This is a genomic window from Halobellus sp. GM3, from assembly GCF_052545375.1.
This window is the reverse complement of sequence record NZ_JBQWLT010000004.1, coordinates 112,993-168,064: the sequence shown is the minus strand read 5'-3', so window position 1 is coordinate 168,064 and position 55,072 is coordinate 112,993. Positions and strand designations below refer to the sequence as shown.

Sequence of the window (55,072 nt, the reverse complement as noted above, 5' to 3'; positions counted from 1 at the left end):
CCCGCCTCGAGTGCGATGAAGTCGACGTCGGTCGGTTCCTCGGCCACCGCTGCGTTCTCTTCGGCACCCGCGGACGCGTCGCTCACGTAGAGTCCAGGGCCGCCCGTGTCATAGCCGACGAACTGCACGCGAGTGGATAGTAGATGCGTCGTCAAAGCGGTGCCGTTGTAGATGCGTCGTCAAAGCGGTGCCGTTCCGAGGAGGGGTCGATCAGGCGTCCGCGGACTCGTATTCGGCCCGCAGTTCCGCCGACAGTTCCTCGGCGGCGCGGCGGACCGCGTCGTCGCTGGACGAGTCGGCCTCCCAGCCGAGCCCCGCGAGCTTCTCGACGGAGAGCCGCATCCGCGGGACGTCGCCCTCCCAGCCGCGGTCGCCGCCGGTGTACTCGTACGCCGGATCGAGGCCCAACACGTCGGCGACGATATCGGCGATACGGGTGACGGAGGTGGTGGTCCGCGTCCCGAGGTTGTACGTGTTCATCGCGCGGTCGGCGTGTTCGACGACGTGGCAGATGGCGTCGACGCACTCGCTGACGTGGAGGTAGGACTTCTCCTGGCGGCCGTCGCCGAGGATCTCTAAGGTCTCGGGATCGTCGAGCAGTTTCTCGATGAAGTCGGGGACGACGTTGCCGCGCTGGTGCGGTCCGACGATGTTCGCAAAGCGGAAGCACCAGACCGTGAAGTCCTTCGAGTGCGCGTACGTGGAGAGGAGTCCCTCGTCGGCCAGCTTCGAGGCGCCGTAGACGCTGATCGGTTCGAGCGGGGCGTAGTCCTCCGGTGTCGGCCGCGGAGCCTCGCCGTACACCGTCGACGACGACGTGAACGCGACCTCGGAGACGCCGACATGGTCCATCCGTTCGAGGACGTTGTACGTCATCTCGGTGTTCTCCTCGAAGAGCCGCCGCGGCTCGGCGAAGTTCGTGTCCGTGTACGCGGCGAGGTGGAAGACGAGGTCGACGTCCGCGGTGATCACCTCGGCGACGTCGGCGCCGACGGTCATATCCGCCTCGACGAACTCGACGCCCGCCGGGACGCGCTCGCGCGTCCCCTTCGAGAGGTCGTCGGCGACGACGACGTCGTTGTCCTCGCGGAGCCGACGCGCGAGGTGCGAGCCGACGAGCCCCGCGCCGCCGGTGACGACGATCCGCTTGCCGGAGAGGTTCATACCGGCGGTGCGCCCGGCGGGGGTAAGTGCGTTCTCCTTCGTCTCGTCCCCGCGGCCCCTTCGGCCGGCAGCCCCCACCGCTCAATCGGCCGCCCGCGCATCGACGCCGACCGCCGAAGCGAAGCCCCTTAGCGCCCGGCCCGACTCGGTCCGGGTATGCAGGACGAACCAGAGGTGGCCGTCCTCCGGTACGGACACCGCCCCGGCCGGGACGACCGCATGACGACCCACGTCGGGCTCACAGCGCGGGCGCTCGGCGCGGACCGGGTGATCTTCCCCGACAACGCCGGGCAGTCCCGCGAGACCGTCGAGGACATCACCGACCGCTTCGGCGGCCCCTTCGACGTGGAACTCACCGCGGAACTGGACGCGACGATCCGCGGGTGGGAGGGCTCGGTCGTCCACCTGACGATGTACGGCGAGCGCGTGCAGGACGTCACGGGGGAGATCCGCGAGACGCGTCGCGGGGACGGAGAGCCGATTCTCGTCGTCGTCGGCGGCGAGAAGGTCCCCTTCGAGGTGTACGAGGCCGCCGACTGGAACGTCGGCGTCACGAATCAGCCCCACTCGGAAGTCGCGGGGCTGGCCGTCTTCCTCGATCGGCTGTTCGGGGGGCGGGAACTCGAACGCGAGTGGGAGGACGCCGATCGACGGGTGCTCCCGCAGGCGCGTGGGAAGCGCGTCGTCGACGGCGACGGAACCGGAGACTAGTCGTCGTTCGACCCGCCGATCGTTTCTACGTCCGGCGGGTCCAGCGAGAACGGAATCTCACTCGCGGGGATCGAGGTCTCTATCGGTTCCGAGCCGTCGAGTAGGTACAGGTCTTCGAGCGTCTCCACAGCCCCCGCGATCGCGTCCGCGGCGTGGCTCCCGTCGCTGGCATCGAGGACGGCGACGGTCCCGTCGCCGGAGACAACGATCGTCGCCCCCAGATCGGCGGCGGGATACACGACACCGGGGAACGCCGATTCGTCGTAGACTGCCCGATCCTCACCGAACGCGATCGCGACCGATCCGAGCGCGAAATCCGTCTCGTACCGGTGATACCCCGCGGTCGTGCCGCTGCGGAGGTCGACACCGAGCGCTTCGACTCGATCGCGGAGATCTGCGACAGACAGTCTATCTCCCGACATACGATTTCGGTCAAATGCGTGTCCAATAAATGCAACGTCGTGGCGGCCCCTAGAGGTGGTGGTCTGTCGAGGTGAGGGGAGATGATGGTCTGGGGGAGTGAGACACCGAAACGCGACCCCGTATCCGCAACTTTAAAAGACCGAGCGGCGCAACTGTCTGTAATGGCTTTTGAGGAGCTGCTGAACGACCCTGTCATCCAGAAGTACCTCCACGAACTGGTGGGACCGACGGGGATGCCGGTGGCCGCGGCCCCGCCGGACGGCGAGGTGACCGACGAGGAACTCGCCGAGGAGCTCGGCCTCGAACTCAACGACGTCCGACGGGCGCTCTTCATCCTCTATGAGAACGACCTCGCGGAGTACCGCCGGGTCCGCGACGAGGACTCCGGGTGGCTCACCTATCTCTGGACCTTCCACTACGAGAACATCCCGGAGAACCTCCGCGAGGAGATGTACCGCCTCCTCGACGCGCTCGAGGATCGACTGGAATACGAGCGGAACCACGAGTTCTACCTCTCGGAGCCCGCTGGGATCCGCTTCGAGTTCTCCGAGGCGATGGAGCAGGGCTTTCAGTGCCCCGAGACGGGGGCGCCGCTGGAGCCGATGGACAACGACGAGATGGTCGAGTCGATGGAGCGACGGATCGAGGATCTCAGCGACGAGCTCAACGTCGACGTGGGTCGGGACGACTGATGGTCGTCCTCGCCACCAAGTGCTACGTTAACGGCGGCGCCCGCGAGCGTGCCCTCGACAGTCTCGGGTCGCTCATCGGCAACGAGATCGGCGAACTGGACGCCTCGTGGACGGTCCGCGTCCGCGAAGACGACTTCGTCGCCGTCGACCTCGAGGGCGGGGACGCGACCGTCGCGTCGAACCTCCTCGCGGAGTCCTGGGGCGAGATCACGCCCGACTTCGAGGACGGCGAGCCGTACGTCGGGACCCTCGAATCGTGGGACGACGCGGGGTGGACGCTCGACGCGGGCGACGACACGCTCGTCGAGATCTCGGTCGACGAACTCGGGCTTGGAACCGGATCGCCGACGCAGATCCGAGACCGCTTCGGCGTCGTCCAACACACGCCGCTGCGGTTCGTCTACGGGGAGACGCCCCGGCTCGCGGACGCGACGCGCGACCGCCTCTACGACTGGACGCGCGAGGACGGCAGCGGTCGCGTCAACGTCAACAGCGCCACGCGCGGCGAGGTGCGGGCGACCGTCAACCGCGCCGGCCACGCCGAGGACATCGTGACCGTCGAACGGCTCGGGCTGCTCGAACAGAGCATCGTCTGTCCGGAGGGAACCGATCCGCCGGGCCTGCTCGCGAGCATCGGCCCGTACCTCCAATCGGAGCTGAAATGCGTGCTGACGTCCTGACCCGAGACGACCAGCTACCCCCCCACGATATGAATCGCCGACTGCTCCTCGCGACCGCCTGTCTCGCCCTCCTCGCGGTCACCAGCGGCTGTCTCGGCATCGGGACCGGTCCGATCCCCGAAGACCGGATCGACAGCGACCCCGCCGCCGACTACGCGTGGGAGACCGACCGCACGGTCCACGTGACGATCCAAGAGAACACCCAGTTTCGGACGGTGATGTCGCTGAACGGCTCGGAGCCGACCGTCGAACTGTTCCGCCGCGACGGCTTCGGCGGTACGAACCCGCTCCCGGTCCAGTCGGTGCGGTACCGCTATCCCAACGGGACGGTCCTCACGGGCAGTGAGATACGCGAACGTGGCGGCGAGGTGCGCCAGACGCGCGAGGAGACGATCGTCGAACTGCCCTCGGGCGAGCCGCAGAACGGCAGCGCGCTCGCGTTCACGAGCGAGGGAACGCCGAAGCGGTTCACGCTGCCGACCTACGCCGACGGTACCTACGAGGTCGTGCTGCCGCCGAACCGCGAGGTCGAACTCCCCGTCTTCGGACAGGTCTCGCCCCGGAATTACGAGACCGAGCGCGACGACGCCGGGCAGGTCCACATCGTCTGGGCCGAACCGGTCACCGCCGACACCGTCTCGGTCCGGTTCTACCTCCAGCGGGACCTCTACATCTTCGGCGGCGTCGCCGCCCTCGTCGTCGCGGTGGGTATCGGCGGGCTACTCTACTACCGCCGACAGATCCAGCGGCTGCGACAGCGTCGGCTGGAGATGGGCGTCGACGTCGAGACCGACGACGACGAGTTCGACGACGGGCCGCCGCCGGGAATGCGCTGAGCTTTTGTCCGGTTCGCGGCTAGAGGGCGTATGCGAGTCGCAGTCGTCACCGTCGGAGACGAACTCCTCTCCGGTGACACCGTCAACACGAACGCCGCGTGGCTCTGTGAGCGGCTGACCGACCGCGGCGTCGACGTCGAGCGCGTCACGACCGTCCCCGACGACGTCGCCGACATCGCCCGCGTCGTCAACGAGTACCGCGCCGAGCACGACGCCGTCGTCGTGACCGGCGGGCTCGGCCCCACGCACGACGACGTGACGATGGCCGGCGTCGCCGCCGCGGTGGGCCGCGAACTCAGCGCGCACGAGGAGGCGCGCGAGTGGCTGACGAGCGAGGGCGGCTACTCCGCGGCCGACCTGGCGGAGCGGACGACGCACCTGCCGGCCCGCGCGCGGATGCTCCCGAACGCGGAGGGGGTCGCCCCCGGGGCCGTCGTCGAGGGGATCTACGTGCTGCCGGGCGTCCCCGCGGAGATGAAGGCGATGTTCGAGACCGTCGACGAGGAGTTCACCGGCGAGACGGCGTTCTCGACCGTCGTCGACGTCGACGAACCCGAGAGCGAACTCGTCGGTCGGTTCGGCGAGCTACGGGAGCGCTTCGACGTCACGGTGGGGAGCTACCCCGGCGAGACGGTGCGGGTGAAGCTTACCGCGACCGACGAGGCGGTCCTCGACGAGGCCCGTCGGTGGCTCGAGTCGCGGGTCACCCTCGTCGACGGCGGAGCGGAGTGACCGCTCACCGGGAGACGTAGTAGAGCCAAGCGGCGGTGACCGCGAGGCTCGCGAGGAGGACGACCGCACTGATTTCTGTGATCGGGACGGACGCGCCGTCGGCGGCGAGCGGAATCATGTTCGTGCGTTGCCGGACGCGGTGCTTAAACGTTCACACTGTCGGCCGATGAATCGATTTTTGCCGGTAAGTCGCTTTTCGCCGGTGAGGAGCTTGTCACCCGTAACTCAACTTTCGCCGACGAGTCGCTTCGGCGTCCGCCCCGAACGCGGACAGTCGGCACCGGCGGGCTTTTCCACGCACCGCGGTTGCACTCACGTATGCGAGTTGGGTTCGTCGTCAATCCGATCGCCGGGATGGGCGGTCGCGTCGGTCTGAAGGGGACCGACGGAAAGGTCGAAGCGGCGCGTCGGCTGGGCGCAGAGCCGCGGGCACCGGATCGCGCTCGGCGGGCGCTCACGGCCCTCCGCGAGCGTGTCGGAACCGACGGAGTGACGCTGCTCACGTGGGGCAGCGGGATGGGCTCGGACGTGGCGCGGGACGTCGGATTCGATCCGGACGTCCTGGGCTCGCCGGCCGCCGATGAGACGTCGGCTCGCGACACCGCCCGCGCGGTCGCGGCGTTTCTCGCCGCCGGCGTCGACCTCGTGCTCTTCGTCGGCGGCGACGGGACCGCGGCGGACGTCGCGGAGGCCGTCGAGGGGACGGACACGCCGATTCTCGGCGTTCCGGCCGGCGTGAAGGTGTACTCGTCGGTGTTCGCCGTCTCGCCGGAGGACGCCGCGCACGTCGTCGACACGTTCGAGCGGACCGAACGCCGCGAGGTGCTGGACATCGACGAGGACGAGTACCGAGAGGGCGAGGTCAACCCGGAGCTGCGGGCGGTCGCCCGCGTCCCCGTCGCCGAGGAGCTCCAGTCCTCGAAACAGCTCGGCGGCGGCAACGTCGAAGCGGTCGCCGCGGGCGTCGCGGACGACATCCGAGCCAGCGACAAGACGTTCGTGCTCGGACCGGGGAGCACCGTCGGCGCGATCAAGGAGGCGCTCGGCTTCGGGGGCTCGCCCCTCGGCGTCGACGTTTACCGTGGCGGCGAGGTGCTCGCGCTCGATGCGACCGAATCGGAGATCCTCGAGGCGCTCGGCCCCGAGGGCGAGAACGTCGTCGTCGTCTCGCCGATCGGCGGGCAGGGGTTCGTCTTCGGCCGCGGCAATCCGCAGCTCTCCCCGGCGGTGATCCGCCGGTGCGACGTCGAGATCGTCGCCTCCCGGTCGAAACTGGACACGATCGGCGAACTCCGCGTCGACACCGACGATCCCGACCTCGACGCCGACCTCCGCGGGTGGACGAAGGTCCGCATCGGCCGCGTCGAGCGGCGAATGATGCGGATCGCCTGAATCGACGCCAGCGACCGGCGCGCAGACGTCCGGTGAGTAGTCCGTTGTCTCTGCCAATCAAATACCCTCCAAGACGAACTAATCCATATAAGGACACTATAGTGAGAATTAAGACCACTGAAATCTACTGAAGAGATATGGAGACGCGAAAGGTACAGCGACTCGGTCCCTCGACGCTGGCGATGACGCTGCCGGCCGAGTGGGCCTCGGATCACAACGTCAAGAAGGGCGACGAGGTCTCCCTCCGGATGGGCGGCAAAGGAACGCTGACGGTGCTGCCGGAGTCCGCCAGCCAAGAGGACTCCTCGGCGACGATCCGGGCGGACAGTCTGGACGCCGACTCCCTCGAGCGGGCGATCGTCGCCCAGTACGTGCTCGGCCGGCGGGTAATCCACATCGAAAAGAGCGACGGCGCGCTCGACTCCGATCACATCAACGCCGTTTACAAAGCGGAGACGCAGCTGATGGGTCTCGGCGTGATCGAGGAGACGCCAGAGCGGATCGCCATTCGGTGCTCGGTCGACCCCGAGGACTTCACGCTCGACAATCTGCTGGAGCGGCTGGAGAACACGGGAAGCACGATGCGCGGCGAGGCGATCAAGGCGCTCGCACACGGGAACACCGACCTCGGACAGCGCGCGTTGAACCGCGAGCGGCAGGCGAACAAGATCTTCGTGCTCCTCCTGCGGTTGATCTTCACCGCCTATCAGAACCCCAACCTCGCACGCGCCGTCGGGCTGGATTCGGGGTTCCCGCTCATCGGCTACCGGTCGGTGGCGAAGAACCTCGAACTGACCGCCGACAACGCCGAGGACATCGCCAACATCGCGATGGACGCCGAGGGCCACACCCTCGACGTCGACGCCGGCACGATGCGTCGGATCCGCGAGTTCACCGATCAGGTCGACGAACTCACGCGGACCGCGGTGCAGTCGGTCGTCGAGCGCGACTACGACAAGACCGTCGAGTGCCGCACGCTGTTCCGACAGCTCCGGGACCGCGAACAGGAGATCCTCGGCGACCTCCCCGAGATGGAGAACAAGGAACTGCTACAGGTCCGCGAGGTGCTCGTCAGTCTCCAGCAGACCGCACAGTACGCGATGCGGAACGCCGAGATCGCGGCGAACCTGGCGCTCGACGAGGAGTCCGAGCACGTCACCATCGGATAGCGATCCGGCCCGGTACCACGTCGGGATCCTCCACACGGCGACCACGCGACAGTTTCTACCCGCCAAGTTACCGGCCATCCACGGCTTATGGATCGGTCACCCGCCGAGTTCGATCAGGCCGCCGTCCGTGGTCTGGGTCGTCTGGGTGTCCTCGTCGGTCGCCACCGGCGTCTGCGTCGCCGTCGGCGCGCTGGACGTCGACTCGGTCGATCCGTCGGTCGACGTCTCTGACGTCGCCGTGGTCTCTCTGTCTGCACCCTCGGACGTCGCGGTGCGGTCTCCGTCGGCGGTGCCCGTAGCGTCGCTCTCGGAACCGTTCTCTGAGGCGTCCGTCGGCTTCGTGCCGAAGATGTCGGTCTCGACCGTCGTCTCGTAGGTTAGCGGATCGAGCGGGACGCGAACCGCCGTCTCCCCGAGGTCGAGTCGAGCCGAGAAGTCGATTCGGAGGTCGGTGACCTGGTTCCGTTCGAGGTGGGTGACCCACCACTCGTCGATGTGTTGGTTCCGGATGTCGACAGTCGCCTCGATCGTCTCCGTCGACTTCGGCGGGACGACGTGCTCGGAATCGGTCGCGCCCTCGCCGACGGCGACCTCGTTCATCGTGACGTCGTACCCGAGTTCGCTGACCGCGATCGGATACGGTTTGGGGTTGTACACGACGAACGTGAGCTCCATCGGCGTCCGCGACTCCGTCACCTCGCCCCACTCCGCGCGCGTCTCGTTGACGTAGAGGACCGGGTCCGAAACGAGCGGTTGCTCGGCGTCGATCGGCCGCGTCTCCGTCGATTCGAACTGCGAGAGCAGGTCGGTCTCCACCTCCCGGGTGACGTTCGGCGGATCGACCGTCCGCCCGAGCGTCGACGAACGGACGGCCGTGTCGACGGTGACGGTGGTCTCCTCGCCGTTTCTGACGTGTGAGATCCACCACGACGGAATCCGCTCGTTGCGGGCGGCGGTCGCGAGGCTCACCGTCGAGTTCCCGCGTTCGACCGCGAGGCCGCGCTTCCCCCCGCTCGCGAGCGGGACGTCGTTCAGCAGCACGTCGTACCGGACGGCGACGCCGCCGAGCGAGACGCCGACGGGGTTCGGATTCGAGATGGTGAGCTCCGTCTCGATCACCGTCGTCGTCTCGTTCACGGGGCCGAACGCGTTTTCGACGCCGGCGACCGACGGCACGCCGACGACGCCCGCCGCGAACGCACCGCCACCGAGGAGTCCCACGGCGAGGGTCGCAGCGAGGACGATACGGAGCCGGCCGCCGATTCCGAGAGACGGGACCATTCTGTTTCCCGAAGGCGGCCGAACGAAAATGAACGTGGCGTTTCCGGATGTGGCGCGTCCGGGCGATCGGCCGGCGGCATCCGTATGAACTAAGAGGAGACCGGGCAACCACCCGGTATGGAAACCGCATCCGCCACCTCTGATAAGGGAGTTGGGCTGACCGTGCTCTTTTCGCTCGTCGCGCTTCTCGGGGTCGTCGGGATGTTCGCCGCGGGCCTGACGGGCGATCAGTTGATCGCCGCCACCGGCTTCGCCGTCGCGATCGTCGCCGGCTGTCTCGCCGTCTCCGCGACGCATCTCTTCAGGTAGCGCGCCCACCAACTCGGCGTGAAAACGACGAGAAGTTTAAGGCCAAACCGTCCGTACATCGGGTAATATGAGCAATTTCACCGAGGAGGAAAAACAGATCGTCGCGTACCTCCGCGAGAGCGTCGCCGCCGGCGAGCGGTACTTCCGGGCGAAGAACATCGCCGACGCCATCGGGCTCTCCGCCAAGCAGGTCGGCGTCCGCCTCCCGCGACTCGCCGAGAAGTCTGACGACGTCGAGATCGAAAAGTGGGGCCGCGCGCGGTCGACCACCTGGCGCGTCACGCGCAGTTGAACGTGTCCGCGTCGTCGTCGAACGCCACTCACCGTCCCCCGTCTCGATTGTAGGTCTTTTTTGTCTCCCCCTCTTACGGGCGCGTATGACCGTACGCGTCCGGCGGGTATTCGAGTTCGACGCCCCGCCAGAGGCCGTCTGGGACTTCATCGCCGATCCCGCCGAGCGAGCGGACGCCATCAGCGTCGTCGAGCGGTACGACGTCGACGACGCGACCGGCGAGGCGACGTGGCACGTCCGACTGCCGATTCCGCTCGTGAAGTCGACGGCGAGAGTCGAGACCAGAGACGTGACGCGTGAGCCGCCGACGTACGTCAAGTTCGTCGGGAAGTCCTCGATGTTTCGCGTCACGGGCGAGCACACGGTCGAGTCCGTCGACGGCGGGACCCGACTCGTCAACGAGTTCGTCGTCGACGGGCGGATTCCGGGTGTCGAGCGCTTCTTCGAGCGCAACCTCGATGCCGAACTGGAGAACCTCGAAGCCGCGCTCAGACGGGCGGTCGAGTCCGCCGACGCGTGACGTCCGAGTGTGGTGTGCGGTCCCGTGGTACGTACCGTCCCGGTGGGTTTATTGACGTGCCCCCACTAGCCTCGGTTGCCGACGACCGACGCTTTTCTCGTCGAAGTCGGCATTAACCGCCGCACTCCGCCGCAGCGTTTCGGGGTCCGCTGCGGCCAACACGCCCCACAGGCGTCCAGCGCCTTCCTCCCGGGGAACGGCGCCGGGCGCTTTCCGCTCCCGTCTCTTCCGTCCGCAATGGACGCTGAAAGCCCGTCCCGTGCCCGTTCCCTACTGTTCAGGCGTCGCTATCGATCGCCTACGGCGACGACGCGCGTTTTTCGATCTCGCCTTTCAGCACCGCGGCGTCGAAGTCGTGGTCCGGCCGGATGTTGACGAAATCGAGAAACCGCGACGCCGAGAGCAGCTCCTCCGGAGAGAACGCCGCCAGCGCGGCGTCGACAGTCTCGGTCCCGCCGATCAGCGGTTCGAGCGCCCCGAGCGCGCAGGCGACGTCGTAGGACTTCGCGTCGGCAGCGCCCTCCTCGCGGACGTTCGTCGCGTCGATGAAGTAGATCTCTCCGTCGAGGATGATGACGTTCTCCGCCCGGAGGTCGCCGTGGAGCAGCCCGTGTTCGTGCATCGTTTTCAGGGCCGAAAAGAGCGCCGGCGCGAGGTCGGCCTCGGCGGCCTCGTCGAGTTCGTCAAGCGTCCGAAAGTCCGGGAGGTACTCGAGCACGAGCACTCCGAGGCCGTCGACCTCGAACGATTCGATCGGTTCGGGCGCGTTGAGACCGATATCTCGCATCCGCCGCGTCGCCTCGAGTTCGTGTTGGGCCATCTCGACCGGCGTCGCGAAGTGCTCGAAGAACCCCTCGGTGCCGGAGGAGAACGCGCCGAGGTTCCGACCGGTCGTAAAGAGCGCGTGGACGACGGAGTTCTGCCGCGAGATGACTTTCACGAACCACTGTTCGTCGACGACCATCGGCGTCGAGAGCCAGTTGTCCGCCTCGAGGAACCGGACGTGCACCTCCTCGCGATCGTACCGATCGCGGATCTCGCGGGCGACGGCCTCCAGCCGTGACCACTCGATTCGCCCTCGAAGGAGACGGCGCAGTTCCATATCCCCGGAGACGGCCTCCGGGCGTATATACTGTCGGCCGCGACGGTCAGTCGGTCTGTCGAACGGTGAGTACCGGGACGTCGGCGCGTCGGACGGTCCGCTCGGTGACGCTTCCGAGCAGGTAGCGTTCGAGTCCGGTCCGGCCGTGGGTCCCCATCACGATGAGGTCGCAGTCGTGCTCGTTCGCGTACTCGACGACGACGTCGTCGGGGATCCCCGGCTCGACGGCGGTGATCACCGAGACGCCAGCCTCCTCGGCGCGGTCCGCGACGTCGCCGATCACCGATTCCGCCCGCTCGCGGAGGGCTTTCTCGACCTGTTCGATGCTGATCGCCGGCGCGCTGTGGCTCATGTCGCGGGCGTCGATCACCGAGAGCACGCGCAGTTCGGCGCCGTACTGGCTGGCGATGTCGATCGCGTGATCGACCGCGCGGTCCGCACACTCGCTGCCGTCCGTCGGGACGAGAATCCGATCGTACATACCCACGGCTACGGCGACTGACAGTTAGTCGTTTGGGATCGCTCTCGCCCGGTGAGAAGCGCCCGGACACAGGCCGGGCGGAGGACACGAGGTGGGCGGGGGAACGAATCCCGCGCACGGGCGCGGGCGCCTCGACTACTCCAGGAGTCGCTCGGCGATCCGACGCGCGCCTTCGGCGGGCGCGAGGTCCGGGCGGTCGGCCGCGATGCACTCGACGTCGCGGCCGAGTTCTGCCGAGAGCCGCTCTTCGAAGACGTCGACGATACCCGGGATGCAGGCCATTCCGCCGGTGAGGACGACCGGCTTCGAGAGCGCGAGCTGGTAGGGCTTCATGTGGTCGTTCGCGAGCTGGGCGAGGAAGTTGTTGGCGACCTCGTCGACCGCGTCGTCGACGTAGTCGTCGAGGGGCTCCATCACCGAGCGCTCGATCGTGAACTCGTGGGCGCCGCCGCCGGGCTGTTGGATGACGTCGGTGAACGGCTCGAAGGCGTCGAAGTCGGCGTGCTCCTCCTTGTACTCACGGGCGGTCGTCAGGTCGACGTTGACGCGTCCCTGCGTCTCCTCCTCGACGGCGTTGGCGATGCGGCGGTCGACCTCGTTGCCGGTGACCGCGCCCGAGACGAACGGCGAGAGCTGTTCGCCGTGGCGGTACGCGGACGCTTCGAGGTTCGTCGAGCCCATGTTCACCGCGACGAACACCTCATCGACCGCCCGGAGGTCGTCGCCGAACGCGGGGATCGCACCGCACAGCGACTCGGGGAAGCTGCGGACCAGCGCGTCGCCGACGGGGCTGTCCTCGATGACGCGGTTGAGGTTCGCGAGGCCGGGCTCGTTGTCGATCGTCGGGATGGCGTAGACCACGGCGCTGTCGCCGTCGAGCCCCTCCGAGGCGACGACTTCCCCGAAGAACTTCGCCGCGAGTTCGGCGCGGTCGTCGTCTTCGGGGAGTCCCGACCGGAGCATATAGACGACCTCGTCGGGGTACTCCTGCGCCGCCTGCTCGCCGAAGAGGACGCGCTCCTCGCCGGTCAGCGCGTCCTCGTACGTCGCGAGACAGGTCAGCGTGCGGACGGTTTGGATCTCGCCCTCGCGCACGTACTGGAGGACCGTTCGCGTGCTTCCGAGTTTGACGCCGACCGGGGTCGGCCCCGAATCGACGGCGTCGGCTGCGCTGTCGCTGTCATCGGTGGAGGAACCTTCGTCGTCTGTCATACCAGAAGCGATACAGAACGAGTAAAAAATCCTGTTGGTGTGCTCGTCGGTTACCGAGGAGTGGCGCTGTCACGCCATCGACGCCAACTGCGCGATGTAGACGAGGCTCAGGTGGTGATCGTCGACGTCGAACTCGCTCGTGTTCGACACCTCGCCCGAGAACCCGACGAGGTAATCCTGCAGTTCGGCCTCGACGCCCTCGGTGAGCCACTCGACGGTGTGATAGTAGCGGAGTGCGTCCATCGTCCGCTTGAACCCGCCCTTGAGAACGAGGAACTCGAGCCAGTCGAAGACGATGCGCTCTGCGGCGTACTCGTCCGGCAGCGCCGCCAGATACGGCTTCGAGAGCCCGTCCCCGGCCGCAGCGGTCTCGCGGACGAGCAACTGTTCGAGTTGGTTCTGCCGGAGCGCCTCGCCGGCGCGGCCGCGGGGCCGCTCGCGGATGTCCGTGTCGAACTGGAAGCGACCGACGTCGTCGACCGAGTCGGTGGGCTCCCGCCGAGCCCGTCTTCGATCCTGTCGTGAGTGTCCTCCGTTTCGTCGTGGAGCGTCCTCGTAGGCGCTCTCCGGCGGTCGCGAGCGGGTGGTACCGCCGAGTTCGGAGCGGGAACCCCCGTTAGAACGTGCGCGGTCGGCCGCTCCGAAGCCCAGATCGCGCGCGATCCGATCGGCGCGGAAGACCTCGTCGTGGGCGCGGGCGTGATCGGAGTCGCCGCGTCTCGGACGGCTGATCTCGTCTCGCGGACGAACCGTCGCGCGGTCCGCGTCGTCGCCCCGTCGGTCGGACTCGGAGGATCGCGCGTGGCCGTCGGCGCGTCCGCTCCGCTCCCGCTCGTCTGCGCGTCCGTTCCGCATTCGGTCATTCGAGCCGCTGTGGTCGTCGCGAGCGGCGTCGTCATCCTCTCTGTCGCCGGTTCGACGACGGGTAGAGCGTCCACGGCGTCGGCCCTCGGAGGCCGCCCGCGGGGGGCGGCGGTCACCGTCGGCACGGGTGTTGCCAGCGCGCCCGTCGCCGGCACGCCTGTCTGTCGAGCGTCGCCCGTCAGCGTGGGAGTCGTCGGTGCCGTCGGGTCGGCGGTCGGCGCCCGGCTCGTCGGCTGTGCGGCGCGCGCCGCGCCGTTCGTCCGCGATGCGCCTGAGTTCTCGGAGGTCGTAGTCGTCTGGATCGATGGTCATAGCCAGGGTCTCGTAGCACGGCGACTGCCGCCGCTTCGCTATGGTCGAGTGTCTGTGGGTGCGTTGATAAACGTGCCCCCGAGATTATCACGCTCGATAATACATCGGCCGCTTGGTCGTGGCGACGAGGCGCATCAAATAGTGTGTGTCTCGCCGTGTGCCCGCTGGATAACCAACTCGCCCGTCGCCGCCTCGAACCGCAGGGATCGACCGTAGTCGCCCCCGACGTCGCGGCCGACGATCCGGATGTCGTGGCCCGCGAGCACCGACTCAGCGGCACCGACGTTCCGCTCGCCGACGCCGCCGTCTCCCGCGGTGAACTCGAACATCGCGCTGCCGCCGGCGATCCGAGCCTCGATGCGCGAGGGGTCCGCTCCGGCGGCCGTCATCGACTCGATCAGCCCCGGAACAGCGGTGTCGACGTACTTCGCCTCCGTACCGTCCCGGCGGGCGTCGTCCGCCCGCTCCGCGTCACCGGCCGAGGGGAGCATCGCGTGTGCGAGTCCGGCGACGCCGGCCTCGGCGTCGACGAGCGCGATCCCGACACAGGATCCGAGCCCGCTGGTCACGAGCGTCGAATCGTTCTCGGCGACGGCGTAGTCGGCGATGCCGACCTTGATTCGCTCCGGAGCGGACGTGTCGGCCGAGCGGTCCGAGGTGTATACTTTCATTGTTCCTTCGACGGCAGTTCGGGTCCTAACGCGTGGGTCAGTGACGGATTCGTGATCGATCGAGACGCTGTCCGTCGTCGACGGCCGAGCGACGCTCGCGGGAACGACAGACAGCGTCCGCCCGTCGGGTTCCGGTCAGTTCGGTTCCGGCGCAAGCTGATCGAAGGCCTCGCGCAGTTCCCGCTCGTCCGGGAGCGCGTAGATGTCGCAGGTGAACGTCTCATCGGGAGTCACGATCGCCGAGTCGATGAGGAACGCGTAATCCTGCGTCCGCGCCAGTTCGGTGACGAGGGGATCGACGATCGCCGAGGCGATGTCGTCGACGTACGTGGGCGGGGAGATCTCGATCGTCGTCTCCAGCGCGTTCGCCCAGCCGTCGAGGAACCCGGAGGTGACGATGTTCCCGATCTCTTGGATCGCGCTCTGTCGCATCGCCGAATCGGCCTCCATACCCGGCATCAGCGCGTCCGCAACGCTCGCTGCGGAGTCCGGATCGAACAGGATGGCGATGTAGCCAGACGGCGTGCCGGAGAACTCGAGGACGACGCCCTGTCTGGCGTCGTTGGTCAGCTCCATCGGCACGCCCTCCACCGGCACGAAACTCAGCCGGCTCACGTCGACGTCGGTGGTGATGCCGGTCATCGCCGTGAGATCCTCGGACGCCTGATCGGCCCCGTCGGAGATCATCCGCGAGAAGGAGGTGAACGTCTCGACGGGGATCGCCTCGTCTCCTTCGCCCGCGGCGTCGACGATCGTCCCGACGGAGTCGTGCGTGGGGAGCATATAGATGTAAAAGCCCGCCTCGGCGTCGATCGTTTCGAGGTGGTTTCGGAACGCGAGGACGTGGTCGGTGTCGAGGCCCGCGCCGAACTCGTCGCCCGGGCTGATGTCGGCCCCGGACCCGTCGCCCGGGTCGAACGACGAGTCGGCCGCGACGTCCTGCAGCGACCGACCGGCGTCGAGCTCGACGTAGGTGGGCGTGGTTATGTCGATCGCCTCCCCGAGGAAGTCCGCCCAGCCGTCGATGAAGCCGCCGAGCATGATGTTCCCCAGTTCCTTCAGCCCGCTCGTCGCCAGCTCGCTGTCGGGATCTGCGTCCTCGCCGGGGACGAGCGCGTCGACGAGCGTGACCGCACGCTCCCGGTCGAACGCGAGGACCGTTCGCCCCTCGATCGCTCCCGAGAAGTCGACGTGAACGGTGACGAGGTCTCGCTCCCGGAACTCCCGTTCGACGTCCGAGCGGGTCGCCATCTCGACTTTCGTGACGGCAACGCGGGCGTCGAACCCGGTCAGCGTCGAAAGCGATCCCGCCGCCTGCTCGGCCCCGGACCTAGCGAGGCGGCTGAACGTCCGCAGCGACTGGACGTCGAGATTCATGCTTCGACGCCCAGCACGTCGTCGATCGCTTGGAGGACGTTCGGCTTCTGGAAGGGTTTCGTGATGTAGCCGTCGGCACCGGCTTCGACCGCTTCGCGCATCTTCTCCTCTTGGCCGACCGACGTGCACATAATCACCGAGGCGTCCGGATCGCCGGATTTGATCTCCGTGGTCGCCTCGATGCCGTCTCTGATCGGCATCACGACGTCCATCGTGACGATGTCGGGATCGTGTTCGCGGTACATCTCCACGGCCTCGACGCCGTTTTCGGCCTCGCCGACCACCTCGTGTTCGTCCTCGAGCAACTGCTTCAGCAGGTTCCGCATAAACGCCGAGTCGTCCACGACCAGTACCGTAGTTGCCATATCTCACCTTCCGGGAACCGTTGTATAAACGCATCGCCCCTATTATCACGGCTGATACGAAGTTTCGACGACGCCGACAGTAGCGTTCGCAACTGATTGCGCATCCGATCGCACGCGGTCGTGCGATCGGGTGCGTAAAGGCGTGCACACGCTACGATATCACTCCTCGGTCGGGAGCGTGATGCCCTCCTTCGAGAGCACCGCGAGGAGATCTCCGATCGAGTCGTCGAGGTCGAGGCCGTGTCTTCGGAGGACGGGCGCGAGCACCTGAGTCGGGTACGAGACGTTTGTCTTCGACGCCAAAAGGAGGATGCCGAGCACTTCCTCGGCGGGGGTATCGGTGTCGATCTGCTCGACGTACCACGTCGCGAGGTCGCCGAACGCCGCCGCGACGTCGTCGGAGAAGTGTTCGTGGTGGCGAATGTCGCCCCCGAATGAGGCGGTGAGCGCGAAGCCGTAGTCGGCGCCGCGCTCGGAGACGTACCGGGCCGTCTGCTGCCGGGCGAGCGTGCCTCGCTCGTCGGTCGAATCGGCCTCGTCGGAGTCGTCGACCGACGGGGCGTCGTCGTTGTCGGTCGCGACGACGTAGCGCCCCTCGGAGAGTTCCGCGACGCGCTCTGAGGCGGTGTAATCGAGCTCGTCGGGTCTGATGACGCCCTCCTCGCCGCGGTCCGCCCGCGGCGTGTCTTTGGGAGGGTCCGACGGAGCCATGTCTCGTGGTGCCCCCGGCGCGATATTAAGCCCATCGCAGGCCGAACCGATCTCGGGAGGCCGATCCCGCGACAGCACACCGACGGGGACGACGGCCAGTGTACCCGCTGTTTTCAGTTCCGATACTGGGAGAGAAGACGACCGTCACATTCACATAATATCGGTTTGAACGTAGCGCTGTCTATGGAGTCTGACAGGACGCTCGCAGCGCTCGGGAACGACTACAACCCGGATATCCTGCGTGCCGCGGACGAGGCGTACTCGGCCCAGGAGTTCAGCGAACAGCTTGATATCCCTATCGCGACGTGTTACCGCCGCATCGAAGAACTCACCGGCGCCGGGCTGCTCGAACTCCACGACCGCGTCCTCTCGGACGAGCACCGGCGGACGAACGTCTACCGGCGCGACGTCGACGAGATCATTATCAGCTTCGACGGCAACGACCTCAACGTCGAGGTGACCGACCGTCCCGAGGTCAAGAACAAACTCGACGACGTCTGGCGACAGATCTCCCGAGAGTGACTCACGCGTGGGTGACAGGACTGTATGCGTGACGCAGCGTGGGTGCGGGTGACGCGAACAGCCGTGTGTGACCGATCGAGCGCGAGCGTCTGATCGTTCTGCGGAGGCGGTGTTTCGGTGGGGAAACGCGTTCTCGTGAGCCGTTGCTCTTCGGTGCGGTGGTGACGCCCGTAAGGAGTGTTTGGCGGCGCTGAGAGCGTCCGAAATCGCCACGCTCCACCGGAGGCGAGATGTTATCAGAGAAGATATCTGGGTCCATACCATTATGTACGGACCCTTGATTTTCCGAAGTGACGGTCCTCACCTCCGCAACGGGGCGGGGGGCCAGACTGGAGACAACACATATGTTCGAAGAAAACGACGCCGACCGTGGTCAGGTCGGTATCGGAACGCTCATCGTGTTCATCGCGATGGTGCTCGTCGCCGCGATCGCGGCGGGCGTCCTCGTGAATACGGCCGGCTTCCTGCAGGCGACTGCGGAAGACGCCGGACAGGAGAGCGTCGACAAGGTGACGAATCGGCTCGACGTCGTGAGTTCTCACGGCCTCGTCAACGACTACGGCAGCGGCAAAGCCGTCGACAGCCTCAACCTCACGGTGCGGTTGGCGGCCGGCTCCGGCAGTGTCTCGCTCGACAGTACCACCATCAAGTACGTCAGCGGGTCCACAGCGGAGAACCTCGTGTTCAAGGACACATCTCCCGATGGCGGGGAGACGCTCGGACCTGTTTATGGATACAACACTTCGGACCCGAACGCAGGAGGCCTGAATAACTCTACTTACGCCACACCGGAGTACACCGCCTACGCGCTCGAAGACGACGGCGACTCCTCGTACCCGGTCCTGAACAGTCAGGCCGACCGCTTCGAGATCGTCATCAACACCACGCTCGTCGAGGACAACGGGCAGGGCCTCTCGACGGGTGACTCCGTCGAACTCGACATCACGAGTCGGGACGGTGGCTCTTCGCAGGTCATCCTCACGATGCCCCAGCAACTCGCCGGCCAGAAAGACGACAATCCGGTACCCCTCTAAGTGATAGCTATGTTTGAACTCAATCTCTTCGACGAAAGCAGAGACGACCGCGGTCAGGTCGGGATCGGTACGCTCATCGTGTTCATCGCGATGGTGCTCGTCGCCGCGATCGCGGCGGGCGTCCTCGTGAACACCGCCGGCTTCCTGCAGGCGACCGCCGAGGAAGCGGGCCAAGAGAGCGTCGACAAGGTCACGAACCGCATCGAGGTCGTCAATCAGCACGGCACCGTCGGCAGCAACGACGACATCGCCAACATCACGATGACTGTCCGCCTCGCGGCGGGGTCCAGCAGCGTGAACATGAACACCACCTCGATAAAGTACCTCAGTGACACCCAAGTCACGACGCTGACCAACAGCACGGACCAGTCAGCCGACGCGGGCAACTTCAGCCTCGCGAAAGTGACCGACGACGACAACTCCTTCGGGGTGCTCAACAGCCGCGACGACCGCTACGAGGTGACGATCAACACCTCCGCCATCGAGGATTCGAACAACGTCGTCGGCCTCGACACGGGCTCGAAGGTCCAACTCGACATCACGAGCCAGACCGGCGGCACCACCCAGGTCATCCTCACGATGCCCCAGCAGCTCGCCGGTAACCAACCGGGCGAGCCGGTCAAGCTCTAAGCTTCGACCACGCTTCCGGATCGCCGAGAACCTGTTTTCATTTCGTGCGCTACTAGCCGACGAGTGCCAACGGTGTCTTCGATCAGTCTCGATCCAGAGAATCACCGTGAAACCGGCTGTACGCGCCGCCACACACCATAATCAAATCTGATATCTGGGTCCATACCATTATGTACAAACCGCTGATTGTTCGACCCAACGGTCCTCATCTCCGAGACGAGGCGGGGGCCAACTGGAGACAACAATATGTTCGAAGAAAACGACGCCGACCGTGGTCAGGTCGGTATCGGAACGCTCATCGTGTTCATCGCGATGGTGCTCGTCGCCGCGATCGCGGCGGGCGTCCTCGTGAATACGGCCGGCTTCCTGCAGGCGACTGCGGAAGACGCCGGACAGGAGAGCGTCGACAAGGTGACGAATCGGCTCGATGTCGTGAGTTCTCACGGCCTCGTCAACGACTACGGCAGCGGCAAAGCCGTCGACAGCCTCAACCTCACGGTGCGGTTGGCGGCCGGCTCCGGCAGTGTCTCGCTCGACAGTACCACCATCAAGTACGTGAGCGACACCACGGCGAAGAACCTCGTGTACAAGAACTCGACGACGAGCGACGGTACGCAGCTACTCAATACCACGCAGTGGGATACCGGATACGAAACGGGTCTTAACGACACCCAGTACACTGCCTACGCACTCAACGACGACGGCGACTCCTCCTCGTTCCCGGTCCTGAACAGTCAGGCCGACCGCTTCGAGATCGTCATCAACACGACCGTCGTCGAGCAGAACGACCAGGGCATCTCGACGGGAGACGCCGTCGAACTGGAGATCACGAGTCGGAGCGGCGGCTCCACGCAGGTCATTATGACGATGCCCCAGCAACTCGCCGGACAGGAGGACGGCAACCCGGTGCCACTCTGAGGTGATCACAATGTTCAACAACATCTTCAACGACGACGACAACGACCGCGGTCAGGTCGGTATCGGTACGCTCATCGTGTTCATCGCGATGGTGCTCGTCGCCGCTATCGCGGCGGGCGTCCTCGTGAACACCGCCGGCTTCCTGCAGGCGACCGCCGAGGAAGCGGGCCAAGAGAGCGTCGACAAGGTCACGAACCGCATCGAGGTGATCAACCAACACGGCACCGTCGGCAGCAACGACGACATCGCCAACATCACGCTGACCGTCCGCCTCGCGGCCGGGTCCAGCAGCGTGAACATGAACACCACCTCGATAAAGTACCTCAGCGACACCCAAGTCACGACGCTGACCAACAGCACGGACCAGTCAGCCGACGCGGGCAACTTCAGCCTCTTCGAGGTACGAGACGACGACAACTCCTTCGGGGTGCTCAACAGCCGCGACGACCGCTACGAGGTGACGATCAACACCTCTGCAATCGAGAGTGACACGACGGGCGGCCTCGACACGGGCTCGAAGGTCCAACTCGACATCACGAGCCAGACCGGCGGCACCACCCAGGTCATCCTCACGATGCCCCAGCAGCTCGCCGGGAACGAAGCGGGCGAACCGGTCAAGCTCTAGGCTCCGGATCCCGCCTCGCTGAGGTGCGAACTTCCATTTCTCTGGACGCCGCGAGAAGAGCGGCTGCGCCGCTCCGGCATCCGAATAGCTCTAGAGAGCCAAAAGCACCGCTAGTCGCTCTGGGTACGGTCGGCGTTACTCCAGTCCGCCGCCGTCTTCTTCGCCGAACATCGGGGCCGAATCGCCCATCATCGAGAATCCCGCGGCCTGCTCGTACACCTTGATCCCCCCGTCGTCGATCTCGAGGGGGAACATCGAGTTCTTGATCGGCTGTTTCCGCATCTTCGCGACCCAGATGTACCGGTTCGAGGTCGACCCGGCCGGCGATTGGATCAGGTAGATGTTCCCGTCGGTCAGGAAGTTCTCGAGTCCGATCTCGGTGTCGGGAAAGACCGCCGACTGCTCCATCGTCAGAATCGAGGTCAGGCCGCTTCCCTTCAGGATGTCGATGAACTTGAGGAGGTACTGCCGCTGTTCTTTCTCTTCTTCGAAGAAGAGTTGAAACATCGTCAGCGAGTCGAGAACGAGGCGATCGTACTGGGTGTCTTGGAGGTCCTCGAGGATCGTATCCAGCGTCGAGGAGAAGTCCCCGCTGCGCAGCAGCGTCCCCTTGTCGTACACCTTGATCCGGCCGGAGTCGACGAACTCGTCCCAGCGTTCGAATCCGATCGACTGCGCGGCTTCGCTGATGTCGCCTGCGGTCTCCTCGAACGTGAGATAGATTCCCCCCTCATCGAACATATCGACGCCGTTGTAGAGATACTGCAGTCCGAGGATGCTCTTGCCAGTCCCCGGATTCCCGCTCACGAGTACTGCGGCGTTCTCGACGATCCCCCCGTTGAGGATCGAGTCGAGACCGTCGATGCCGGTCTTGACGAATTCTGGCATACGTGTTTCCACTCTCCGGGGGATGTTGATACTATCGACTGTGCCTGTCCGTGAGGCCGTACCGCTCGTTGGGAGGCGGAGACCGCCATCAGCGGTAGTGCATTCGGAGGGGCGGACGCGACGGACCCGTGCCGCGGATCGAGCACCTCGCGCGCGTATCACAAACAGCTATCACGAGCGATAATTTGGAGCGAACCTTCTTGTATCGAAGATGGGACGTAAGGGTCAATGATATCTGTTCCACCGAGACCGGCCGACCGGACCGGTCGGACGACGTGTTCGCCACGGTCCAAGGGGGAACGAACTCACAGTCGGCTGCCACACCTGAGAGCCGGCGGCCGGTGTCGAGACAGGGGGGAACGCAGATGGGAATGATGGACTGGATGGACGGCGACGACGACGAGGCGGATACGGTCGCTACCGACGGCCTCGGGTTCGACGAGGACCTCGACGACCTCGACGGTGAGATGGGCGACCTCGACGGCGGGATGGGCGACCTCGACGGCGGGATGGACGACCTCGACGACGAGATGGGGGATCTCGACGGCGAGATGGGCGGTTTCGACGACGGCGACTCCCTCGGCGGCTCCGAGGTCGACGCAGAGCGCATCGCGGAGATCGAAGACCGGCTCTCCGAGATGGAAAACGAGGTCAGCTCGCTCTCCTCGGGGATGAACACGGTCCGTGAGGAGAACAAGCAGATCGGCGATACCGTCGAAGAGCTGGACGATACGATCAGAAAGCTGCTCGACATCTACGAGATGGTGACCCGCGGGATCAACCCGTTCGTCGACGACGCCCGCGAGATGGGCGGTCTCGACGGCGACGGCGCGTTCGGTCTCTTCGAGATGGAAGAGGAGACCGAGGAGGACCTGGACACGGACATCGCGAGCGCAGACGCCGAGGAGTTCTTCGACGAGGACTTCGGCGAGCTGGACGCCGACCCCGACGAGGCCGAGATGGCCGCCGAAGACGAGCTCGCGGAGGCGGAGCGCGACGATCCGGCAGCGGCGCTCGAGGACGCAGAAGAAGGCGATGGGGACAGCTCGGAGACGGACAGCGGAGGCGGCAGCAGCTTCGAGGACCTCAAAGCCGAATACGAGGAGAACGAGGGCTGGGATGGCGAAGGCGCGGAAGCCGAAAGCGAAGGAGACGAAGCCGCTGCAACGACCGAGGAAGCGACCGACGCAGACGCCGTCGCAGCCGACGAGGGCGCCCTCGAGGACGCGTTCGAAGACAACGACGCAGTCGAGGAAATCGAGCCCGACGAGACGCTCTTCGAGCGCGACGAGGCGGTCCAGCCGGCTGGGGAAGTCGAAGCGTCCGAAGAGACTGCTCCGCAGGCGACGGACGAGACGCAGGAGCACGTGAGTAGCGACCCAGCGGAGCAGGCGACGAGTCCGGAGACGGCGCCGACAACGGCGAGCTCGCCGGCGACAGGGACGGAACCGACGTCCGACTCCGATGCGTATCTCACGGCGCTTCCCGCGCGGTACACCGCCGAGTCAGTCGTCTTAGAGTGGACGCGGTTCCTCGTCGACGTCGGCGGGGCGATCGGTGCCGCACGCGCGCTGCGGCAGTACCGCTCGCAGGGCTGGATCACCCGCCAAGTCGAGCGGACGATGAGCGAACACGTCCGCAACGCCGCCACCGCGGGCGAGACGGAACGGCCGCAGGACCTCCGGGTCGAACACCACCGGGAGAGCCTGACGTACGTCAGCCGGCTCGCTGGCGATGTCGACGAGGCTCGACTCCTCGAGGAGTTGTCCGAACTCGGAGGGGGTTCCCGTGGGATTCGGCGTTAGCGGCTCGACGGCGATCATCTTCCTCGGCGTCCTCGTCGCGACGGGGACGCTGTACCCGGCGGTCGCCGGCAGCGCCGAGCAGATCAGCGACGCGCGGGACGGGGACCGCGAGGACCTCCTCGACCGGCGGAACACGGCGCTCTCGGTGACGAGCGTCGTCTACAACGCCAGCGAGAACCTCACCGTCGAGGTCAAAAATACCGGCACGACCACGCTGTCGGTCGGGGAGACGAGTCTCCTCGTCGACAACGAGTACGTGATCCCAGACGCCACCGCAGTCGGCGGCGACACGTCGACCGACGTCTGGGGGGCGGACCAGACGCTCGTGCTCAACGTCACCGACCCGGGGGCCGAGGAACCGGACCGCGTCAAGGTGGTCGCCGAGAACGGCGTCGCGGCGAGTAACGACACTGTCGAGGTGAGCTAAATGGCGGACGTCTCCGTTCCGAGCCTGATCCTGTTCATCGCGAGCATCGTCATCGCGGCGGGCGTCGCGGGCGTGCTCATCGACACGGTCACCGGGATCAGCGGCGCGCTCGACGACCGCGGCGCGGACGTCGCAGAGAACATCCGGACCGACGTGGAGGTGATAAGCGACTCCGAGAGCAGCGTGTACGACGGTCAAAACGTCACGCTGTACGTCAAGAACACCGGACGGCGGACGCTGCCGGCGACCGGTGAGACCTTCGACGTCATCGTCGACGCGGAGTACCGAACGAACGTGTCCGTCACGCTCGTCGACGGCAGCGGCGACGACTGGACGCCGCACGGGGTCGTCGGGGTCACGATCCATGATCTGAATCTGGACCCCGGCGACCACCGGGTGACGCTGACCGTCGACGGTGACGAAGAAACCTTCCGTTTCAACTACAACTGATGAGCTCGAATCAGTACTCACTGGGACTCAAAGACCACGACCGTCTCGAAAAGGAACTGGGCGGCGGCCTCCCGAAGGGGGCGATCGTCCTCATCGAGGGCGACTACGGCGCCGGGAAGAGCGTCCTCTCACAGCGCTTCACCTACGGCTTCCATCAGGAAGAGATCGTGACGACGCTCGTCTCGACGGAACTGGGCGTTCGCGGCTTCCTCGATCAGATGCACTCGCTGACGTACGACGTCGTGAAGCCGCTTCTGGACGAGCAACTGCTCTTCATCCCGGCCGAGATCGACGCGTCGGGGACGCTGACCGGCAGCGGGTCCGACGACGAGCGAAAGCAGCTCTTGAAACGGATGATGGAGGCCGAGACGATGTGGGACGCCGACGCGATAATCGTCGACACCTTCGACGCCATCCTCCGGAACGACCCGCAGTTCGAGGCGCTCGTTCGACAGAACGAGGAGCGGCAAGCCGCCCTCGAGATCATCTCCTTCTTCCGGGAGCTGACGACGAAGGGCAAGACGATCATCCTCACCGTCGATCCCTCGACCGTCGACGAGGAGGCGATCGGCCCCTTCCGCTCGATCGCCGACGTCTACCTCCAACTGGAGATGGTCGAGGTCGGCAACGACGTCCGGCGGAACATCTTCGTCAAGCGCTTTGCGGGAATGGGTGAACAGGTCGGCGACCGCGTCGGGTTCTCGGTCCGCTCGGGAATCGGAATCGTCATCGAATCCCGGAGTGTCGCCTGATGGCAACCGAACACGGCTCCGCGAAGATCGACGAGGAACTGAAGCGACACGCCGGTCGCTGGGGGCACCTCCGCGAGCATCTCAAACGCTTCCGGCAGATCACCGGCGAGTTCCCGATGTTCGTCGACGAGCCCGACGGCTACGAGTCGCGCCGGCCGAACATCATCTACCACCTCGGCGGGCCGATCTACTGTCAGGTGTACGGGAACTTCGGCGAGACGACGAAGTACTACACCATCGAACCGGAGCTCGACGACGGCGAACGGGAGCTCTTCGGACAGGTGAAAGACAAATTGCTCGAACGGTCGGTGACGAAGCCGGCACCGGCCGAAGAGACCGAGTACGAGGACCGGATCCGGGAACTGCTCGAGGAGATCGTCGTCCTCGAAGACGAGCGCAACGGTCGCCTCGCCGAGTTGGTCCAGCGGCTCGAACTCGGCCCGCTTGAGATCACCGAAGAGACCTACGAGAAAGTCCAGTACCGGCTCGTCCGCGACATCGTCGGACTCGGCCCGCTGGAGCCGATTATGCGCGACCCGGCGAACGAGGACATTCACGTCATCGGCCCCCGCCAAGTCGACGTCGACCACGGCGAGTTCGGACTGCTCGAGACCACCGTCGAGTTCGACTCCGCAGAGCAGTACGACAACTGGCTCCGGAACATGGGCGAGCGGATCGGCGATCCGGTCTCGGACGCGCACCCGATCGTCGACTCGACGCTCCCCGACGGATCGCGTATCAACATCATCTACTCCGACGACGTGTCGCTGAAGGGCTCCTCGCTCACGATCCGTCAGGGCGACGACGTCCCGCTGTCGGTGTTTCAGATCGCGAAATGGGGCACGCTCTCGCCGGAGCTGTGTGCGTACCTCTGGATCGCCTTGGAGAACGAGCGGACGGTGTTCGTCGTCGGCGAGACGGCCTCGGGGAAGACGACGACGCTCAACGCCGTCACGTCGTTCATCCCCCGTGACTCGAAGATCTACACCGCCGAGGACACCGCCGAGGTGCTCCCGCCGCACGACACCTGGCAGCAGCTTCTCACCCGGGAGGGACGCGGGGCGGACTCGGAGGTCGACATGTTCGACCTCGTCGCGGCCGCGCTGCGTTCCCGCCCGGACTACATCATCGTCGGGGAGGTCCGCGGCGAGGAGGGGCGAATGGCGTTCCAGGCCGCCCAGACCGGCCACCCGGTGATGCTGACCTTCCACGCCTCGGACATCGTCTCGATGATCCAGCGGTTCACCGGCGACCCGATCAACGTCCCCGAGACGTTCATGTCGAACTGCGACATCGCGCTGTTCCAGAACCGCGTCAAGCGCGGCGATCAGACGCTACGGCGCGTCACTTCCGTCCAAGAGATCGAGGGCTACTCCAAGGAGATGGGCGGCGTCGTCACCCGGGAGGCGTTCTACTGGGATCCCGTCGAGGACGAGATCGTCTTCCAGGGTCGGAACAACTCCTTCATCATGGAGGAGAAGATCGCGACGCTGCTCGGGTACGACGACACCCGGAAGATCTACGAGGACATCGAGTTCCGGACCGAACTCATCCGGCGGGCGATACAGGAGAATATCGTCGGCTACCACGAGGTCAACGAGTTCATCGAGGACTTCCAGCGCGACGGCACCGAGGGGCTCCCGTTCGATATGACGAGGATCGATTGATGTACGAACTCGAGGTGGATCAATGAGCGAAACGCAGGCCGGTCCCGACGTCGGATTGAGCTCGCAAAAGCGGCAGTTCCGGGAGTTCGCCTCATCGACGCTCGAGGCGTACGAGCAGATGCCGATGGACAATCGGAAGTACGCGCTCACCGTGCTCGTGCCGACCGTGTTGCTCTTCGTGCTCGGCGTTGTCGGCGCGGTGTTGCTTCCGCTCCCGGTTCTGGTTCGGATCCCGATCTTCTTGCTCGGGGCGCTGATGCTTCTGGCCGGCGTGCTCTACCCGCGGTTGCTCGTCGAAGAGCAGCGCCGTGGGCTGGAGAACCAACTCCATCTCGTCATCACGCACCTGACGGTGCTGTCGACGACGAACATCGACCGCGTAGCCGTGTTCAGACAGCTCGGTCGCGAGGAGGAGTACGGCGAACTCGCCGTCGAGATGCGTCGGATCACGGAGCTCGTCGACACGTGGAACCAGTCGCTCGACGACGCGCTGCAGCGGCGCGCGCGGGCCGTCCCCTCGAAGGAGCTCAGCGACTTTCTCGACCGACTCGCGTACTCGCTGAACGCCGGACAGAGCCTCGACGACTTCCTGCTCGGCGAACAGCAGACGATGATCGAGAAGTACGTCACCGTCTACGAGGGCGCACTCGGGAACCTCGACGTCCTGAAGGACCTCTATCTCTCGATGATTCTCTCGATGACGTTCGCGATCATCAACGCGATCGTCCTCCCGATTCTCACGGGGACGGACGCGACGATGACGATCGCGGCCGTCATCGTGCTCTTCGTCTTCGTTCAGCTCGGGTTCTACTACGTCATCAGGACGATGTCGCCGTACGATCCGCTGTGGTACCAGCAGGACCAGTACCGCACGAAGATGGACCGACAGGTCGATATCGCCCTCTTCGGGGCGGTGGGCCTGAGCCTCGTCTTCGTCGGGATCCTCGGATTGGGTGTCGCGGGCTGGACCGCGCTCGGCGACGCCGTCCACCGGGTGATGCTCGATACGCCGGTACCGATTCTCATCGCTGCGCCGCTGACGCCGCTGGCCGTTCCGGGCCTCGTCGCGCGCTATCACGAGAACGGGATCAAAGAGCGCGACGAGGAGTACCCCGGGTTCATCCGGGCGCTCGGCGCCTCCGAAAGCGCGAAGCAGTCGACCACTCGCGCGGTGCTGGAGACGCTCCGCGAGAAGGACTTCGGCGTGCTCTCACGCGAGATCGACCGGCTCTACACCCGGCTGAACATGCGGGTCGCCCCCGACCGCTCGTGGTTCTTCTTCACCGCGGAGACGAGCTCGTATCTCATCCAGAAGTTCTCCGAGATGTACCTCGTGGGGCGGCAGATGGGCGGGACGCCGAAACAGCTCGGGGAGCTCATCTCGGAGAACATGAACGAGGTGATCAAGCTCCGGCGACAGCGCGACCAGGCGACCGTGACGCTCATCGGCGTGCTCTACGGCATCACCGCCTCGGCGTCGTTCGCATTCTTCATCGGGCTGGAGGTCGTCGAGATCCTCGCGACGTTCTCCTCGGATCTGAACCTCGCGCAGTTCGAGTTCGGGCAGATCATCTACGCCGGCGTCTACAACATCCCGGTCATCGAGTACCTGCTTTCGATGATCATTCTGTTCAACGCCGTCCTCTCGGCGCTCATGATCCGGATGGTCGACGGCGGCCACAAGGTGAACGCCTATCTCCACTTCGTCGTGCTCGTGTGGATCGGCTCCGGAAGCGCCGTGCTGACGTCGTCGCTCGCGGGAGCGCTGATCAGCGTATGACGGCGCCCGATTCCGACGGAGCGCGAGACGTCGGGACCTCCGAACACGACGAGGTCGCAAAGCAGCGTTCCGAGCTCCTCGAGGCGTACCGGACGCAAAACGGCGACGGGGAACGCCAGAGCGGGAAGAAACGCTCGAACCCGAAATCGGGCTCGACGGCGTCGCAGAAGGACTCGCGTCGCACCTCCGACGGGGAGTCGATCGTGGTCGACTTCGTCGCGAACTTCGTCGCCGGCGGCGACGCCGCCTTCGACCCGGTGAAGGGGCGCGTCCTGATGAGCGATCGCCGACTCGTCCTCGCGACGTCTGAGGCGAAGACCACGATCCCGATCACCGCAATCTTCGATATCGCGGTCGGGCAGGTGCCCCCCGAGGTCGAAGAGTTCTTCGATTACACCGTGATGGTCGGCTACGTCGAGGGCGACTACCGCCGGACGACCGTCATCGGCGGCGACAGAGAGACCATCGAGAAGTTCTCGCTGTTGCTCTTCCGGGCGACGCTGAACGGATCGACAGCGCTCGTCACCCACCCCGCGAAAGTCGGCGGGCGCGTGATGGACACGCCGAAGCGCAAGACCGGCCTCCATCTGGATTACGAGTCGGTCTCGTTCACCGGCGGGGACGTCCCCACCTCCGAGGACGGTCCCTTCTCGATCGACCTCGCCTCGGTCGTCTTCTTCGAGGTGATCGAGCGGACCGACGCCGACGGCGACTCGGTTCTGGTGCTCTCGGTGCAGCACGTCGAGAACGGACAGACGGTCACCTCCGAGATCTCGATGGGGTCGCGGCGGAAGATGAACATCCTAGGCCGGTACCTCCGGCTCATCTACCACTGGATCAAAAGCGACGTCCGCGACGTCGACGTCGAAGAGCACGAACTCGAGGTGCTCGTCGGCTTGTACTCCACGAGCGAGGAGATCGACCTCCCCTCGCTTCTCGACATCGACGACGCCGAACTCGAGGCCAGACTGGAGTCGCTCTACGAGAACGACCTCATCACCGACGAGGAGACGCCGGTCGACCTCACGCCGCAGGGTCGGTTCATCGTCAACGAGGAGTTCGAGGACATCAACGTGTGACCGGTGACGTTCGCCTCGCGACCGCCGTAACGCGCCCTTCGACCGCTTTTCACCGCATCTCTTCGAGCGGGACGAACGCGTCGGCGTCGGCGGAGAGCCACGCGTCGACGCGCTCACAGCAGCGCTCCCGCCGGGGATAGACCGTACAGCGGTCCGGGCGCTCCTCGTATCGGACGACGACGCTCCGCAGTGTGATCTGCGGGTAGCGGGCGCGGCTGTAGTCGTCGCCGTCGGCGACCGACTCCGAAACGGAGTTGTTGTGATTGCGGGGCGAATCGGACATCTCAGTCCACGTCCGACCTATGGGTCCGGGGCTACTAAACCGCTGCCGTTAGCGGGAGAGTTCAGTCGGGGCGACGGAGTCAAGTGAGCGCGGCGACCAAGAACGCGAAGATGGTAGATCCGACTTCCGATCTCGGAACAGACGTCGACGAAGCCGACGCGCCCGAGTGTGCGACCTGCGGTGCGAAGATCGTTCAGTCGCCGACGCACCGCGTCGTCACGTGGATCGAAGACGACCGCGTCGCGCACCGGCACTTCTGCTCGGACGAGTGTAAAGCCGACCACGGGGCCCGCGCTCACGACTCCTCGACCGAGGACCAGAACCGCTCGACGCCGTAGCCGAGCATGTCCGGAGAGACCGGCGCGAACTCTTCGCGCTCGGCGTCGGGGAGGTACTCGCGGACGCTGTCCCACGACCGCCGGGCGTATCTGGCGTCGACGAGCGCGCGGATTCCCACCTCGTCGGGCGAGCGGATGACGCGCCCGATCGCCTGCCGCGCCTTCCGCACCGCGGGGACCGTCAGCGCCGTCTCGAACCCGCTCCGTCCGCCGTTCTCGTCGGACCCGAACCGGCGGTCGTAGGCCGTCTTCACCGCGCGCGTCCGCGGGCTGGAGGTGTCGATGAGGGGAACGCCGCAGACGACTGCGGCCGCGAGGCGGTCGCCGCGGTAGTCGACGCCCTCGGTGAGCGTGCCCCGGAGGCTCGTCACCAACACTTTCGGCTCGCCGTCGAAGAAGTCGGCCTTCAGCGCCTCGGTGGCGTCGTCGCCGGAGGACTCATCGAGGAGGACCGGCCGGTCGAGTCTCGACTCCAGTTCCCCGGCCATCCACGCCGCCTCCGCGTAGTTCGGCATCCCGACGAGCACGTTCCCCGGCGAGCGGGCGATCTCGCAGACGGCGTCGACGTACGCGCGGCGGGCTGGGTTCGACTCGCCCGGCGACCCGCGGTTCTCGTGCGTGAACTTCGGCGCGTCGACCGCGAAGGACGCGCGGTTCTCCGCGGGAAACGAGAGCCCGTACGTCCGCGCTTCGACCGGGCGACCGTCCGCCGCGAGCGCGTCGAGACCGGTCACCTCCCGGAAGACGTCCATCGGTTCGAGCGTCGCAGACATGAGCACGCCGCCCCCGAACTCGCCGAGTCGCTCGGCGATAGCCTCCCCGGGCACGCAGTTGTGCAGCGCGAGGCGAGCGTTGTAGGCGCGCCGCCACGAGCCGTCTCTCTCCGTGTCGTCCCACGTCCGTTCCAGTTCGAGCTCCCGGAAGTACGCGAGGTGGTCGCTTCGGGCCCAGTTCGCGAGCGTGCGACCGACGGCCGGCGCGGCCCGCCGCACGTCGTCGTCCTCGGCCTCGTTCAGGATGCGGGCGACGACGGCCCCCACGGACTCCGCTCGCACCCACGTCGCCTCGTCGTAGCCGGCTTCCGCGGCCCACTCGGTCAGTTCGTCGACGCCCGGCGCTTCGGGGTCGCGGAGGGGGATCTCCTCGTCGTCGAGCCGCGTGAGGTCCGCTCGCCAGTCCGGCAGGGTCTGATCCAAGTGCGCGCGCACCCGTCGGTCGATCTCCGATCGGAGGTCGGCGACGAACTCGCGCGTCTCGCGGACTTCTCGAAGCGTCACGTCGGCGTCAGAGAGTTCTCCGCGGACCAAATCCGCGCTCGTCGCGTCGCCGCCCGAACTCGACTTGCCGGCCTCTTCGAACTCGATCGGCTGGATCACCCGCGTCAGTTCGTTCTGGGCGTCCCGGAGCGTCGACTCGCCGACGCCGTCGCTCACGAGGTCGCGAACGCGCGGTTCGAGCATGTGGGCCTCATCGCAGACCACGAACGTCTCGTCGTCGAGGAGCGCGCCGGTGAACGAGCCGACCGTCGTGGGGTCGAACGCGTGGTAGTAGTTCCCGAGGACGACCTCGACGTGCGGGACGAGCGCGCCCATCACCGAGTGCGGGCAGGTGCCGTAGCCGGCGCTCAGTCCAACGAGCTCGTCGGGGGCGATGTGGCCCCGCTCGGTCGGGTCGAACGGGACCGCCTCGATCGGATCGCCCTCTTCGGGGAGGTCATCGAGGAACGTGGCATAGAAGGGGCAGTACTCGGTGTCGCCGTACGTAGACGTTTCGGGGAGGTACGGCGTCGGCTCGCCCGCGGTAGAAAGGTACTCCGGCCCCTGCGTCGCGCCCGAGTCGAGCAGCCCCGTCTGCGTCGCGCGCGCCTCCGAGACGAGCGTCCCCGTCGAGGTCTCGCCGTCCTCTCCGACGAGGTTCCGCGTCCGCTCGCGCAGCCCCTCACAGCGGTCATACACCGTCCCGTCGTCGACGCCGGCGACGCCCTCTCGGCTGTAGGGACAGACGTCCGCCTTCCCGACGAGCGTCAGCCCCGAAACAGGCGACCAGTCCGCGGGGAGGTTCGCGTTGATCGTCTCGAGGTCCGATTCGAACTGACGCAACTGCTGTTTGACGCTCGTCAGTACGAGCACGCGCTCGTAGTCCGAATCGGGGTCCCGAACGCGGTCGATGCCCGCGGTGAGCGCGAGCATCGTCTTTCCGGTGCCGCAGGCGCCCTCGACGACGAGGAAGCCGCGCTCCTCGGCGTTGCCAGACTGCGTCTGGCTGCTCGCCGAGCTGCGCTCGGCGACGTCGATCGCGGCGTCGATGCCGTCGGCTTGTTCGGGGTACGGCTCGTCGTGGCCGAAGACCGCCTGCCAACTCACGTCTCGGATTCGCCTCGCCGCGCTCATATCGGTGTCGGTGACTGGTCGCGGGTTCGGATATAAAGCTTCGTCGCGAGTCGGTCCGCTCCCCGAGAACGGCGCTACTCGATCGAGCCGTCGACGTCGACCGCCTCGCCCACGCAGACAACGAGGGAGTCCCGCGTCGGCGCGTACACCTTCATCTCCCGCCCCTTGACCGAGTAGCGGGTGCCGGCGACGCGAACGAGGCCGGCGTCGAGGAGGTTCTCGAGGTGGTGGCGCACGTTCTGCAGCGACGTGTCCACGTCCTCGGCGAGTTCGGACGCGGTGGCGGCGTCCCGCTGGAGGGCCGAGAGCGTCGAGCGGGCGGTGTCGGAGGCGAGACACCGGATCAGTCTCGCGGCTTCGTCGTCGTCGAGCGGGATCACGCGGAGGTCGCCGCCGCGGTCGTCCGCGGGACGCCGCTCAGTCGCCGACGGTAGCAACCCCGACATACCCATACTTCGTGGTCCCTTCGACCTAAACGTTTCGTATTTCTGATACAACCCCGATCACGCGTGATCGGTTCGGTCACGGACGGACCCGGTCAGCGGTCGGCGAGGACTCGTATCCACCCCCTTTTACGCCGATCCGTGCCGAACGGCCGGGTATGATCACCAGCGATCGAATGGCCGCGGTGGACCGCAACGCCGAGGCGCTGGGCGTCCCCCGCAAGCAGTTGATGGAGTCGAGCGGTAACGCCGTCGCCCGCGGGGTACGCCGTCTGGCGGATCGGGGTGCGTCCGTCGCCGTCGTGGCCGGTCGCGGCAACAACGGCGGTGACGGGCTGGCGGCCGCGCGCTTTCTGGACGACTTCGAGGTGACCGTTCACCTGCTCGGCCGCCCGGAGACGATCACCACCCGCATCGCCAGCGAGAACTGGGCGGCGCTGCGGGCGGCCGAGTACGACACGACGGTCGTGACCGATTCCGCGGATCTCGATCTCGGCGACCCCGACGTCGTCGTCGACGCGATGCTCGGGACGGGCGTGACCGGCGCGCTGCGCGAACCCGCCGCGACGGCCGCGCGCGCGATCAACGGACTCAACGCGGCGGTCCTCGCGGTCGACGTTCCCTCCGGCGTCGACGCCGACACGGGGAACGCCGCGGGCGTCGCCGTCGAGGCCGACCACGTGGTGACGTTCCACGACGCGAAGCCCGGCCTGTCGGCGCTCGACGCCGACGTGACCGTCGCGGACATCGGGATCCCCGAGGCCGCAGAACGGTTCACCGGACCGGGCGACCTGCTCGCGCTCGGCCGGCCTCGACAGAGCCACAAGGGCGATTTCGGCGAGGTGCTGATCGTCGGCGGCGGCCCCTACACCGGCGCGCCCGCGCTCGCCGCGCAGGCGGCGCTCAGGGCGGGCGCGGACCTCGTTCGCGTCGCCTGTCCCGCGTCGGTCGCGCGGGAAATCCAAGGGTACAGCGAGAACCTCATCCTCCGGCCGTACGACGGCGAGCACCTCGGGCCCGCCCACGTCGAATCGCTCCTGTCGCTCGCCGGCGAGCACGACACGACGGTCCTCGGGCCCGGACTGGGGAGCCACGAGTCGACGCTCGCCGCCGTCGGCGACTTCCTCGAACGCTACGACGGGACGGCCGTCGTCGACGCAGACGCCCTCCAAGTGGTTCCCGGGGTCGACACCGGCGCGACGCTCCTCTGTACGCCCCACCAGGGCGAGTTGCGGAAGATGGGCGGCGAGACCGACGAGGACTGGCGGAACCGCGCGGAGCTCGTTTCCGAGTTCGCCGCGGACCTCGGGCACGTCCTCTTGGTGAAGGGCGCGTACGACGTCGTCTCCGACGGCGAGGAGACGCGGGTGAACCGCACCGGAAACCCCGGAATGACCGTCGGTGGCACCGGCGATGTGCTCGCCGGCGCGGCCGGGGCGCTCTCGTGTGTCCTCCCGCCGCTTCCGGCAGCCGCCGTCGCGGCGTACGCGAACGGACGCGCCGGCGACGCCGCGGTCGAGGCACACGGCTACGGCCTGCTCGCGACGGACCTGATCGACCGACTGCCCGCGGCCCTCCGGAGGGACGCCGAATGACTGCCACCGACGACACTGACGACACAGATAGCACCGACAGCACCGAGAACACCGACGACCGGCGATCGAGTGATCGGCGGCCGGACGACCGACGGCCGGGCGAACAGCGCGGAAGCGACGCCGACGCGGACCTCACGCACGTCGACGAGACGGGAGACGTGCAGATGGTCGACGTCGGCTCGAAGCCGGATACGAACCGCCGCGCCGTCGCGCGGGGGACGATCCACCTGACGGAGTCGACGATCGGCGCGGTCCGCGACGACGAGATCGGCAAGGGCGACGTGCTCGCGACGGCTCGGATCGGCGCGGTCCAGGCCGTCAAACACACGTGGGAGACCATCCCGATGTGCCATCAGATCCCGATCACCAACGTCGACACCGACTTCGACGTCCGGGAGGACCGCGTGACGCTCACCGTCGCCGTCGAGACGACCGGCAAGACCGGCTGCGAGATGGAGGCCTTAGCGGGCGTCACCACCGGATTGAACGTCGTCTGGGACATGGTCAAAGCCGCCGAGAAGACCGAGCGCGGGCAGTACCCCGACACCCGGATCACCGATGTCGAAGTCGTCTCGAAGGAGAAACACCGTGTCGACGCCGAGTGACCCCGACGGGCCCGTCGGCCCGCCTTCCGCTACTGTTCGACGGACTCCGCCCGCCCGGATCCGTCTGCCTGATCGGTTCGTTCGTCGGGGACGGTGACGTCGGCGGCTCTCGCCCGCGCCTTCTCGACGATAGCGGGGCGCGCGGAGAACTCGACGAGGACGTCCTCGTCGGTGTACTCCTCGCGCTCGACGTGGCCGTGGTCGTAGAGCCAGGAGACGAGACTCATCGCGTCGTCGGACAGCGGCAACAGCAGCCGCTCCTCGCGCCACGCGGGCAGGTCGGCCTCGATTCGGGCGGTCAGTTCCTCGACGTTCTCGCCCGTCAGCCCGGACACCGCCACGGGAGTCGGCGCGAGCGCCTCGAGCGCCGAGCGCTTCGCCGCCAACTCCTCGTCGTCGACGCGGTCGATCTTGTTGAGGACGGTGACGATCGGCGCCTCGTTTCGCTCATAGAGCGTGTCGTGACAGGTCAGGAGCTTCTCGCGCATCTCCTCGATCGGCTCGGAGGCGTCGACGACGAGCAACACGAGATCGGCGCGGTAGACCGAATCCAGCGTCGACTCGAAGGACTCGACGAGCCAGTGCGGCAGGTCCGAGATGAACCCGACCGTGTCGGTCAAGAGCACGTCTCGCGTCCCCGTGTCCGCGCGCCGCGTCGTCGTTCCGAGCGTCGTGAACAGCCGGTCTTCGGACTCGGCGGTCGGGTCGAGGTCGGGATGCAGGCCCTCGTTCTCCCCGACGTCGAGGTCGTCGGCGAGCCGCCGCATCAGCGTCGACTTGCCGGCGTTGGTGTAGCCCGCGAGCGCGACGAGGTCGAACCCCGACTCCCGGCGCTGCTCGCGGCGCGTCTCCTCCTTCTCGGCGATGGCGTCGAGTTCCTGTTTGATCCGGGAGATCTGCGCTTTGATGTCGCGCTCGCGGCTCTCGTCGTACTCGCCGAGGCCCATAAAGCCGGGGCGCTCATCGCGCTTCGCCAGCGACGCCTTCGCCTCCGCGCGCGGCAGCTCATAGCGCAGTTCCGCGAGCTCCACCTGCAGCTGCGCCTTCCGGGTGTTCGCGCGCTGGCCGAAGATGTCGAGGATGAGCGTGAAGCGGTCGATCACCTCGACGCCCGCTGGGATCTTCCCGCCGATGTTGTACGTCTGATACGGCCCGAGGCGGTTGTCGACGACGACGGCGGTCGCGTCCGTCTCGCGCACGAGCGCCGCGAGCTCTGTGACCTTCCCCTCGCCGAAGTGGTAGGCGGCGTCCTCCTCGCGCGACTGCGAGAGCCGTCCCGCGACCTCGTAGCCGGCCGCGCGAGCGAGGTCTTCGATCTCGCTCAGGTCGGCTGACTCGCCGCCGTCGACCCGCTTCGCGACGACGACCCGTCCCGCTCCGCTCATGGTCTCACCGCGGACGCGGCGAGTTCGGAATCGTTCACCTGCACTGTCTGATGAGAGGTACGCGGCCGAACCACTTGAACGCTACCCGAACCGATCTCGAATAGATAGCAACGGTTCACGGAATACCTAGCATAAATAGTCAGGACTATACGAATATCGTGGATTGGAAACGATTGATAACTAATTTCTTGTAGTTAAGTTTAAACAGATGCGGCTCCGAGAGAGCACACTCAATGATACGTCGGATTCGTTCCCAATTTCTCCCACCCGACGCGACGTTGTTCGTCGCGCTCGCGACGGTGTGGGGCCTGTCGTTCGTCGCCATCGAAGCCGGACTCGCGTACGTCCCCCCGCTGTACTTCGCGGGCGTCCGCTACGCGCTCGCCGGCGTGCTCGTCCTCGCGTACGCCGCGCTCACGACCGATCGCGTGCGGCCGCGCGGCCGCACCGAGTGGCTGAACGTCGCCGTCGTCGGCGTCTTCCTCGTCGGCGTGTACCACGCGCTCCTGTATCTCGGACAGCTCTCGGTCCCCGGTCCCGTCGCAGCCGTCGTCGTGAGCCTCTCGCCCGTCCTGACCGCGGCGTTCGCGGCGGCACTCTTGGACGACTCGCTGGACTGGCTCGCCGGCGTCGGGTTCCTGTTGGGTCTCGTCGGGGTGGCGGTCGTCGCCGACTTCGACCCCGCGAACCTCCTCGCGAGCGACGTCGTCGGAATCGCGGTCCTCTTCGTCGCCGCCGGGAGCTTCGCGCTCGGCTCGGTGCTGTCGACGCCGCTCCGCACGACGCTCTCGGACGTCTCGATGCAGGGCTGGGCGATGCTCCTCGGCGCGGCCGCGCTGTTCGCCGGATCGCTCGCCCGCGGTGAGGCCGTCGCGACCGTCGAGTGGTCGACGACGGCGCTCGCCGCGCTGGCGTACCTGACGGTGATCTCCGGCGTGATCGGCTTTCTCATCTACTTCGCGCTGCACGAGCGCATCGGTCCGGCCGAGAGCAACCTCGTCACGTACTTCCAGCCGATCGTCGCCGCCCTCGGCGCGTGGGCCCTGTTCGGCCAAACGGTGAGCGCGACGACCGCCCTCGGCTTTTTCGGCATCTTCGCCGGGTTCCTCCTCGTGAAACACGAGGTCGTCCGCGAACGCCTGGCGGTGGTCGGTGTCCGCGCTGAACTGCAGAATCCGATACGGTCGTTCAACTACCGGGCCATCCAACGCGGCCGCGGGCTCACCTTCGAGCGCGACGTCGCCTCCGAGGACCTTTACACTTCGACGACAAGCGGGTTCGGCTCCGACGCCGACTGACGAGGTGTGAACGAACGCTTCACGAGCGGTTGTTTGCAGCGCTGATTCGGTTTTTTCGTCGCGCTCGCGGCGGCGTTCGATGGCGGGCCACGCGAGATCCGTAACGAGGTTCGGACGTTCGCCACCCGAGGGCGGGGATTGGAGCCGGAATGCTATCGAGCGTGGCTCCACGCAAACCGGGCGCGAACGGAGGCGAGGTCACGGAACTGCGGAAACGCCTCATCGGTCTGAATTCGGCGGTCACCGACGAAGGTCCCTGAGGAGAGTCTGTGGTTTCGTCGGCGCTCCACTACTCCCGGCTGGGTGGCCGATAATACGTTTGCAGGCCTTCGCTCACTCGATCGCGCGCCGTATGCGAGCGGAAGAGCGATCAGTTGTGAACGCGACTGTATTACAGCTTGTACCCCCGCGATCTCGAGGAGGCGACCTTGGTCCCGTCGGCCAGTTCTACTGTAACTGTTATCTCGGCCGTCTTTCTGCCCTCCTCGGTGACCTCGGCTCTTCCGATCACGGTATCGGTACGCTCAGCAGCGGAGAGAAACGAGACATTCGCTTCCAGCGCCACACCGGTCTGCTCCGCCCACAGCGAGTTCAGCGCGGCTCCTGCGGTAGCATCCGCCAAGGAAAAAATCGCTCCACCGTGGAGTGTCCCGTTCGCGTTCAAGTGATCCTCCGTAACCTCCATCTTTGCGACTGACTTCCCGTCTGACACGGTCTCGAAGGAGATGCCGATATGTCGGCTAAACGGATCGTTTAGAGGTACGTTCGGATCCCGTCCACTTTCTTCTCCCATACCAATGTGGGCGGTAATAGCTCTTATATATCTTCTTACGCAGGCTCGCTTCCCGTGCTATCCAGCGCTGAGGGCGAAGCCAGCGGGCCCTTCGCGAAAAACAGAGAGTGCGTTACTCGTCGATGAAGTCCGGCTCGATCCGCTTTTGGGCGTACTCGTCTTCGAGGTGCGCCCGGAACGCCTCCACTTCGACGCCGTCGCGCTCGCGCTCTTTGCGGTCGCGGACGGAGATGGTCCCCGCCTCCTCCTCGTCGCCGCCGACAACGAGCATGTACGGGATGCGGTCCTCCTGTGCCTCCCGGATCTTGCGGCCGAGCGTCCACGAGCGGTCCTCGACCGAGGTTCGAAAGTCGCCGAGTTGGTTCTTCACGCGGTGAGCGTAGCCCAGCTGGTCGTCGCTGATCGGGAGGACCCGCACCTGTTCGGGCGCGAGCCAGAGGGGGAACTTCCCGTCGAAGTGCTCGATGAGAACCATGAAGAACCGCTCGTAGGAGCCGTAGAGCGCGCGGTGGATCATCACCGGACGGTGTTCCTCGTTGTCCTCGCCCGTGTATGACAGCTCGAAGCGCTCGGGCATGTTGAAGTCGAGTTGGACCGTCGGACCGTCCCACTTTCGCCCCAACGCGTCCTCGAAGGCGAAGTCGATCTTCGGGCCGTAGAACGCCCCGTCGCCGGGTTCGAGGTCGTAGTCGAGGCCCTGGCTCTCGAGCACCGACCGGAGCTGGGATTCGGCCTGCTCCCAGATCTCGTCGCCGCCGACGGACTTCTCCGGACGCGTCGCCAACGCCACGTGGGCGTCGAGCTCGAAGGTGTCGAGCACCTCGTAGATGGCGTCCATCACCTGATTGACCTCCGCTTCGATCTGTTCGGGCCGGCAGAACAGGTGGCCGTCGTCGATGGTGAACGACCAGACTCGCGAGAGCCCCGAAAGCTCGCCGCGCTGCTCTTTTCTGTACACCTTTCCGTCCTCGAAGTACCGCACGGGCAGGTCGCGGTAGGACCACGACTTCTGATCGAAGATCGTCGCGTGCCCCGGGCAGTTCATCGGTTTCAGCCCGTATTCCTCGTCGTTGACGTCCATCAGGAACATATCGTCGACGTAGTTGTCGTAGTGCCCCGACTTCTTCCACAGCTCCGTCCGGAACAGGTGCGGCGTCTCGACGGGGTCGTAGCCGGCGTCGACGTTGAGATCGCGCGCGTACGAGGCGAGTTCGTCGAGGATCTTCTTGCCGTTCGGGTGATACAGCGGCAGGCCGGGCCCCGTGACCTCCGGAATCGAGAAGAGATCGAGCTCCTGTCCGAGCTTCCGGTGATCGCGCTCTTGGGCCTCCTCGCGGAGCGTGAGGTAGTCTTCGAGATCGGATTCGGACTCGAAGGCCGTCCCGTAGACGCGCGTCAGCGTGTCCTCGTCCTCGTCGCCGCGCCAGTACGCAGAAGAGATGTTCAGCAGTTTCACCGCGCCGATATCGCCGGTCGATTCGACGTGCGGCCCCTGACAGAGGTCCTCGAAGTCGCCCTGGACGTAGAAGGAGACGGGGTCCTCGCCCGCGGCCTCGTCTCCGAGGATCTCGCGCTTATAGCGGTTCTCCTCGTACGTCGAGACGGCGTCCTCGCGGTCGCGCAGTTCGCGTTCGATCGGGAGATCCGCCGCCAGAATGTCCTCCATCTCGTCTTCGATCGCCTCGAGGTCGTCGGCGTCGAGGTCGACGTTCGCGACGTCGTAGTAGAAGCCCTCGTCGGTCGGCGGGCCGATCGCGAGTTTCGCCTCGGGGCGGAGTCGCTGGAGCGCCTGCGCGAAGACGTGCGCGGCGGAGTGTCGCAGGACGCGGAGGTACTCGTCGCTCTGGTCCGTGACGATGACGATCTCTGCGCCGTCGTGGACGGGCGCGGCCTTGTCGACGAGCTCGCCGTCGACGACGCCAGCGACCGTGTCGCGGCCGAGTCCGGGTCCGATCTCGTAGGCGACGTCCTCGACCGTCGCGCCCTCCGAGACGGACAGTTCCGAGCCGTCGGGGAGGCGGACAACGATTTCGCTCATACGCGTTCGGAGTGCGAGCGCACGAATAAGTGTTTTCGAGTCGGTGGACGGCTCGGGTCCGGGGCGGCGTTCCACCGCGGTGTCAGCGGCGTCAACAGATCGCGTAGTAGAGGTACAGCGCGCCGTCGTCCTGAATCTCGACGTATGCGTTCCCATAGCACGCGTTCGTTTCGACCGTCACGCTCTCGGTCGCCCCGCGGGCGGTCGCCGTTACCCGGAAGGACTCGATCCCGTCGGGATCGGCATCAGCGAGGTTGTACACCTCGCGGTCAGCCCCCGACGCGAACGTCTCTGTCTCCTCGTAGACGGTCGCGTTCGTCGCCTCGCGAACGACGCGAATCCGTATCTCGACCGACTGATTCCACCGGTTATCCACGCGGATCGACTTGTCGAGATCCGGCTGCTCGGAGGCCCGTTCGGTCGGGTTCCACTCATCGGTGGGCGTCTCACCCGGCGTCGGGTCGGGCGTGGGCGTCGGCGTTCCGGGCATCGCCGTGGGCGTCTGCGTCGGCGTGGCCGAGTCGGTCCCGGTCCCCGGCGTCCCGCCGAGACAGCCGGCAGTGAGCAACAGCGCGGCGAGGACGACGGCGAGTGACGGTCTGAACGCGGGCATCACACGCCCCTACGGCCGCTCGGGGAAAGTCCCTTGTGGAGACTCAAACAATCGTTGTACGGACGGACCGCCGGGTCCGATCGGTTCACTCCTCGGTCGCCACGTCCCGCTTCACCTCGTCGGCGCGGGCGTCGGCGAGCCGCGTCGGCTCCGGGAGCTTGTAGTCCGCACAGAGCCCTTCGACGAGGTCGGTCGCGGTGTCGACGCTCACGCGGTGGCCCGGGCTGACGTACAGTGGGTTGATGATCGGCCGCGAGTCGTACTGTCGGGACTGGAGCGCGTGGCCGATTCGCTCTCCGGGCTCGGCGTTCTCGACGCTATCGTCCGCGAGGATCGGCGTCCGCCAACCGGCGGGCCGACCGTCGACGTCCGAGGCGGGCGCGCCGCACAGCAGTCGCTTGGCGACGCCGACGCTCGGCACGTCGAGCGTCACGCCGAGGTGGGTGGCGAGCCCCGCCTGCCGGAAGTGGATGCGGCCGCTGCCGTCGAAGACGACGAGATCGGGCTCACAGTCCAACGCGGCGAACGCCGCGAGGATCGGCCCGCCCTCTCGGAAGGCGAGCAGCCCGGGGATGTAGGGGATCTCCAAGTCTGTCACGGCGTGGGCGCGCTCGACGACCGTCTCGCCGCGGCTGACGACCACGGCGCTGACCGCGCGGTCGTCGAGGAACGCCTGATCGACGCCGGCGACGAGCGGGCGGTCGTCGGTCGCAGAGGCCGCTTGGTCGGTCGTAGACGCTGATTGGTCGATAGTGGACGCCGCTTGATCGAGCGTGTACTCACCGAGAAGCGACGCGGCGGTCGGGTCGAAGCCGAGGTCGTCCCGCCACGTCGCCGCGGCGGCGACGTCCAACTGGAGCGCCTCCATCTCCTCGCGGGTCGCCGTCGCGTCCGGGACGAACTCGGGGCGGACGGGGCGCATCGACTCAACGTCGACGGCCGGGACCGCCCGGTCCGCCGGGGCCGCCCATCCCGCCGCCGCCGCGGCCGAACTGCAGGGAGTTCGGCACGCCGACGCGGCCCTTCACCCGCACGCCGTACACCAGTCCGACGACGAGGCCGGCGAGGTGTGCGAGGTGGGCGACGTTGCTGCCGATCCCCGTGCCGGCCGCGACGCCGAAGCCCGCGATGATACTGAAGGCGGCGAAGCCGAACGTCAGCACCCACAGCGGCATCGGGATAATGAAGTACAGATACACCTTCAGGTTCGGGTTCAGGATCGTGAGCACGCCGAGGACGCCCATGATCGCGCCCGAAGCGCCGACGACGCCCGCGCCGAGCTCTCCGACCGTGAGAAGCGTCGAGAGGACCTGCGCCAGCCCCGCGATGATTCCGGCAGCGAAAAAGAGCGCGGTGAAGCGCTTCGTATCGAGGTAGCGCTCGACGACCGGGCCGAAGAAGTACAGCGCGATGCTGTTGAACGCGATGTGCGTGAAGCCGCCGTGGGCGAAGATGGAGGTGACCCACGTCCAGACGTACTCGATGTGACCGGGCGAGAGCACGAAGACGGCCTGCCAGAGCGAGCTCCGGGGAGACGCGTCGAGAAGCAGCGGAAAGACGAAGAACTGCAGCGCGAACGTGATCCACATCGCGCCGAGGAAGACGTAGCTCATATTTCCACGGAAGTAGCCGAGCGGGCCGCCGGCCCCGGTGAGTCGGTCGACGTATCCGCCGCGTGCGGTTCCGCTCCGGTGCTGCACTGAGTCGTCGAAGCCGCTGTCGAAGACGCCGGAGGGATCGTTCCACTCGCCGAGCCCCGGACAGTCGTGGTTCTCCGGGAGCCGGTGTTCAGCACAGAACGTGTTCCCGCACCGGCGGCACTGGTACGGGAGGTTCTCGTGCGTTCCACACTCGTCGCAGGTAGCCATCACGCACCGTAGTTGCGGCGGGAGTAAAAGCGGTTCCCCTTATCGGCCGTCTCGACTCGGGTACGCCACTCGCAGAGCGGCGCACCGTCGCGCGTTTTCAAAACCGCTCGGACACCCTCGATGCGGCCCTCTATGCGCTGGGAGCGGTCGGACCGCGTTCGTCGCCCTCGTCTGTCGGCGTCTCCGCTGCCGGTTCCTCCTCCGCGTCGTCCTCGCGGCGGAAGTCGGTGGGGACGACCGTCGGGTGGTCGACGCCGAGGCGCGGGGTACTTGTGGCCATCACGTCTCACACTTCGCTCTCGACGAGTAAAAGATTACTCATACGCATAACGCATCGGTCGCGACGGCGGTGATTACCGGGAGGTATCGCACCGCGGAACCGCGGCTGACGGGGAACTATCGAAGCGGTACCGAGACGCGACATCAGTCGCCAATGCGACGGTCGCGTCCGGACAGAACGAGTGATTCCGTACGAGAGAGCGGCTTACGCGAAGTTCTCCTCGTAGAGGTCCATCGCGTGCTCGACGGCGTCTTTCGCCGCGGCGGCGTCCTCCCATCCGAGCGTCTCCGTCTGTTTGCCCTCCTCGAGGTTCTTGTACGTCTCGAAGAACTCCGAAATCTCCGCTTTCTGCTGGTCGGTGAGGTCGTCGACGTCCTCGACGGTGTCGTAACGGGGGTCCTCGGCGGGGACGGCGATCACCTTGTCGTCCTTCTCGCCGTCGTCGTCCATCCGCATCAGCGCGACCGGACGGGCCTCGATGATGCACCCCGGGAACGTCTGGTCCTCGACGAGCACGAGGATGTCGAACGGATCGCCGTCGTCGTAGTACGTCTGCGGCAGGAAGCCGTAGTCCGAGGGGTAGTGAACGTTCGAGTGAAGGACGCGGTCGAGGACCACGCCGGGGACGTCCTTGTCGTACTCGTATTTGTTCCGTTCGCCCTTTAGGCACTCGATAACGGCGTATACGACGTCCGGCGCGTCCGGGCCGGTCTCCAGCTCTTCCCAGAGGTTCGTCATACCTGCTCTGTCGCCGAAGAAGCAAAAAGTCCTTTCGCATCGCCGTCACTCGCGGTACACCGGGGCCTGTGTTCACCGTCGCGTCTCGCGACCGAGTCGACGAGGGAGCCAGCGACCGCCGCCGCTCAGTGGATGAGTGATCCGTCTCTGAGAGACTCATCTCCCGCTATCTGATCGAATACTCGAGAAGCGGAGAGTACCCTTTAGGTATGCCTGTGAGAGGGCTCTGAGGAGAAAGGCGCTGGTACGCGCCCGGAAATTCAGCCCCCCGAACGAGCCCTAATCGTCCGATAGCGAGCGTATAGAGTCGTTATTCGAGCATCGAGCCGTGTGAAATAACTTCAGTTGAGAAAGGTTAAATATCCCGGCGACTTTTCATCCAGTATGTCAGAGGCACAAACAGTTACTGACGACACGAGCGTGGTACGCGACCTCACCGCGTTTCAGCAGAACATCCTCGTCATCCTGGCAGAGGAGCCGATGTACGGCCTCGCGATCAAGCGGAATCTCGAGGAGTACTACGGGACGGAAGTGAACCACGGGCGGCTCTACCCCAACCTCGACGATCTCGTCGATATGGGGCTGGTCGAAAAGAGCGAACTCGACAAGCGGACCAACCAGTACGCACTCACAGAGCAGGGCCACGACGCGCTCCTCGATCAGTTCGACTGGATGCTCGCGAAGTTCGTCACCGGCGACGACCGCGCCGGCGAGGTCGTCGACCTCGTCGACGAACACCGGTAACCGACGACCAACCGACTGCGGAGCGCATCAGGTTCCGGGCACGCCGTCGTCGACGACGTCGGTCACGAGATCGACGCTCTCGGCGACGATGGATTCCTGTTCTTTCGACGGCCACACGTTCCGGGGGTAATACTCCGTGAGGAACTCCGCTCTCTCGGCCCGCGTGGCCTCGGCGACGCACTTCAGATAGTGGTTACCCATGAAGTCCGCGAACGCGCGGACGTTCGCGGCGTGGTCCGGTCCGTGGCGGTTCTCGACGGCCTCGACGACCGCCGCGTTCGCCGCCTCGACGTCGTCCCACTCGGCCCCGTGGTCGGGCCCCGAAAGCGACACCTCGACCGCGCGGTCGGTGTCCTCGATGCGATCGAACTGCACGGTACTGCCGTCGACCCATTTCTCGGGGTACAACACGAGCGTGTCGTCGTCCTCGCGGACGCGCGCGGTGAAATCGTGCTCCCCGACGAGATCGTCGCGGTAGTCCCGGTAGGCGTCTTCGGCCTCGGGGTCGACCGCGTCCGCGGCGAGTCGCGTCAGCCGTTCGGCCTCCTCGACGACCTCCGGTGGGACCTCCTCGGCCCCCCCCGACGGCGCCTCGAGATCCCCCGGATCGCCTTCGATCGTCGGTCGGTCGGACTCCGCGCGACGTTTCTCACCCATTGTCGAGTGCCTCGTTCGCGAGTGAGTCCGCGCGGTCGTTTACCTCCCTCGGTACGTGCTCGATCGACCACCGATCGAAGTCCTCGAGCAACTCGAGGGCCCGCACGCGCCGCTCGCGGAGCGCCGGGCTGTTCGTGTCGTACTCGCCGCGGACCTGTCTCGCGATCAACTGCGAGTCGCCGCGGACGTCGACCTCCTCGAAGCCGTACTCGCGCGCGGCCTCCAGCGCGCGGATGAGCGCCTCGTACTCGGCGCGGTTGTTCGTCGTCTCGCCGATCCGCTCGCCGCCCTCGGCGACGATACCCTCGCTCGTCACGAGGACCCAGCCGATCGCGGCCGGCCCGGGGTTCCCGCGGCTCGCGCCGTCGAAGTACGCGTGCGCTCTGCCGCCGCCGGCGGGTCTGAGAAGCGCCAGCAGCTCGGTCGGCCGCGAGCCCTGGACGACCACCGTGTCGTCGTAGGCGACGGCGGTGGCCCCGCCCCGCGTTGCCCGCCACCGCTCGTATTCGGTGTTCCCGTCCGCGACGTCGACGCCCGCATCTTCCAGTCGCTCGCGGGCGACGTCGGGGTCGCACTCGATGCTCGGCATACCCGAGAGACGTGGAGCGGAGGAAAAGAAGCGTTCGGTATCGCGGGCGCGACGTCTGCTCCGCCGACCGCGCATCAGCGTTGCAACGTGAATCACACGCGAAATAGGCCGACACGGCAAAAGCGTCCCACACGCCCAAACCGACACCGCGCAGACTTGTCGGTCGAAACATCTAATATGCCGTTCAGATCACATCGTTCCGTGCCGGAGACTCTCGAATCAGTCGACGAGGCGGTGGGGGAAGCACTACTCGAGGCGCTCGCGTCCCGGCGGGAGGTGGCGGACGACGTCGCCCGCCGCGGGACCGTGCTCGACGAACACACCGAAACGATCGGTATCAAACAACACGAGCGGCTCTTCGTCACGGAGTCGCGCAAGCGACGAAAGATGCCCGCGTCGGCGTACCGCTCGAAGCGGCGCGGCAGAAACACGCTGGCGGACCGCTGGAGCGGCGCCCCGAGCGGGTTCAACTCGATCGACGCCAACTACATCTCCGAGGAGACGCCGACGCCCTGTGAGGGATGCGACGGGTCCGGCCGACGGCCCTGTTCGACGTGCCACGGCGAGAAGACGGAGACGTGCCCGGAGTGCAGCGGCGACAGGATCGTCGACTGTCACCGGTGTGGCGGGGAGGGAGAGAACCCCTGCGACACCTGCGGCGGGGACGGCAGCGTCCAGAAAACACGAGAGCAGAGCCGTCCCTGCGAGCAGTGCGGCGGCAACATGCGGATCAAGTGCCCGGAGTGTCTGGGCGACGACGAGGACTGCTCGAACTGTCGGGGCAAGGGCGTCGTCGACTGTCCGACGTGTGGGGGTCGCGGGACGCAAACCGAGACAGAGGCCTACACCGAGCAGTGCTCGACGTGTTTCGGCGAGGGTGCGACGACGTGTGAGTCCTGTGGCGGCGAGCAGACGGAGACCTGCTCGAACTGCGGCGGCGACGGCTCGATCACCTGCCGCAACTGCGATGGGAAAGGCGACATCCAGTGCAGCACCTGCGAGGGCGATGGAAAGACCGTCACCGCCACCGTCGGAACGCTCTCGTTCGAGCGGTCGACGAATCTGGAGGTCGACGCCGACCACGTTCCCGCGCGAGCGATCCAAAGCGGCGACGGGCGCGTGGTCGAGACGACGCGTCCGGTGAACGACGAGCGCGTGAGCGAGACGGTCTCGGGGATGCATCTGTTCCGCCACGAGATCACGCAGTCGCGGGCGGACTGTGAGACCGCCGAGTACACCTACGACGGCGACCGGTACTGGGTCGCCCGCGTCGACGGTGAGCTCCGATACGAGGACTTCCCGAACGATCCCGAGCACCTCGAGGAGTCGATCGCGCAGGCGAAATCGAACGGCACCTTCGAGCTCCGCCCGCGAACGAGCGCCGTCGGCGCGCTCGCGACGAGCGTGAAGCGGCTGCTCACCGACGCCGGGAAGTTCCTCGTCGCCTCTGGACTCCTGCTCGTGGTGCTGTTCGCGGTGTCGATCGTGTCGGCGATCGTCGGCGTGGTCAGCTCGACGGTTTCATCAGCGCTCTTCGTGCTCCTCGGCGGTGCGGGGAGCATCATCGTCGCCTACGCGTTCTTCGAGTTACTGTGGGGCGACAGGGAGTCGAACCTCGCCGATTTCGGACCGGACCGAACGTACTCTCGGTGGGACCTGCTCCTGCCGGCGCTGCTCGTCGCCGCCGCGGGCGCGACGTTCGCCGCGTCGGTGGGCGACGAGTTCACGCGCCTGCGAGTGTCGACGGTCGCACTCGGACTCTGGGCGGGGCGCGTCGGGACGTGGCTGGACTACGAGGGGCATCGAGTCAGCTACGTCCTCGAGCAGCGGACGAAGCTCATCAGTCGACTCAGCGCCGACGAGGCGACGCTCTCGAAGTTCGGGCTCGAATCGGAGCTTCCGTCCCTGTCTCGAACGCTGAGCCGGAGCACGTACACGCGGCTCGGGGTGGTCGTGTTCACGCTCTGTTGGGGCGGCTGTGCCGCGGTCTTCGCGGCGCTTTTCGTCAGCGGGTTCGCCGGCATATCAGTAGTGGACGCGTCGGCCGCTCTCCGGCCGTTCTTGCTCGCCGTGGGCGCGGTTTCGACGCTGGGCTTTCTCGTCGGGGCACTCCCGCGGCTGCTGGATTGACTCGATCGGCGCCGACGGTCCCCGTCCTGTTTCGAACGGCAGCGCGCGGTTTCGAGGGACTGCGAGCGGTCGCTGCGTCCTCGACGCCCCCGCGAGGCCGCCGTGACCGACCGGATCTTCGGGCCTCGTCGGCCGAGGGTTTAACTGTGTCGAGACAGCGAATATAAAAATGCGATGACACGGCCCACCCGCCAGCGGGAACAGAACGCCGAGAGGACGCGATGGCAGGGCGAGCGCGAAGACGAGGCGGACGAAGCGGAAGACGACATCGACAGAGAGGAGATGGACGAGGAGGACCTCGTCCGGACGGGGGACGGGGAACTCATACACGAGCCGACGGGGATCGTCGTCGAGGAAGAGCAGATCGACCCGGGACCGGAGTGGCGGGCATTCAACCACTCAGAGCGGCAGTCGAAGTCCCGCGTGGGCGCGCCCACGACGCAGACGATGCACGACAAGGGGCTGACGACGACGATCGACTGGAAGGACAAAGACGCCTACGGGCGCTCGATCTCCTCGCGCAAGCGCTCGCAGATGCACCGGCTGCGGAAGTGGCAAGAGCGCATCCGGACGAAGGACGCCGGCGAGCGCAACCTCCAGTTCGCGCTCTCCGAAATCGACCGGATGGCGTCGGCGCTCGGCGTCCCGCGCTCGGTACGCGAGGTCGCGTCCGTGATCTACCGACGCGCGCTCAGCGAGGACCTCATCCGCGGGCGATCGATCGAGGGCGTCGCCACCTCCGCGCTCTACGCCGCCTGCCGAAAGGAGGGCATCCCCCGCTCGCTCGAGGAGATCGCCGAGGTCTCGCGGGTCGACCGCAAGGAGATCGGCCGGACGTACCGCTACATCTCTCAGGAGCTGGGACTGGAGATGCGCCCCGTCGACCCGAAGAAGTACGTCCCGCGCTTTTGCTCGGAGCTCGAGCTCTCGAAGGAAGTCCAGTCGAAGGCCGACGAGATCATCGAGACGACCTCCGAGAAGGGCCTGCTCTCGGGGAAGTCGCCGACGGGCTTCGCGGCCGCGGCGATCTACGCGGCGTCGCTGCTCTGCAACGAGAAGAAGACCCAACGCGAGGTCGCAGACGTCGCGCAGGTGACCGAAGTCACCATCCGCAACCGCTATCAAGAGCAGATCGAAGCGATGGGCATCCACAGTTAGTCGTCGCCCGTCGGGGCCGACGCCGAACGTTCATATCCGTCGCCGGCGGAGTGACACACGATGAAACTGGACGAGTACGTCGACATCGAGCGCAACGAGCGGGCCGAGCGTCGGCGACTCGCCGAGGAGAAGTCCTACGACATCCTCGATCACCTCGAGACGTTTCAGGACCGCTTCGAGGAGACGCTGCAGGGCGACTCGCTGTACGGCGGCGTCTCCCCGTCGATCTTCGTCGGGACGTCGAACTACCCGCGCGTGTCGACGGGGTTGCTGTCGCCGGTCGGCCACGACGACGACGCCGAGCGCTTCGAGACCTCCGGCGCGTGGTACGACGAGCGCGTCTCGATCGACGACGTGTTCGCGCGGCGCACCTCGCTTCTGAACTCGAACCGGTCGACGAAGGTGACGAACGTCGCCGACTCCTGGGACGGCTTCCTCGGCACCCAGCGCGAGGTGGCGATCGCGGACCGCCCCGTCACCGTCGAGATCGGCCTCGACGAGCGCCCCGACGTCGACCTCGACGTCGGCATCGACGACGTGGCGACCCCGGTCGGCCCTCGCGCCCGCGCCCGAACGGCGGACCTCGCGGAGAACCCGCACGTCCCCCGTCCGGTCGAGAAGACGCTCGAAGACGACGACTGGAACGCCGAGGGCGCGATCAACTACCTCTACCGCAGGGGGTTCGACGTCTACGACGTCAACACGATTCTCTCCGCGGGCGCGCTCGGCCAGACCGAGCAGCGGCGACTCGTCCCGACGCGCTGGTCGATCACCGCCGTCGACGACACGGTCGGTCAGTACCTCCGGGGACGCATTCGGGGGAACCCCGGCATCGACGGCGTCGAGATCCACCGCAACGAGTTCATGGGCAACGCGTTCTGGGTGATCCTCGCGCCCGGGCGGTGGGAGTACGAACTCGTAGAGATGAAAGCGCCTGGCAGCGTCTGGAACCCCGACCCCGAGGCGGGGATGTACCTCGCCGCCGACCGGGAGGGCTCGGAGGGACGGACGGGCTACGTCGACGAGACCGCGGGAGCGTATCACGCGGCGCGACTCGGCGTCCTCGAACACTTGGAGGAACGCGGCCGGCAGGCGAAGGCGCTCGTCCTCCGGCACGTCTCCGCGGAGTACTGGGGGCCGGTCGGCGTCTGGCAGGTGCGCGAGGCGGTCCGGAACGCCTTCGAGGACGAGCGCGGCACCGCCGAGACGTTCGCCGGGGCCGTCCGCGGCGTGACAGAGCACCTCCCCGTGTCGCTGCCGACGCTCCGTCGGAAGTCGGCGATGGCCGCCGGGTTGCAGACGACCTTCGGCGACTTCGCATAGCGCGTCGCGTCGGGATTGACTCCCTGCGGCGCAAGCGTGACACAAAATCGCACACGGTGGAAAGCCGCGGACCGAATCGCCCCGCTCCGGCGGCCCTCGCGGCGGTACTACTTTAACGATCCGACGATACGTACCACCGGAGGTCTACACGGTGGAAATCTCAGATAAACTCCTGTGTCTGTTCAACGCGGACGTTCGCGCCGAAGAGGACCGATACGTCGTCGAAGTACCCAAGCGCGAAGTCGAGACCGGATCAATAGAGCCCGGCGAGACGTACCGCGTCGCTCTCATCTCTCGTGCGGTCGAAGCGGCTTCCGAATCGACCGAGACGGAGCGACCGTCCACGGAGCCCCAGCCGCCGGTCGAGCCCGGCGAGCTGCGCTACGTCGAGATTGAGGACATCGGAAAGCAGGGCGACGGGATCGCCCGCGTGGAACGCGGCTACGTGATCATCGTCCCCGACACGGACGTCGGCGACCGGGTGAAGATCGAAGTCACCGAGGTCAAATCGAACTTCGCGGTCGGTGAAGTGATCGAAGAGGAGATCTAACCGCGTTCACACGGTCGTGGGCAACGCTCTGGGCGACGGCGGTCCGGCGGTCAGTCCGCGCGCGGGCGCTCTTCTCTCGGATACTTTCCTGTGAACGTCTCGAAGTCGATCTCGGGGCTCGGAACGGCCGTCACGGAGTCGTAGGGTCGGTTGACCACGATGTCGCCGGCGGTCCGGTCGCCGATCCCCGGGATCGCGGTGAGTTCGTCCATCGTGGCGGCGTTCGGGTCGAGCGGATACGGCACTCCGGTCACGGAACGGTAGCCGTGGTCGACGACCGCGATATCGATCGTCCGTCCCAACTCGCGCTCGCCGGGGAGTCCGACAAGAAGCGGGTACGTCCCCAGTTGGCGGCCGAACGTCCGCCCGTCTTGGTGGTACTCGAGGTGAACGTCCGGCAGGACCGTCCCGACAGGCGCGAGTCGGCGCAGCATCGGGCGATCGATCTCCTCGCGGATCTCGCGTTTGTACTGTTTGAAGCGCTTCTTGTGCTCGCGCGCGATCGCGACGCCCTCGTCGGCCATCTCGGTCCCCTCGAAGGCCATCACCTGCCGGATGTTGATCCGGCGGACCATCAGCCCCGCGTCGTAGACGCGTTCGAGAAAGCGCTTGTTGTGCTCGAACGTCTCCGCGCGCTCGCCCTTGAGTCCGTGCAGGAGATTGATCCCGGGGAGGAGTTTCGGCAGGCGGTTCGCGGCTTCGGCGCCGTGTGTCGGCGCGTCGCCCGGGTCGTCGCCCGGTCGCCAGCCTGCCACCTCGTTGACGATCTTCACGGCCTCGAAGCACTCGTCGGCGGTGACGTTCAGGTGGTTCTCCTCTTGGACGACGGGGTCTGCGGACTCCAAGCCGAACGCGGCCGTGTCGCCGGGGGTGTTGTGCTCGGCGATGATCCGGATGCCCTCCCTCGATCTCTCGGGCCAGTTCACCACCGTGATCGGGTTCATATTGTCGAGATGTAGCGTCCCGAGATCGGGTGCGACCTCGCGGATCCCGCCGTAGAGTCGCCGGAGAGCGTCGGGATTCGGGGCTTCGCCGTCGCCGCCGTACGCGAGGATGTCGGCCTGGCGGCCGATTCGGAGGTGCCGCACACCCCGCTCGTAGAGCGCCTCGACCTCGCCGACGACCGACTCGGGGGTGCGAAACGACGGGTCGCCGTACATCGGCTCCGTGCAGAACGAACACCGGTACGCACAGCCCCGGGAGGTCTCCAGTTCGCAGATGAGGTAGTCGGGGTGGTTCGGGTGCTGTTCGACGACGAACGCGCCCTTCGCCGCCCAGCGGTCCAGTTCGTCGTTGTCGCGGTAGCGGTTCTCGAACCCCTCGAGGCCGCTGTCGACGAGGTCGTAGGCGGCGGCCTCGACGTCGGCCATCGCGAGGTAGTCGTAATCGAGGTCCTGTCGGCGCATCTCTTGGGCCCCGGCGTTCTCCTCGCCGACGCCGAAGCGGATGGGACCGCCGATCACGGAGACGCCCTCGGCGACCCACGCCAGTTCGCGCACCTCGTCGGGCTCGGCGGGCGTCCCCCCGACGTACTTCCCGGGGACGGTCATCCCGCCGAGGTAGACGAAGAGGTCCGCGTCGGCCACGTCGGCCCACTTTCGTCTCTCCTCGCGGAGTTCGTCGATCGTGTGGTAGGTGACGTTTTCCGCTTTGACGCCGGCGTCGACGATCGCACCGGCCGTAACGCGCGGGTACGTCGAGAGATACGGCGGCACGCCGAAGTGCGCCGGCTCGTCGACGTACCCGTCGACGAGCGTCACGGAGAGATCGGCCGGATCGGTCATAGCGGGACACAGGCGGCCGAGCGGTAAAACGCTCACTCTCTGCGGACAAGATAGCGTAAAAATAAATCCTCTTGATGATACGCTGCGATCAAGTCGGTGGATACGTCATCAATGTGCCTGAAGTGGAATCCACTCTCGTTGACGCGAGCGTCCCATATGGACTAGAATCTCACGAGGGTTTGTCTGAAACGTTCCTCGGCTTGCATTCCGGGGTGCAGATTCTGGTGCTTCAACCCCACAAGGGTTCGTCTGAAACCACAGAAGGACTTGCATCCGCGCTTGGCCTGCAGTTGCTTCAACCCCACAAGGGTTCGTCTGAAACACTGATGTCGTCGTGGTCGTCCGAGTCGTGGTCCTCGCTTCAACCCCACAAGGGTTCGTCTGAAACTATCTCCGGCCGTCTGCGTCGCGGGCGGGTGCGTGGTGCTTCAACCCCACAAGGGTTCGTCTGAAACTGTGCGTCGTGCTCGCGGGAGAACTTGATACACGTTGCTTCAACCCCACAAGGGTTCGTCTGAAACCCCGGCATCGGCCACAAGTTGGGAGTTTGAGTAGGGGCTTCAACCCCACAAGGGTTCGTCTGAAACGACGCGGTCGCTCATCAACTCGGACGCGGGCACCGGCTTCAACCCCACAAGGGTTCGTCTGAAACTTCCTCGCGCACGTCGCCCTCCCACTCGCGACCGGAGCTTCAACCCCACAAGGGTTCGTCTGAAACTTGCTCGATGACTTCGAGCGGCGGGCACAGGGACGAGCTTCAACCCCACAAGGGTTCGTCTGAAACACCGAGTGAGACCGCGATCTATCAAGCCCTCCGTGCTTCAACCCCACAAGGGTTCGTCTGAAACAACACTGTTCCAGTGCGGGAGTCGCAAGCGCAGAACGCTTCAACCCCACAAGGGTTCGTCTGAAACCTTCGACGTACTCGGCGAACTCCTCCGAATCGGTGCTTCAACCCCACAAGGGTTCGTCTGAAACCCGCCGTGGGGAGTTCGACCGTCGTGCCGTTGACGCGCTTCAACCCCACAAGGGTTCGTCTGAAACTCGCTGTTCCCCTACCGCCCCGCGAGGTTCGACTGCGCTTCAACCCCACAAGGGTTCGTCTGAAACGGCCGACGCTGCGCTCAAACGAGAGGCCCGCCGTGGCTTCAACCCCACAAGGGTTCGTCTGAAACGGGCTGCCGCTGCCGTCGTAGACGATGACGTTGAGCGCTTCAACCCCACAAGGGTTCGTCTGAAACCGTGCCTGAACAAGACAGCAATGAGCACGCAAGGAGGCTTCAACCCCACAAGGGTTCGTCTGAAACCCCGTATCAGAAGATCCGCTGGACCCAGAGGAAGCTTCAACCCCACAAGGGTTCGTCTGAAACAATCCGTATTGGAGAGGCCAAACACCACTACCGGGCTTCAACCCCACAAGGGTTCGTCTGAAACTGGGAGTTCAATGATAACGAGTATGACCTGCTCGTTGCTTCAACCCCACAAGGGTTCGTCTGAAACAGTGGCGACCTCAAAGATATGTTCCGGGGGGCCGAAGCTTCAACCCCACAAGGGTTCGTCTGAAACAACGTGGACATTCAGGATGCGGATACACAGA

58 protein-coding genes and 1 CRISPR repeat array (2 of these 59 running past the window's edge) are annotated in these 55,072 nt (G+C 66.2%); of the genes, 31 read left to right on the top strand and 27 right to left on the bottom strand.

All coding sequences use genetic code 11. The features are described 5' to 3' along the window. Together ACT3HL_RS08230 and ACT3HL_RS08225 are read right to left on the bottom strand one after the other, a co-directional pair. On the bottom strand, positions 1-128 hold the beginning of the coding sequence (locus tag ACT3HL_RS08230; RefSeq protein ID WP_445086500.1) for a DUF2797 domain-containing protein. Its footprint begins 667 nt before the window's first position; 128 of the gene's 795 nt are visible here — the first part of the coding sequence; its start codon is at positions 126-128; the stop codon falls past the left edge of the window. 82 nt (positions 129-210) lie between these two features. Continuing rightward, on the bottom strand, positions 211-1,164 hold the full coding sequence (locus tag ACT3HL_RS08225) for an NAD-dependent epimerase/dehydratase family protein (RefSeq protein ID WP_445086343.1): 954 nt from the start codon (positions 1,162-1,164) through the stop codon (positions 211-213). A gap of 156 nt (positions 1,165-1,320) precedes the next feature. Here ACT3HL_RS08225 and ACT3HL_RS08220 point away from each other — a divergent pair, with 156 nt between their 5' ends. Next, positions 1,321-1,875, top strand: a complete 555-nt coding sequence (locus tag ACT3HL_RS08220) for a tRNA (cytidine(56)-2'-O)-methyltransferase (RefSeq protein ID WP_445086342.1) — start codon at positions 1,321-1,323, stop codon at positions 1,873-1,875. Here ACT3HL_RS08220 and ACT3HL_RS08215 read toward each other — a convergent pair. After that, on the bottom strand, positions 1,872-2,297 hold the full coding sequence (locus ACT3HL_RS08215) for a hypothetical protein (protein ID WP_445086341.1): 426 nt from the start codon (positions 2,295-2,297) through the stop codon (positions 1,872-1,874). The two genes, ACT3HL_RS08220 and ACT3HL_RS08215, sit on opposite strands and share 4 nt — an antisense overlap. 162 nt (positions 2,298-2,459) lie before the next feature. Here ACT3HL_RS08215 and ACT3HL_RS08210 point away from each other — a divergent pair, with 162 nt between their 5' ends. The 6 genes from ACT3HL_RS08210 (at position 2,460) to ACT3HL_RS08185 (ending at position 7,799) form a co-directional block, all read left to right on the top strand. Beyond that, entirely contained in the window at positions 2,460-2,990 is a 531-nt protein-coding gene (locus ACT3HL_RS08210) for a transcription factor (protein WP_445086340.1), read from the top strand. After that, positions 2,990-3,670, top strand: a complete 681-nt coding sequence (locus tag ACT3HL_RS08205; protein WP_445086339.1) for a DUF2110 family protein — start codon at positions 2,990-2,992, stop codon at positions 3,668-3,670. The genes ACT3HL_RS08210 and ACT3HL_RS08205 overlap by 1 nt, the downstream gene beginning before the upstream one ends. 29 nt (positions 3,671-3,699) lie before the next feature. Then, positions 3,700-4,506, top strand: coding sequence for a DUF5803 family protein (locus ACT3HL_RS08200; RefSeq protein ID WP_445086338.1), 807 nt, complete (start codon positions 3,700-3,702; stop codon positions 4,504-4,506). Positions 4,507-4,536: 30 nt separating this feature from the next. After that, positions 4,537-5,238: a molybdopterin-binding protein gene (locus ACT3HL_RS08195; RefSeq protein WP_445086337.1), complete on the top strand. Its 702-nt coding sequence runs from the start codon at positions 4,537-4,539 to the stop codon at positions 5,236-5,238. Between the two features lie 318 nt (positions 5,239-5,556). Then, positions 5,557-6,630, top strand: coding sequence for an NAD(+)/NADH kinase (locus ACT3HL_RS08190; protein ID WP_445086336.1), 1,074 nt, complete (start codon positions 5,557-5,559; stop codon positions 6,628-6,630). Positions 6,631-6,767: 137 nt separating this feature from the next. Next, positions 6,768-7,799: a PhoU domain-containing protein gene (locus tag ACT3HL_RS08185; RefSeq protein WP_445086335.1), complete on the top strand. Its 1,032-nt coding sequence runs from the start codon at positions 6,768-6,770 to the stop codon at positions 7,797-7,799. A 96-nt stretch (positions 7,800-7,895) separates the two neighbouring features. Here the strand turns inward: ACT3HL_RS08185 and ACT3HL_RS08180 are convergent, their stop codons facing one another. Beyond that, positions 7,896-9,080, bottom strand: a complete 1,185-nt coding sequence (locus tag ACT3HL_RS08180) for an LEA type 2 family protein (protein WP_445086334.1) — start codon at positions 9,078-9,080, stop codon at positions 7,896-7,898. Positions 9,081-9,197: 117 nt separating this feature from the next. On the opposite strand from ACT3HL_RS08180, the gene ACT3HL_RS08175 reads away from it, so the two are divergent. The 3 genes from ACT3HL_RS08175 (at position 9,198) to ACT3HL_RS08165 (ending at position 10,201) form a co-directional block, all read left to right on the top strand. Beyond that, on the top strand, positions 9,198-9,389 hold the full coding sequence (locus ACT3HL_RS08175) for a DUF7525 family protein (protein ID WP_445086333.1): 192 nt from the start codon (positions 9,198-9,200) through the stop codon (positions 9,387-9,389). Positions 9,390-9,456: 67 nt separating this feature from the next. Then, positions 9,457-9,681 carry a DUF7123 family protein gene (locus ACT3HL_RS08170; RefSeq protein WP_445086332.1) on the top strand — a complete coding sequence of 75 codons (225 nt, stop codon included), beginning with the start codon at positions 9,457-9,459 and terminating at the stop codon, positions 9,679-9,681. An 85-nt stretch (positions 9,682-9,766) separates the two neighbouring features. Beyond that, on the top strand, positions 9,767-10,201 hold the full coding sequence (locus tag ACT3HL_RS08165; protein WP_445086331.1) for an SRPBCC family protein: 435 nt from the start codon (positions 9,767-9,769) through the stop codon (positions 10,199-10,201). 298 nt (positions 10,202-10,499) lie between these two features. Here ACT3HL_RS08165 and ACT3HL_RS08160 read toward each other — a convergent pair whose 3' ends face one another. From ACT3HL_RS08160 to ACT3HL_RS08125, 8 genes are all read right to left on the bottom strand, one after another. Beyond that, positions 10,500-11,303: an RIO1 family regulatory kinase/ATPase domain-containing protein gene (locus ACT3HL_RS08160; RefSeq protein ID WP_445086330.1), complete on the bottom strand. Its 804-nt coding sequence runs from the start codon at positions 11,301-11,303 to the stop codon at positions 10,500-10,502. Between the two features lie 46 nt (positions 11,304-11,349). Further along, the gene (locus tag ACT3HL_RS08155) at positions 11,350-11,784 is read right to left on the bottom strand and encodes a universal stress protein (protein WP_445086329.1); all 435 of its coding nucleotides are present in this window, start codon (positions 11,782-11,784) and stop codon (positions 11,350-11,352) included. 135 nt (positions 11,785-11,919) lie between these two features. Next, complete coding sequence (locus ACT3HL_RS08150; RefSeq protein ID WP_445086328.1) at positions 11,920-12,996, bottom strand: hypothetical protein; 1,077 nt, start codon at positions 12,994-12,996, stop codon at positions 11,920-11,922. Positions 12,997-13,065: 69 nt separating this feature from the next. Further along, positions 13,066-14,172 (bottom strand): FlaD/FlaE family flagellar protein, encoded by a 1,107-nt coding sequence (locus ACT3HL_RS08145; RefSeq protein ID WP_445086327.1) that lies wholly within the window; start codon positions 14,170-14,172, stop codon positions 13,066-13,068. A 134-nt stretch (positions 14,173-14,306) separates the two neighbouring features. Beyond that, a complete protein-coding gene (locus ACT3HL_RS08140; protein ID WP_445086326.1) occupies positions 14,307-14,843 on the bottom strand; it encodes a chemotaxis protein CheD in 537 nt (178 codons plus the stop codon). Positions 14,844-14,978: 135 nt separating this feature from the next. After that, positions 14,979-16,220 carry a chemotaxis protein CheC gene (locus tag ACT3HL_RS08135; protein ID WP_445086325.1) on the bottom strand — a complete coding sequence of 414 codons (1,242 nt, stop codon included), beginning with the start codon at positions 16,218-16,220 and terminating at the stop codon, positions 14,979-14,981. Next, entirely contained in the window at positions 16,217-16,585 is a 369-nt protein-coding gene (cheY, locus tag ACT3HL_RS08130; RefSeq protein ID WP_445086324.1) for a chemotaxis protein CheY, read from the bottom strand. The genes ACT3HL_RS08135 and cheY overlap by 4 nt, the downstream gene beginning before the upstream one ends. A 159-nt stretch (positions 16,586-16,744) precedes the next feature. Beyond that, positions 16,745-17,296, bottom strand: a complete 552-nt coding sequence (locus ACT3HL_RS08125; protein ID WP_445086323.1) for a DUF7500 family protein — start codon at positions 17,294-17,296, stop codon at positions 16,745-16,747. A gap of 183 nt (positions 17,297-17,479) precedes the next feature. Here ACT3HL_RS08125 and ACT3HL_RS08120 point away from each other — a divergent pair, with 183 nt between their 5' ends. From ACT3HL_RS08120 to ACT3HL_RS08100, 5 genes are all read left to right on the top strand, one after another. Further along, positions 17,480-17,818 carry a helix-turn-helix domain-containing protein gene (locus tag ACT3HL_RS08120; protein WP_445086322.1) on the top strand — a complete coding sequence of 113 codons (339 nt, stop codon included), beginning with the start codon at positions 17,480-17,482 and terminating at the stop codon, positions 17,816-17,818. A gap of 344 nt (positions 17,819-18,162) precedes the next feature. Beyond that, a complete protein-coding gene (locus ACT3HL_RS08115; RefSeq protein ID WP_445086321.1) occupies positions 18,163-18,852 on the top strand; it encodes an archaellin/type IV pilin N-terminal domain-containing protein in 690 nt (229 codons plus the stop codon). A 9-nt stretch (positions 18,853-18,861) separates the two neighbouring features. Further along, positions 18,862-19,482, top strand: a complete 621-nt coding sequence (locus ACT3HL_RS08110) for an archaellin/type IV pilin N-terminal domain-containing protein (protein WP_445086320.1) — start codon at positions 18,862-18,864, stop codon at positions 19,480-19,482. Between the two features lie 246 nt (positions 19,483-19,728). Further along, positions 19,729-20,400 carry an archaellin/type IV pilin N-terminal domain-containing protein gene (locus ACT3HL_RS08105; protein WP_445086319.1) on the top strand — a complete coding sequence of 224 codons (672 nt, stop codon included), beginning with the start codon at positions 19,729-19,731 and terminating at the stop codon, positions 20,398-20,400. A gap of 10 nt (positions 20,401-20,410) precedes the next feature. After that, on the top strand, positions 20,411-21,025 hold the full coding sequence (locus tag ACT3HL_RS08100) for an archaellin/type IV pilin N-terminal domain-containing protein (RefSeq protein ID WP_445086318.1): 615 nt from the start codon (positions 20,411-20,413) through the stop codon (positions 21,023-21,025). A 135-nt stretch (positions 21,026-21,160) separates the two neighbouring features. On the opposite strand, the gene ACT3HL_RS08095 is transcribed toward ACT3HL_RS08100, so the two are convergent. Next, positions 21,161-21,913, bottom strand: coding sequence for an ATPase domain-containing protein (locus tag ACT3HL_RS08095; RefSeq protein WP_445086317.1), 753 nt, complete (start codon positions 21,911-21,913; stop codon positions 21,161-21,163). Positions 21,914-22,278: 365 nt separating this feature from the next. Here ACT3HL_RS08095 and ACT3HL_RS08090 point away from each other — a divergent pair, with 365 nt between their 5' ends. Genes ACT3HL_RS08090 through ACT3HL_RS08060 form a run of 7 tightly spaced genes read left to right on the top strand, consistent with a single transcriptional unit; the run spans position 22,279 to position 29,873 of the window. Further along, positions 22,279-23,718: a flagella accessory protein C gene (locus tag ACT3HL_RS08090; protein ID WP_445086316.1), complete on the top strand. Its 1,440-nt coding sequence runs from the start codon at positions 22,279-22,281 to the stop codon at positions 23,716-23,718. Further along, the gene (locus ACT3HL_RS08085) at positions 23,702-24,145 is read left to right on the top strand and encodes a fla cluster protein FlaF (protein WP_445086315.1); all 444 of its coding nucleotides are present in this window, start codon (positions 23,702-23,704) and stop codon (positions 24,143-24,145) included. The genes ACT3HL_RS08090 and ACT3HL_RS08085 overlap by 17 nt, the downstream gene beginning before the upstream one ends. Continuing rightward, a complete protein-coding gene (locus ACT3HL_RS08080) occupies positions 24,146-24,595 on the top strand; it encodes a flagellar protein G (RefSeq protein WP_445086314.1) in 450 nt (149 codons plus the stop codon). It abuts the gene before it with no gap. Beyond that, positions 24,595-25,347, top strand: a complete 753-nt coding sequence (locus ACT3HL_RS08075) for an ATPase domain-containing protein (RefSeq protein ID WP_445086313.1) — start codon at positions 24,595-24,597, stop codon at positions 25,345-25,347. Before ACT3HL_RS08080 ends, ACT3HL_RS08075 begins: the two co-directional genes overlap by 1 nt. Continuing rightward, positions 25,347-27,014 (top strand): ATPase, T2SS/T4P/T4SS family, encoded by a 1,668-nt coding sequence (locus ACT3HL_RS08070; protein ID WP_445086312.1) that lies wholly within the window; start codon positions 25,347-25,349, stop codon positions 27,012-27,014. Before ACT3HL_RS08075 ends, ACT3HL_RS08070 begins: the two co-directional genes overlap by 1 nt. A 22-nt stretch (positions 27,015-27,036) precedes the next feature. Then, positions 27,037-28,794: an archaellar assembly protein FlaJ gene (flaJ, locus tag ACT3HL_RS08065; protein WP_445086311.1), complete on the top strand. Its 1,758-nt coding sequence runs from the start codon at positions 27,037-27,039 to the stop codon at positions 28,792-28,794. Next, on the top strand, positions 28,791-29,873 hold the full coding sequence (locus tag ACT3HL_RS08060) for a CheF family chemotaxis protein (protein WP_445086310.1): 1,083 nt from the start codon (positions 28,791-28,793) through the stop codon (positions 29,871-29,873). Before flaJ ends, ACT3HL_RS08060 begins: the two co-directional genes overlap by 4 nt. Before the next feature lie 49 nt (positions 29,874-29,922). On the opposite strand, the gene ACT3HL_RS08055 is transcribed toward ACT3HL_RS08060, so the two are convergent. Continuing rightward, a complete protein-coding gene (locus ACT3HL_RS08055) occupies positions 29,923-30,156 on the bottom strand; it encodes a DUF7511 domain-containing protein (protein WP_445086309.1) in 234 nt (77 codons plus the stop codon). An 83-nt stretch (positions 30,157-30,239) separates the two neighbouring features. Here ACT3HL_RS08055 and ACT3HL_RS08050 point away from each other — a divergent pair, with 83 nt between their 5' ends. Then, positions 30,240-30,494, top strand: a complete 255-nt coding sequence (locus tag ACT3HL_RS08050) for a DUF7576 family protein (RefSeq protein WP_445086308.1) — start codon at positions 30,240-30,242, stop codon at positions 30,492-30,494. Here the strand turns inward: ACT3HL_RS08050 and ACT3HL_RS08045 are convergent. Further along, complete coding sequence (locus ACT3HL_RS08045; protein ID WP_445086307.1) at positions 30,452-32,884, bottom strand: helicase C-terminal domain-containing protein; 2,433 nt, start codon at positions 32,882-32,884, stop codon at positions 30,452-30,454. The two genes, ACT3HL_RS08050 and ACT3HL_RS08045, sit on opposite strands and share 43 nt — an antisense overlap. Before the next feature lie 74 nt (positions 32,885-32,958). Continuing rightward, positions 32,959-33,330 (bottom strand): helix-turn-helix domain-containing protein, encoded by a 372-nt coding sequence (locus ACT3HL_RS08040; RefSeq protein ID WP_445086306.1) that lies wholly within the window; start codon positions 33,328-33,330, stop codon positions 32,959-32,961. A 155-nt stretch (positions 33,331-33,485) separates the two neighbouring features. Here ACT3HL_RS08040 and ACT3HL_RS08035 point away from each other — a divergent pair, with 155 nt between their 5' ends. Both ACT3HL_RS08035 and moaC read left to right on the top strand, forming a co-directional pair. Continuing rightward, positions 33,486-34,922, top strand: a complete 1,437-nt coding sequence (locus ACT3HL_RS08035) for an NAD(P)H-hydrate dehydratase (RefSeq protein ID WP_445086305.1) — start codon at positions 33,486-33,488, stop codon at positions 34,920-34,922. After that, entirely contained in the window at positions 34,919-35,527 is a 609-nt protein-coding gene (moaC, locus tag ACT3HL_RS08030) for a cyclic pyranopterin monophosphate synthase MoaC (protein ID WP_445086304.1), read from the top strand. The genes ACT3HL_RS08035 and moaC overlap by 4 nt, the downstream gene beginning before the upstream one ends. A 29-nt stretch (positions 35,528-35,556) precedes the next feature. Here the strand turns inward: moaC and hflX are convergent, their stop codons facing one another. Continuing rightward, positions 35,557-36,912 (bottom strand): GTPase HflX, encoded by a 1,356-nt coding sequence (gene hflX, locus ACT3HL_RS08025; RefSeq protein ID WP_445086303.1) that lies wholly within the window; start codon positions 36,910-36,912, stop codon positions 35,557-35,559. Between the two features lie 233 nt (positions 36,913-37,145). Here hflX and ACT3HL_RS08020 point away from each other — a divergent pair, with 233 nt between their 5' ends. Continuing rightward, positions 37,146-38,210 carry an EamA family transporter gene (locus ACT3HL_RS08020; RefSeq protein ID WP_445086302.1) on the top strand — a complete coding sequence of 355 codons (1,065 nt, stop codon included), beginning with the start codon at positions 37,146-37,148 and terminating at the stop codon, positions 38,208-38,210. 391 nt (positions 38,211-38,601) lie between these two features. On the opposite strand, the gene ACT3HL_RS08015 is transcribed toward ACT3HL_RS08020, so the two are convergent. The 7 genes from ACT3HL_RS08015 to ACT3HL_RS07985 form a co-directional block, all read right to left on the bottom strand. Then, positions 38,602-39,003, bottom strand: coding sequence for a hotdog fold thioesterase (locus ACT3HL_RS08015; RefSeq protein ID WP_445086301.1), 402 nt, complete (start codon positions 39,001-39,003; stop codon positions 38,602-38,604). Between the two features lie 112 nt (positions 39,004-39,115). Next, the gene (thrS, locus tag ACT3HL_RS08010; protein ID WP_445086300.1) at positions 39,116-41,041 is read right to left on the bottom strand and encodes a threonine--tRNA ligase; all 1,926 of its coding nucleotides are present in this window, start codon (positions 41,039-41,041) and stop codon (positions 39,116-39,118) included. Between the two features lie 91 nt (positions 41,042-41,132). Continuing rightward, positions 41,133-41,654: a hypothetical protein gene (locus ACT3HL_RS08005; protein ID WP_445086299.1), complete on the bottom strand. Its 522-nt coding sequence runs from the start codon at positions 41,652-41,654 to the stop codon at positions 41,133-41,135. Between the two features lie 85 nt (positions 41,655-41,739). After that, positions 41,740-42,576 carry an endonuclease V gene (locus ACT3HL_RS08000; RefSeq protein WP_445086298.1) on the bottom strand — a complete coding sequence of 279 codons (837 nt, stop codon included), beginning with the start codon at positions 42,574-42,576 and terminating at the stop codon, positions 41,740-41,742. A gap of 4 nt (positions 42,577-42,580) precedes the next feature. Continuing rightward, the gene (locus ACT3HL_RS07995) at positions 42,581-43,522 is read right to left on the bottom strand and encodes a rhomboid family intramembrane serine protease (RefSeq protein WP_445086297.1); all 942 of its coding nucleotides are present in this window, start codon (positions 43,520-43,522) and stop codon (positions 42,581-42,583) included. A gap of 130 nt (positions 43,523-43,652) precedes the next feature. Next, complete coding sequence (locus ACT3HL_RS07990; protein ID WP_445086296.1) at positions 43,653-43,802, bottom strand: hypothetical protein; 150 nt, start codon at positions 43,800-43,802, stop codon at positions 43,653-43,655. A 204-nt stretch (positions 43,803-44,006) separates the two neighbouring features. Then, the gene (locus ACT3HL_RS07985; RefSeq protein WP_445086295.1) at positions 44,007-44,540 is read right to left on the bottom strand and encodes an inorganic diphosphatase; all 534 of its coding nucleotides are present in this window, start codon (positions 44,538-44,540) and stop codon (positions 44,007-44,009) included. 384 nt (positions 44,541-44,924) lie between these two features. Here ACT3HL_RS07985 and ACT3HL_RS07980 point away from each other — a divergent pair, with 384 nt between their 5' ends. Next, positions 44,925-45,284, top strand: a complete 360-nt coding sequence (locus tag ACT3HL_RS07980) for a helix-turn-helix transcriptional regulator (protein WP_445086294.1) — start codon at positions 44,925-44,927, stop codon at positions 45,282-45,284. 27 nt (positions 45,285-45,311) lie between these two features. Here ACT3HL_RS07980 and ACT3HL_RS07975 read toward each other — a convergent pair whose 3' ends face one another. Then, entirely contained in the window at positions 45,312-45,941 is a 630-nt protein-coding gene (locus ACT3HL_RS07975) for a DUF7108 family protein (protein ID WP_445086293.1), read from the bottom strand. Then, the gene (gene rnhA / locus ACT3HL_RS07970; RefSeq protein ID WP_445086292.1) at positions 45,934-46,530 is read right to left on the bottom strand and encodes a ribonuclease HI; all 597 of its coding nucleotides are present in this window, start codon (positions 46,528-46,530) and stop codon (positions 45,934-45,936) included. Before rnhA ends, ACT3HL_RS07975 begins: the two co-directional genes overlap by 8 nt. Before the next feature lie 201 nt (positions 46,531-46,731). Here rnhA and ACT3HL_RS07965 point away from each other — a divergent pair, with 201 nt between their 5' ends. The 4 genes from ACT3HL_RS07965 (at position 46,732) to ACT3HL_RS07950 (ending at position 51,691) form a co-directional block, all read left to right on the top strand. Beyond that, the gene (locus tag ACT3HL_RS07965) at positions 46,732-48,660 is read left to right on the top strand and encodes a hypothetical protein (protein WP_445086291.1); all 1,929 of its coding nucleotides are present in this window, start codon (positions 46,732-46,734) and stop codon (positions 48,658-48,660) included. A gap of 174 nt (positions 48,661-48,834) precedes the next feature. Further along, on the top strand, positions 48,835-49,818 hold the full coding sequence (locus ACT3HL_RS07960) for a transcription initiation factor IIB (protein ID WP_445086290.1): 984 nt from the start codon (positions 48,835-48,837) through the stop codon (positions 49,816-49,818). A gap of 60 nt (positions 49,819-49,878) precedes the next feature. Continuing rightward, positions 49,879-51,141, top strand: a complete 1,263-nt coding sequence (nreA, locus tag ACT3HL_RS07955; protein WP_445086289.1) for a DNA repair protein NreA — start codon at positions 49,879-49,881, stop codon at positions 51,139-51,141. A gap of 151 nt (positions 51,142-51,292) precedes the next feature. Continuing rightward, positions 51,293-51,691 carry a TRAM domain-containing protein gene (locus tag ACT3HL_RS07950; protein ID WP_445086288.1) on the top strand — a complete coding sequence of 133 codons (399 nt, stop codon included), beginning with the start codon at positions 51,293-51,295 and terminating at the stop codon, positions 51,689-51,691. A 50-nt stretch (positions 51,692-51,741) separates the two neighbouring features. Here ACT3HL_RS07950 and ACT3HL_RS07945 read toward each other — a convergent pair whose 3' ends face one another. Further along, entirely contained in the window at positions 51,742-53,475 is a 1,734-nt protein-coding gene (locus tag ACT3HL_RS07945) for a radical SAM protein (RefSeq protein WP_445086287.1), read from the bottom strand. A 226-nt stretch (positions 53,476-53,701) separates the two neighbouring features. Continuing rightward, positions 53,702-55,072: a CRISPR direct-repeat array (repeat unit 30 nt; unit sequence GCTTCAACCCCACAAGGGTTCGTCTGAAAC) (it continues 5,471 nt past the right edge of the window).

Coding starts and splice junctions, on each gene's coding strand:
- ACT3HL_RS08225 (WP_445086343.1), bottom strand. CDS start 1,164: ATGAACCTCTCCGGCAAGCGGATCGTCGTCACCGGCGGCGCGGGGCTC.
- ACT3HL_RS08220 (WP_445086342.1), top strand. CDS start 1,321: ATGCAGGACGAACCAGAGGTGGCCGTCCTCCGGTACGGACACCGCCCC.
- ACT3HL_RS08215 (WP_445086341.1), bottom strand. CDS start 2,297: ATGTCGGGAGATAGACTGTCTGTCGCAGATCTCCGCGATCGAGTCGAA.
- ACT3HL_RS08210 (WP_445086340.1), top strand. CDS start 2,460: ATGGCTTTTGAGGAGCTGCTGAACGACCCTGTCATCCAGAAGTACCTC.
- ACT3HL_RS08205 (WP_445086339.1), top strand. CDS start 2,990: ATGGTCGTCCTCGCCACCAAGTGCTACGTTAACGGCGGCGCCCGCGAG.
- ACT3HL_RS08200 (WP_445086338.1), top strand. CDS start 3,700: ATGAATCGCCGACTGCTCCTCGCGACCGCCTGTCTCGCCCTCCTCGCG.
- ACT3HL_RS08195 (WP_445086337.1), top strand. CDS start 4,537: ATGCGAGTCGCAGTCGTCACCGTCGGAGACGAACTCCTCTCCGGTGAC.
- ACT3HL_RS08190 (WP_445086336.1), top strand. CDS start 5,557: ATGCGAGTTGGGTTCGTCGTCAATCCGATCGCCGGGATGGGCGGTCGC.
- ACT3HL_RS08185 (WP_445086335.1), top strand. CDS start 6,768: ATGGAGACGCGAAAGGTACAGCGACTCGGTCCCTCGACGCTGGCGATG.
- ACT3HL_RS08180 (WP_445086334.1), bottom strand. CDS start 9,080: ATGGTCCCGTCTCTCGGAATCGGCGGCCGGCTCCGTATCGTCCTCGCT.
- ACT3HL_RS08175 (WP_445086333.1), top strand. CDS start 9,198: ATGGAAACCGCATCCGCCACCTCTGATAAGGGAGTTGGGCTGACCGTG.
- ACT3HL_RS08170 (WP_445086332.1), top strand. CDS start 9,457: ATGAGCAATTTCACCGAGGAGGAAAAACAGATCGTCGCGTACCTCCGC.
- ACT3HL_RS08165 (WP_445086331.1), top strand. CDS start 9,767: ATGACCGTACGCGTCCGGCGGGTATTCGAGTTCGACGCCCCGCCAGAG.
- ACT3HL_RS08160 (WP_445086330.1), bottom strand. CDS start 11,303: ATGGAACTGCGCCGTCTCCTTCGAGGGCGAATCGAGTGGTCACGGCTG.
- ACT3HL_RS08155 (WP_445086329.1), bottom strand. CDS start 11,784: ATGTACGATCGGATTCTCGTCCCGACGGACGGCAGCGAGTGTGCGGAC.
- ACT3HL_RS08150 (WP_445086328.1), bottom strand. CDS start 12,996: ATGACAGACGACGAAGGTTCCTCCACCGATGACAGCGACAGCGCAGCC.
- ACT3HL_RS08145 (WP_445086327.1), bottom strand. CDS start 14,172: ATGACCATCGATCCAGACGACTACGACCTCCGAGAACTCAGGCGCATC.
- ACT3HL_RS08140 (WP_445086326.1), bottom strand. CDS start 14,843: ATGAAAGTATACACCTCGGACCGCTCGGCCGACACGTCCGCTCCGGAG.
- ACT3HL_RS08135 (WP_445086325.1), bottom strand. CDS start 16,220: ATGAATCTCGACGTCCAGTCGCTGCGGACGTTCAGCCGCCTCGCTAGG.
- cheY (WP_445086324.1), bottom strand. CDS start 16,585: ATGGCAACTACGGTACTGGTCGTGGACGACTCGGCGTTTATGCGGAAC.
- ACT3HL_RS08125 (WP_445086323.1), bottom strand. CDS start 17,296: ATGGCTCCGTCGGACCCTCCCAAAGACACGCCGCGGGCGGACCGCGGC.
- ACT3HL_RS08120 (WP_445086322.1), top strand. CDS start 17,480: ATGGAGTCTGACAGGACGCTCGCAGCGCTCGGGAACGACTACAACCCG.
- ACT3HL_RS08115 (WP_445086321.1), top strand. CDS start 18,163: ATGTTCGAAGAAAACGACGCCGACCGTGGTCAGGTCGGTATCGGAACG.
- ACT3HL_RS08110 (WP_445086320.1), top strand. CDS start 18,862: ATGTTTGAACTCAATCTCTTCGACGAAAGCAGAGACGACCGCGGTCAG.
- ACT3HL_RS08105 (WP_445086319.1), top strand. CDS start 19,729: ATGTTCGAAGAAAACGACGCCGACCGTGGTCAGGTCGGTATCGGAACG.
- ACT3HL_RS08100 (WP_445086318.1), top strand. CDS start 20,411: ATGTTCAACAACATCTTCAACGACGACGACAACGACCGCGGTCAGGTC.
- ACT3HL_RS08095 (WP_445086317.1), bottom strand. CDS start 21,913: ATGCCAGAATTCGTCAAGACCGGCATCGACGGTCTCGACTCGATCCTC.
- ACT3HL_RS08090 (WP_445086316.1), top strand. CDS start 22,279: ATGGGAATGATGGACTGGATGGACGGCGACGACGACGAGGCGGATACG.
- ACT3HL_RS08080 (WP_445086314.1), top strand. CDS start 24,146: ATGGCGGACGTCTCCGTTCCGAGCCTGATCCTGTTCATCGCGAGCATC.
- ACT3HL_RS08075 (WP_445086313.1), top strand. CDS start 24,595: ATGAGCTCGAATCAGTACTCACTGGGACTCAAAGACCACGACCGTCTC.
- ACT3HL_RS08070 (WP_445086312.1), top strand. CDS start 25,347: ATGGCAACCGAACACGGCTCCGCGAAGATCGACGAGGAACTGAAGCGA.
- flaJ (WP_445086311.1), top strand. CDS start 27,037: ATGAGCGAAACGCAGGCCGGTCCCGACGTCGGATTGAGCTCGCAAAAG.
- ACT3HL_RS08060 (WP_445086310.1), top strand. CDS start 28,791: ATGACGGCGCCCGATTCCGACGGAGCGCGAGACGTCGGGACCTCCGAA.
- ACT3HL_RS08055 (WP_445086309.1), bottom strand. CDS start 30,156: ATGTCCGATTCGCCCCGCAATCACAACAACTCCGTTTCGGAGTCGGTC.
- ACT3HL_RS08045 (WP_445086307.1), bottom strand. CDS start 32,884: ATGAGCGCGGCGAGGCGAATCCGAGACGTGAGTTGGCAGGCGGTCTTC.
- ACT3HL_RS08040 (WP_445086306.1), bottom strand. CDS start 33,330: ATGTCGGGGTTGCTACCGTCGGCGACTGAGCGGCGTCCCGCGGACGAC.
- ACT3HL_RS08035 (WP_445086305.1), top strand. CDS start 33,486: ATGATCACCAGCGATCGAATGGCCGCGGTGGACCGCAACGCCGAGGCG.
- moaC (WP_445086304.1), top strand. CDS start 34,919: ATGACTGCCACCGACGACACTGACGACACAGATAGCACCGACAGCACC.
- hflX (WP_445086303.1), bottom strand. CDS start 36,912: ATGAGCGGAGCGGGACGGGTCGTCGTCGCGAAGCGGGTCGACGGCGGC.
- ACT3HL_RS08020 (WP_445086302.1), top strand. CDS start 37,146: ATGATACGTCGGATTCGTTCCCAATTTCTCCCACCCGACGCGACGTTG.
- ACT3HL_RS08015 (WP_445086301.1), bottom strand. CDS start 39,003: ATGGGAGAAGAAAGTGGACGGGATCCGAACGTACCTCTAAACGATCCG.
- thrS (WP_445086300.1), bottom strand. CDS start 41,041: ATGAGCGAAATCGTTGTCCGCCTCCCCGACGGCTCGGAACTGTCCGTC.
- ACT3HL_RS08005 (WP_445086299.1), bottom strand. CDS start 41,654: ATGCCCGCGTTCAGACCGTCACTCGCCGTCGTCCTCGCCGCGCTGTTG.
- ACT3HL_RS08000 (WP_445086298.1), bottom strand. CDS start 42,576: ATGCGCCCCGTCCGCCCCGAGTTCGTCCCGGACGCGACGGCGACCCGC.
- ACT3HL_RS07995 (WP_445086297.1), bottom strand. CDS start 43,522: ATGGCTACCTGCGACGAGTGTGGAACGCACGAGAACCTCCCGTACCAG.
- ACT3HL_RS07990 (WP_445086296.1), bottom strand. CDS start 43,802: ATGGCCACAAGTACCCCGCGCCTCGGCGTCGACCACCCGACGGTCGTC.
- ACT3HL_RS07985 (WP_445086295.1), bottom strand. CDS start 44,540: ATGACGAACCTCTGGGAAGAGCTGGAGACCGGCCCGGACGCGCCGGAC.
- ACT3HL_RS07980 (WP_445086294.1), top strand. CDS start 44,925: ATGTCAGAGGCACAAACAGTTACTGACGACACGAGCGTGGTACGCGAC.
- ACT3HL_RS07975 (WP_445086293.1), bottom strand. CDS start 45,941: ATGGGTGAGAAACGTCGCGCGGAGTCCGACCGACCGACGATCGAAGGC.
- rnhA (WP_445086292.1), bottom strand. CDS start 46,530: ATGCCGAGCATCGAGTGCGACCCCGACGTCGCCCGCGAGCGACTGGAA.
- ACT3HL_RS07960 (WP_445086290.1), top strand. CDS start 48,835: ATGACACGGCCCACCCGCCAGCGGGAACAGAACGCCGAGAGGACGCGA.
- nreA (WP_445086289.1), top strand. CDS start 49,879: ATGAAACTGGACGAGTACGTCGACATCGAGCGCAACGAGCGGGCCGAG.
- ACT3HL_RS07945 (WP_445086287.1), bottom strand. CDS start 53,475: ATGACCGATCCGGCCGATCTCTCCGTGACGCTCGTCGACGGGTACGTC.